The organism is Streptomyces sp. NPDC014861 (assembly GCF_043081625.1).
Taxonomy (GTDB): domain Bacteria; phylum Actinomycetota; class Actinomycetes; order Streptomycetales; family Streptomycetaceae; genus Streptomyces.
This window is the reverse complement of sequence record NZ_JBIBWV010000004.1, coordinates 249767-306761: the sequence shown is the minus strand read 5'-3', so window position 1 is coordinate 306761 and position 56995 is coordinate 249767. Positions and strand designations below refer to the sequence as shown.

55 protein-coding genes (2 of these 55 cut by a window edge) are annotated in these 56995 nt (G+C 72.5%); 43 read left to right on the top strand and 12 right to left on the bottom strand.

From position 1 onward, the window contains the following. The 13 genes from ACF1BN_RS10890 to ACF1BN_RS10830 form a co-directional block, all read left to right on the top strand. Positions 1–1154, top strand: the 3' portion of a protein-coding gene (locus ACF1BN_RS10890; protein WP_392331262.1) for a UDP-N-acetylmuramoyl-L-alanyl-D-glutamate--2,6-diaminopimelate ligase. 505 nt of this gene lie to the left of the window's left edge; the window shows 1154 of its 1659 coding nt (coding positions 506–1659); its start codon lies off the left edge, out of view; the stop codon is at positions 1152–1154. 4 nt (positions 1155–1158) lie between these two features. Then, positions 1159–2583 carry a UDP-N-acetylmuramoyl-tripeptide--D-alanyl-D-alanine ligase gene (gene murF, locus ACF1BN_RS10885; protein ID WP_392331261.1) on the top strand — a complete coding sequence of 475 codons (1425 nt, stop codon included), beginning with the start codon at positions 1159–1161 and terminating at the stop codon, positions 2581–2583. Next, positions 2580–3650, top strand: a complete 1071-nt coding sequence (gene mraY, locus ACF1BN_RS10880) for a phospho-N-acetylmuramoyl-pentapeptide-transferase (RefSeq protein ID WP_392331260.1) — start codon at positions 2580–2582, stop codon at positions 3648–3650. Before murF ends, mraY begins: the two co-directional genes overlap by 4 nt. After that, positions 3632–5071 carry a UDP-N-acetylmuramoyl-L-alanine--D-glutamate ligase gene (gene murD / locus ACF1BN_RS10875; protein WP_392331259.1) on the top strand — a complete coding sequence of 480 codons (1440 nt, stop codon included), beginning with the start codon at positions 3632–3634 and terminating at the stop codon, positions 5069–5071. The genes mraY and murD overlap by 19 nt, the downstream gene beginning before the upstream one ends. Positions 5072–5127: 56 nt before the next feature. Next, the gene (ftsW, locus tag ACF1BN_RS10870) at positions 5128–6468 is read left to right on the top strand and encodes a putative lipid II flippase FtsW (protein ID WP_392331258.1); all 1341 of its coding nucleotides are present in this window, start codon (positions 5128–5130) and stop codon (positions 6466–6468) included. 6 nt (positions 6469–6474) lie between these two features. Then, positions 6475–7569, top strand: coding sequence for an undecaprenyldiphospho-muramoylpentapeptide beta-N-acetylglucosaminyltransferase (murG, locus tag ACF1BN_RS10865; protein ID WP_392331257.1), 1095 nt, complete (start codon positions 6475–6477; stop codon positions 7567–7569). Positions 7570–7594: 25 nt separating this feature from the next. Further along, positions 7595–8398 (top strand): cell division protein FtsQ/DivIB, encoded by an 804-nt coding sequence (locus ACF1BN_RS10860; RefSeq protein ID WP_392331256.1) that lies wholly within the window; start codon positions 7595–7597, stop codon positions 8396–8398. 278 nt (positions 8399–8676) lie between these two features. Continuing rightward, entirely contained in the window at positions 8677–9891 is a 1215-nt protein-coding gene (gene ftsZ / locus ACF1BN_RS10855) for a cell division protein FtsZ (RefSeq protein ID WP_392331255.1), read from the top strand. Next, on the top strand, positions 9888–10622 hold the full coding sequence (pgeF, locus tag ACF1BN_RS10850; RefSeq protein WP_392331254.1) for a peptidoglycan editing factor PgeF: 735 nt from the start codon (positions 9888–9890) through the stop codon (positions 10620–10622). Before ftsZ ends, pgeF begins: the two co-directional genes overlap by 4 nt. A 5-nt stretch (positions 10623–10627) precedes the next feature. Further along, positions 10628–11347 (top strand): YggS family pyridoxal phosphate-dependent enzyme, encoded by a 720-nt coding sequence (locus ACF1BN_RS10845; RefSeq protein ID WP_392331253.1) that lies wholly within the window; start codon positions 10628–10630, stop codon positions 11345–11347. Positions 11348–11468: 121 nt separating this feature from the next. Further along, positions 11469–12092: a cell division protein SepF gene (locus ACF1BN_RS10840; protein WP_392331252.1), complete on the top strand. Its 624-nt coding sequence runs from the start codon at positions 11469–11471 to the stop codon at positions 12090–12092. A gap of 73 nt (positions 12093–12165) precedes the next feature. Then, complete coding sequence (locus tag ACF1BN_RS10835) at positions 12166–12456, top strand: YggT family protein (RefSeq protein ID WP_189945168.1); 291 nt, start codon at positions 12166–12168, stop codon at positions 12454–12456. A 55-nt stretch (positions 12457–12511) separates the two neighbouring features. Then, complete coding sequence (locus tag ACF1BN_RS10830; RefSeq protein ID WP_392331251.1) at positions 12512–13582, top strand: DivIVA domain-containing protein; 1071 nt, start codon at positions 12512–12514, stop codon at positions 13580–13582. 170 nt (positions 13583–13752) lie between these two features. On the opposite strand, the gene ileS is transcribed toward ACF1BN_RS10830, so the two are convergent. Continuing rightward, positions 13753–16896, bottom strand: coding sequence for an isoleucine--tRNA ligase (gene ileS, locus ACF1BN_RS10825; protein WP_392331250.1), 3144 nt, complete (start codon positions 16894–16896; stop codon positions 13753–13755). Positions 16897–17458: 562 nt separating this feature from the next. Between ileS and ACF1BN_RS10820 the strand changes: the two genes are divergently transcribed. The 6 genes from ACF1BN_RS10820 to ACF1BN_RS10795 all read left to right on the top strand — a co-directional run bounded on the left by ACF1BN_RS10820 (position 17459) and on the right by ACF1BN_RS10795 (position 22885). Beyond that, positions 17459–18370, top strand: coding sequence for a TraR/DksA family transcriptional regulator (locus ACF1BN_RS10820; protein WP_392331249.1), 912 nt, complete (start codon positions 17459–17461; stop codon positions 18368–18370). A gap of 159 nt (positions 18371–18529) precedes the next feature. Continuing rightward, a complete protein-coding gene (gene lspA, locus ACF1BN_RS10815) occupies positions 18530–19108 on the top strand; it encodes a signal peptidase II (RefSeq protein WP_387270766.1) in 579 nt (192 codons plus the stop codon). 43 nt (positions 19109–19151) lie between these two features. Then, positions 19152–20093 carry an RluA family pseudouridine synthase gene (locus ACF1BN_RS10810; RefSeq protein WP_392331248.1) on the top strand — a complete coding sequence of 314 codons (942 nt, stop codon included), beginning with the start codon at positions 19152–19154 and terminating at the stop codon, positions 20091–20093. Next, a complete protein-coding gene (locus ACF1BN_RS10805) occupies positions 20090–20557 on the top strand; it encodes a GNAT family N-acetyltransferase (RefSeq protein ID WP_392331247.1) in 468 nt (155 codons plus the stop codon). The genes ACF1BN_RS10810 and ACF1BN_RS10805 overlap by 4 nt, the downstream gene beginning before the upstream one ends. 111 nt (positions 20558–20668) lie before the next feature. Next, a complete protein-coding gene (locus ACF1BN_RS10800) occupies positions 20669–22255 on the top strand; it encodes a Na+/H+ antiporter (protein ID WP_392331246.1) in 1587 nt (528 codons plus the stop codon). 48 nt (positions 22256–22303) lie between these two features. Then, positions 22304–22885 (top strand): dienelactone hydrolase family protein, encoded by a 582-nt coding sequence (locus ACF1BN_RS10795; RefSeq protein WP_392331245.1) that lies wholly within the window; start codon positions 22304–22306, stop codon positions 22883–22885. Between the two features lie 60 nt (positions 22886–22945). Here ACF1BN_RS10795 and ACF1BN_RS10790 read toward each other — a convergent pair whose 3' ends face one another. The 5 genes from ACF1BN_RS10790 to ACF1BN_RS10770 all read right to left on the bottom strand — a co-directional run bounded on the left by ACF1BN_RS10790 (position 22946) and on the right by ACF1BN_RS10770 (position 29193). Next, positions 22946–23902, bottom strand: a complete 957-nt coding sequence (locus tag ACF1BN_RS10790) for a zinc metalloprotease (protein WP_392331244.1) — start codon at positions 23900–23902, stop codon at positions 22946–22948. A gap of 329 nt (positions 23903–24231) precedes the next feature. Next, positions 24232–25881, bottom strand: a complete 1650-nt coding sequence (locus ACF1BN_RS10785) for an alkaline phosphatase D family protein (protein WP_392331243.1) — start codon at positions 25879–25881, stop codon at positions 24232–24234. A gap of 370 nt (positions 25882–26251) precedes the next feature. Next, the gene (locus ACF1BN_RS10780) at positions 26252–27067 is read right to left on the bottom strand and encodes a DsbA family protein (RefSeq protein ID WP_392331242.1); all 816 of its coding nucleotides are present in this window, start codon (positions 27065–27067) and stop codon (positions 26252–26254) included. 55 nt (positions 27068–27122) lie between these two features. Beyond that, entirely contained in the window at positions 27123–27806 is a 684-nt protein-coding gene (locus tag ACF1BN_RS10775; protein ID WP_392331241.1) for a hypothetical protein, read from the bottom strand. Positions 27807–27867: 61 nt separating this feature from the next. Beyond that, the gene (locus tag ACF1BN_RS10770; protein WP_392331240.1) at positions 27868–29193 is read right to left on the bottom strand and encodes a DUF2252 domain-containing protein; all 1326 of its coding nucleotides are present in this window, start codon (positions 29191–29193) and stop codon (positions 27868–27870) included. 177 nt (positions 29194–29370) lie between these two features. On the opposite strand from ACF1BN_RS10770, the gene dnaE reads away from it, so the two are divergent. Next, positions 29371–32910: a DNA polymerase III subunit alpha gene (dnaE, locus tag ACF1BN_RS10765; protein ID WP_392331239.1), complete on the top strand. Its 3540-nt coding sequence runs from the start codon at positions 29371–29373 to the stop codon at positions 32908–32910. A 71-nt stretch (positions 32911–32981) separates the two neighbouring features. On the opposite strand, the gene ACF1BN_RS10760 is transcribed toward dnaE, so the two are convergent. Next, positions 32982–33155: a hypothetical protein gene (locus ACF1BN_RS10760; RefSeq protein ID WP_383822428.1), complete on the bottom strand. Its 174-nt coding sequence runs from the start codon at positions 33153–33155 to the stop codon at positions 32982–32984. Between the two features lie 236 nt (positions 33156–33391). Between ACF1BN_RS10760 and ACF1BN_RS10755 the strand changes: the two genes are divergently transcribed. The 4 genes from ACF1BN_RS10755 to ACF1BN_RS10740 all read left to right on the top strand — a co-directional run bounded on the left by ACF1BN_RS10755 (position 33392) and on the right by ACF1BN_RS10740 (position 37298). Further along, on the top strand, positions 33392–34687 hold the full coding sequence (locus ACF1BN_RS10755; protein WP_392331238.1) for an NYN domain-containing protein: 1296 nt from the start codon (positions 33392–33394) through the stop codon (positions 34685–34687). A gap of 20 nt (positions 34688–34707) precedes the next feature. After that, positions 34708–35682, top strand: coding sequence for an ABC transporter ATP-binding protein (locus tag ACF1BN_RS10750; RefSeq protein WP_392331458.1), 975 nt, complete (start codon positions 34708–34710; stop codon positions 35680–35682). A gap of 142 nt (positions 35683–35824) precedes the next feature. Then, positions 35825–36649 (top strand): ABC transporter permease, encoded by an 825-nt coding sequence (locus ACF1BN_RS10745; protein WP_392331237.1) that lies wholly within the window; start codon positions 35825–35827, stop codon positions 36647–36649. Positions 36650–36683: 34 nt separating this feature from the next. Next, positions 36684–37298, top strand: a complete 615-nt coding sequence (locus tag ACF1BN_RS10740; RefSeq protein ID WP_392331236.1) for a DUF2567 domain-containing protein — start codon at positions 36684–36686, stop codon at positions 37296–37298. A 21-nt stretch (positions 37299–37319) separates the two neighbouring features. Here ACF1BN_RS10740 and ybaK read toward each other — a convergent pair whose 3' ends face one another. The 4 genes from ybaK to ACF1BN_RS10720 form a co-directional block, all read right to left on the bottom strand. Further along, positions 37320–37817, bottom strand: a complete 498-nt coding sequence (gene ybaK, locus ACF1BN_RS10735; protein WP_392331235.1) for a Cys-tRNA(Pro) deacylase — start codon at positions 37815–37817, stop codon at positions 37320–37322. A gap of 27 nt (positions 37818–37844) precedes the next feature. Continuing rightward, positions 37845–38582 (bottom strand): LON peptidase substrate-binding domain-containing protein, encoded by a 738-nt coding sequence (locus ACF1BN_RS10730; protein WP_392331234.1) that lies wholly within the window; start codon positions 38580–38582, stop codon positions 37845–37847. Between the two features lie 11 nt (positions 38583–38593). Continuing rightward, entirely contained in the window at positions 38594–39646 is a 1053-nt protein-coding gene (locus ACF1BN_RS10725; RefSeq protein ID WP_392331233.1) for a hypothetical protein, read from the bottom strand. A gap of 381 nt (positions 39647–40027) precedes the next feature. Continuing rightward, a complete protein-coding gene (locus ACF1BN_RS10720) occupies positions 40028–41623 on the bottom strand; it encodes an oxidoreductase (RefSeq protein WP_392331232.1) in 1596 nt (531 codons plus the stop codon). 194 nt (positions 41624–41817) lie between these two features. Here ACF1BN_RS10720 and hisD point away from each other — a divergent pair, with 194 nt between their 5' ends. From hisD to hisF, 8 genes are read left to right on the top strand one after another with little or no spacing between them, the layout of a single operon-like run. Next, positions 41818–43158 (top strand): histidinol dehydrogenase, encoded by a 1341-nt coding sequence (gene hisD / locus ACF1BN_RS10715; protein ID WP_392331231.1) that lies wholly within the window; start codon positions 41818–41820, stop codon positions 43156–43158. Next, positions 43155–44267 carry a histidinol-phosphate transaminase gene (locus tag ACF1BN_RS10710; protein ID WP_392331230.1) on the top strand — a complete coding sequence of 371 codons (1113 nt, stop codon included), beginning with the start codon at positions 43155–43157 and terminating at the stop codon, positions 44265–44267. Before hisD ends, ACF1BN_RS10710 begins: the two co-directional genes overlap by 4 nt. Next, positions 44264–44857: an imidazoleglycerol-phosphate dehydratase HisB gene (hisB, locus tag ACF1BN_RS10705; protein WP_376596565.1), complete on the top strand. Its 594-nt coding sequence runs from the start codon at positions 44264–44266 to the stop codon at positions 44855–44857. The genes ACF1BN_RS10710 and hisB overlap by 4 nt, the downstream gene beginning before the upstream one ends. 2 nt (positions 44858–44859) lie before the next feature. Then, positions 44860–45024 (top strand): hypothetical protein, encoded by a 165-nt coding sequence (locus tag ACF1BN_RS10700; protein ID WP_360319419.1) that lies wholly within the window; start codon positions 44860–44862, stop codon positions 45022–45024. Continuing rightward, on the top strand, positions 45021–45683 hold the full coding sequence (gene hisH, locus ACF1BN_RS10695) for an imidazole glycerol phosphate synthase subunit HisH (RefSeq protein WP_392331229.1): 663 nt from the start codon (positions 45021–45023) through the stop codon (positions 45681–45683). Before ACF1BN_RS10700 ends, hisH begins: the two co-directional genes overlap by 4 nt. Next, positions 45680–46408 carry a bifunctional 1-(5-phosphoribosyl)-5-((5-phosphoribosylamino)methylideneamino)imidazole-4-carboxamide isomerase/phosphoribosylanthranilate isomerase PriA gene (priA, locus tag ACF1BN_RS10690; protein ID WP_392331228.1) on the top strand — a complete coding sequence of 243 codons (729 nt, stop codon included), beginning with the start codon at positions 45680–45682 and terminating at the stop codon, positions 46406–46408. Before hisH ends, priA begins: the two co-directional genes overlap by 4 nt. Further along, entirely contained in the window at positions 46405–46803 is a 399-nt protein-coding gene (locus ACF1BN_RS10685; protein WP_392331227.1) for a RidA family protein, read from the top strand. Before priA ends, ACF1BN_RS10685 begins: the two co-directional genes overlap by 4 nt. Next, complete coding sequence (gene hisF, locus ACF1BN_RS10680) at positions 46800–47555, top strand: imidazole glycerol phosphate synthase subunit HisF (protein ID WP_376596557.1); 756 nt, start codon at positions 46800–46802, stop codon at positions 47553–47555. Before ACF1BN_RS10685 ends, hisF begins: the two co-directional genes overlap by 4 nt. A gap of 87 nt (positions 47556–47642) precedes the next feature. Here hisF and ACF1BN_RS10675 read toward each other — a convergent pair whose 3' ends face one another. Continuing rightward, positions 47643–48278 carry a TIGR03085 family metal-binding protein gene (locus ACF1BN_RS10675; protein ID WP_392331226.1) on the bottom strand — a complete coding sequence of 212 codons (636 nt, stop codon included), beginning with the start codon at positions 48276–48278 and terminating at the stop codon, positions 47643–47645. Between the two features lie 84 nt (positions 48279–48362). Between ACF1BN_RS10675 and hisI the strand changes: the two genes are divergently transcribed. The 11 genes from hisI to lgt form a co-directional block, all read left to right on the top strand. Beyond that, positions 48363–48731 carry a phosphoribosyl-AMP cyclohydrolase gene (gene hisI, locus ACF1BN_RS10670; protein ID WP_392331225.1) on the top strand — a complete coding sequence of 123 codons (369 nt, stop codon included), beginning with the start codon at positions 48363–48365 and terminating at the stop codon, positions 48729–48731. Between the two features lie 11 nt (positions 48732–48742). Beyond that, entirely contained in the window at positions 48743–50242 is a 1500-nt protein-coding gene (locus ACF1BN_RS10665; protein ID WP_392331224.1) for an anthranilate synthase component I, read from the top strand. A 6-nt stretch (positions 50243–50248) separates the two neighbouring features. Then, positions 50249–50899 carry a TIGR02234 family membrane protein gene (locus tag ACF1BN_RS10660; RefSeq protein WP_392331223.1) on the top strand — a complete coding sequence of 217 codons (651 nt, stop codon included), beginning with the start codon at positions 50249–50251 and terminating at the stop codon, positions 50897–50899. Between the two features lie 118 nt (positions 50900–51017). Then, complete coding sequence (locus ACF1BN_RS10655; protein ID WP_392331222.1) at positions 51018–51272, top strand: HGxxPAAW family protein; 255 nt, start codon at positions 51018–51020, stop codon at positions 51270–51272. 127 nt (positions 51273–51399) lie between these two features. Beyond that, positions 51400–51900 (top strand): DUF2752 domain-containing protein, encoded by a 501-nt coding sequence (locus tag ACF1BN_RS10650; RefSeq protein ID WP_392331221.1) that lies wholly within the window; start codon positions 51400–51402, stop codon positions 51898–51900. Positions 51901–52031: 131 nt separating this feature from the next. Further along, a complete protein-coding gene (gene trpC, locus ACF1BN_RS10645) occupies positions 52032–52841 on the top strand; it encodes an indole-3-glycerol phosphate synthase TrpC (protein WP_376596544.1) in 810 nt (269 codons plus the stop codon). A gap of 10 nt (positions 52842–52851) precedes the next feature. Beyond that, entirely contained in the window at positions 52852–53118 is a 267-nt protein-coding gene (gene trpM / locus ACF1BN_RS10640; RefSeq protein WP_392331220.1) for a tryptophan biosynthesis modulator TrpM, read from the top strand. Positions 53119–53315: 197 nt separating this feature from the next. After that, a complete protein-coding gene (trpB, locus tag ACF1BN_RS10635; protein ID WP_392331219.1) occupies positions 53316–54554 on the top strand; it encodes a tryptophan synthase subunit beta in 1239 nt (412 codons plus the stop codon). Further along, positions 54551–55381 (top strand): tryptophan synthase subunit alpha, encoded by an 831-nt coding sequence (gene trpA, locus ACF1BN_RS10630; RefSeq protein WP_392331218.1) that lies wholly within the window; start codon positions 54551–54553, stop codon positions 55379–55381. Before trpB ends, trpA begins: the two co-directional genes overlap by 4 nt. 64 nt (positions 55382–55445) lie before the next feature. Beyond that, positions 55446–56267, top strand: a complete 822-nt coding sequence (locus ACF1BN_RS10625; protein WP_392331217.1) for a DsbA family protein — start codon at positions 55446–55448, stop codon at positions 56265–56267. Between the two features lie 87 nt (positions 56268–56354). Continuing rightward, positions 56355–56995 carry the 5' portion of a prolipoprotein diacylglyceryl transferase gene (gene lgt, locus ACF1BN_RS10620; RefSeq protein WP_392331216.1) on the top strand. The gene runs 319 nt beyond the window's last position, so 641 of the gene's 960 nt are visible here — the first part of the coding sequence; the start codon lies at positions 56355–56357; its stop codon lies off the right edge, out of view.

The window sequence follows — 56995 nt, the reverse complement described above, 5'->3', positions numbered from 1 at the left end:
GCAAGACCACCACCGCCTACCTCGTCGAGGGCGGACTGCGCGGCGCCGGGCGACACACCGGCCTCGTCGGCACCGTCGAGATGCGGATCGGCGACGAACGCATCAAGTCGGAGCGCACCACCCCCGAGGCCACCGACCTCCAGGCCCTCTTCGCCGTCATGCGTGAGCGGGGCGTCGAGGCCGTCGCCATGGAGGTCTCCAGCCACGCCCTCGTGCTCGGCCGGGTCGACGGCTGCGTCTTCGACGTCGCCGTCTTCAACAACCTCAGCCCGGAGCACATGGAGTTCCACTCCGACATGGAGGACTACTTCCGGGCCAAGGCCATGCTCTTCACCCCCGAGCGCAGCCGGATCGGCGTCGTGAACGCCGACGACGAGTACGGCCGCCGGCTCGTGAAGGAGGCGGCCGTCCCGGTCGTCACCTTCTCCGCGGAGGGCCGCGCCGACGCCGACTGGCGCGCCGAGGACGTCGTCCTGGGCGCCGCCGACTCCACCTTCACGGCCGTCGGCCCCGAGGGCGTGCGGATCCCCGCCACCGCCCCGCTGCCCGGCCCCTTCAACGTCGCCAACACCCTCGCCGCCATCGCGACCCTCGCCACCGCCGGGCTCGACCCGCGGACCGCCGCCGACGGCGTCGCCGCCGTCCCCGGCGTCCCCGGCCGCCTGGAGCGCGTCGACGCCGGCCAGCCGTACCTCGCCGTCGTCGACTACGCCCACAAGACCGACGCCGTCGAATCGGTCCTGCGCTCGCTCCGCGAGGTCACCGAGGGCCGGCTGCACGTCGTCATCGGCTGCGGCGGCGACCGGGACACCACCAAACGGGGCCCGATGGGCGCCGCCGCGGCCCGGCTCGCCGACACCGCCGTACTCACCTCCGACAACCCCCGCTCCGAGGACCCGCTCGCGATCCTCACCGCCATGCTCGCGGGCGCCTCCGAGGTGCCCGCCGCGGAGCGCGGAGACGTCCTGGTCGAACCCGACCGGGCCGCCGCCGTCGCCGCGGCCGTCGCCCGCGCCAGGCCGGGCGACACCGTCCTGGTCGCCGGCAAGGGCCACGAGCAGGGCCAGGAGATCGCCGGGCAGGTCCGTCCCTTCGACGACCGCCTGGTCCTCCGCGAAGCGATCGAACACCGTCACCAGAACAGTCAGGGATGAAGCAGTGATCGCCCTCTCCCTCGCCGAGATCGCCGAAATCGTCGGCGGGCAGGCGCACGACATACCGGATCCGGGTGCCCGGATCACCGGGCCCGTCGTCATCGACTCCCGCGAGGTGAGGCCCGGCAGCCTCTTCGCCGCCTTCGCCGGGGAGCGCGTCGACGGCCACGACTACGCGGAACGCGCCGTCGCGGCGGGTGCGGCGGCGGTGCTCGCCGTCCGCCCCCTCGGCGTCCCCGCGATCGTCGTGGACGACGTGCAGAGCGCGCTGGGCGCCCTCGCCCGCACGGTCGTCGAGCGGCTCGGCACCGATGTCGTCGCCCTCACCGGCTCGGCCGGCAAGACCTCCACCAAGGACCTGATCGCCCAGGTCCTCGACCGCCACGCGCCCACCGTCTGGACGCCCGGCTCCCTCAACAACGAGATCGGCCTGCCGCTCACCGCGCTCAGGGCGACCGAGGAGACCCGGCACCTCGTCCTGGAGATGGGCGCCCGCGGCATCGGCCACATCCGCTACCTGACCGGGCTCACCCCGCCCCGGATCGGGCTCGTCCTCAACGTGGGCTCCGCCCACATCGGCGAGTTCGGCGGACGCGAGCAGATCGCCGTGGCCAAGGGCGAGCTGGTCGAGTCCCTGCCGTCCGCCGAGGAGGGCGGTGTGGCGGTCCTCAACGCCGACGACCCGCTCGTCCGCGCGATGGCGAGCCGCACCAAGGCCCGCGTGACCCTCTTCGGAGAAGCGGACGAAGCGGCCGTACGCGCCGAGAACGTCCACCTCACCGACGTCGGCCGCCCCTCTTTCACGCTTCACACACCCACCGGGTGCAGCGACGTGACCTTGCGCCTGTACGGTGAGCACCACGTGTCGAACGCGCTCGCAGCGGCCGCCGTCGCGCACGAGCTGGGCATGCCTGTCCAGGAGATCGCCACCGCGCTCTCCGAGGCCGGCTCCCTGTCGCGCTGGCGCATGGAGGTCACCGAGCGTCCGGACGGCGTGACGATCGTCAACGACGCCTACAACGCGAACCCCGAGTCCATGCGAGCCGCCCTGCGCGCGCTCGCGGCCATGGGTCGGGCCGGACAGGCCCGCGGGGCCCGTACGTGGGCGGTGCTCGGCAGGATGGCCGAGCTCGGTGACGCGTCGCTCGCCGAGCACGACGCGGTCGGACGGCTCGCCGTCCGACTCAACGTCAGCAAGCTCGTCGCGGTCGGGGACAGGGAAGCGTCCTGGCTGCAACTGGGCGCCTATAACGAGGGTTCGTGGGGTGAGGAGTCGGTGCACGTGTCCGACGCGCAGGCGGCTGTCGACCTGTTGCGCAGGGAACTGCGCCCGGGGGACGTGGTCCTGGTGAAGGCCTCCCGGTCGGTCGGTCTCGAGCAGGTCGCCCTGGCGCTGCTCGACGCTGAGGGCGAGGTATCGGGCCGATGAGGCAGATCCTCTTCGCGGGGGCCATCGGCCTCTTCCTGACCCTGATCGGTACCCCGCTGCTCATCAAGCTGCTCGCCCGCAAGGGCTACGGGCAGTTCATCCGTGACGACGGCCCGCGCGGCCACGCCGGGAAGAAGGGCACGCCCACCATGGGCGGCATCTCCTTCATCCTGGCGACGCTCATCGCGTACGCGCTGGCCAAGGTCATCACCGGCGAGCCCATCTCGTACTCCGGCGTGCTGGTGCTGTTCCTGATGGCCGGCATGGGCCTGGTCGGCTTCCTCGACGACTACATCAAGATCGTCAAGCAGCGTTCGCTGGGCCTGCGGGCCAAGGCGAAGATGGCCGGCCAGCTCATCGTCGGCATCGCCTTCGCGGTGCTCTCGCTCCAGTTCGCGGACCTGCGCGGGCTCACCCCCGCCTCCACGAAGCTCTCCTTCATCACCGACTTCGGCTGGTCGATCGGCCCCGTCCTCTTCGTGGTCTGGGCGCTCTTCATGATCCTGGCCATGTCCAACGGCGTGAACCTGACGGACGGTCTGGACGGCCTGGCCACCGGCGCCTCCGTGATGGTCTTCGGCGCCTACACCTTCATCGGGCTGTGGCAGTTCCAGGAGTCCTGCGCCAACGCGCTGACCCTCACCAACCCCAGCGCGTGCTTCGAGGTCCGCGACCCGCTCGACCTCGCGGTCGTGGCCTCCGCGCTGATGGGAGCCTGTTTCGGCTTCCTCTGGTGGAACACCTCGCCCGCCAAGATCTTCATGGGTGACACCGGCTCCCTCGCCCTCGGCGGCGCACTCGCCGGTCTCGCCATCTGCTCCCGCACGGAGCTGCTGCTCGCGCTGCTCGGCGGCCTGTTCGTGCTGATCACGATGTCCGTGGTCATCCAGGTCGGCTCGTTCAAGATGACCGGCAAGCGCGTCTTCCGGATGGCCCCCCTCCAGCACCACTTCGAACTCAAGGGGTGGTCCGAGGTCCTGGTCGTCGTCCGGTTCTGGATCATCCAGGGCATGTGCGTCATCGTGGGCCTGGGCCTCTTCTACGCGGGATGGGCAGCCGACAAGTGAGCGAAGAGCTGGACTGGCAGGGCAAGCGGGTCACGGTCGCGGGGCTCGGGGTGTCCGGCATCCCGGCCGCCCGGGCCCTGGCCGCCCGCGGGGCCGTGGTGACCGTCGTCAACGACGGCGACGACGAGCGCTCCCGGACGCAGGCCGCCGCACTGGAGGCGGAGGGGATCACCGTCCGCCTCGGCGACGGCGCGACCCTGCCGGCCGGCACCGAGCTGGTCGTCACCACCCCCGGCTGGCAGCCGGACAAGCCGCTCTTCACGGCCGCCGCCGAGGCGGGCGTGGAGATCTGGGGCGACGTCGAGCTGGCCTGGCGGCTGAGGGGCCCGGACGCCGCCCCGTGGCTGGCGATCACCGGCACCAACGGCAAGACCACCACGACCCGGATGCTCGCCTCCATCCTGGAGGCGGCCGGGCTGCGGACCGCCGCCGTCGGCAACATCGGCGTCTCGCTCCTCGACGCCGTCCTCGGCGACGAGCCGTACGACGTCCTCGCCGTGGAGCTCTCCAGCTACCAGCTGCACTGGGCGCCCTCCGTGCGCGCCCACTCGGCCGCCGTGCTCAACCTGGCGCCCGACCACCTCGACTGGCACGGCTCGATGGAGTCGTACGCCGCCGACAAGGGCCGGATCTACGAGGGCAACCGGATCGCCTGCGTGTACAACGTCGCCGACCCGGCCACCGAGGACCTGGTCCGCGAGGCCGACGTCGAGGAGGGCTGCCGGGCCATCGGCTTCACCCTCGGCACCCCCGGCCCCTCCCAGCTCGGTGTCGTCGAGGGCATCCTCGTCGACCGCGCCTTCGTCGAGAACCGGCAGAAGAACGCGCAGGAGCTGGCCGAGGTCGCCGACGTGCGGCCGCCGGCCCCGCACAACATCGCCAACGCGCTCGCCGCGGCCGCCCTCGCCCGCGCCTTCGGCGTCGACGCGAAGGCCGTACGGGACGGGCTGCGGGCCTTCCGCCCCGACCCGCACCGGATCGAACTGGTCGAGGAGGTCGGGGGCGTGACGTACGTCGACGACTCCAAGGCCACCAACACCCACGCCGCCGAAGCCTCGTTGGCCGCCTACGACCCGATCGTCTGGATCGCCGGCGGCCTCGCCAAGGGCGCCACCTTCGACGAGCTGGTGGAGAAGTCCGCGAAGCGGCTCCGCGGGGTCGTCCTGATCGGCGCGGACCGCGCGCTGATCCGGGAAGCCCTGGCGCGACACGCCCCGGAGGTCCCGGTGGTGGACCTCGACCGGACCGACACTGGGGCGATGTCCGAGGCGGTCCGTGAGGCGGCCCGGCTGGCCCGCCCGGGGGACACCGTCCTGCTGGCCCCGGCCTGCGCCTCGATGGACATGTTCACCAACTACAACAAGCGGGGCGAGGCGTTCGCGGACGCGGTCCGCGCCCTCGCCGCCACCGGGGACGCCTGACCCGACCACTGCGAAGGGTCCGGCCGTACCGGGCCTGACCGGAGGGGGCAGCGACCATGCCGAGCAAGATCGCCGGGACACGCGGGCCCTCCGCCCGACCGGGCGGAGGGCGAGTACCGGCGACCCCGCAGGGCGCGCGCGGCGGAGGCGTGCGCGGGCTCTTCACCCGGGCGCGAAAGGCCTGGGACCGGCCGCTCACGGCGTACTACGTGATCATCGGCGCGGGGCTGCTCATCACCACGCTCGGCCTGGTGATGGTCTATTCGGCCTCGATGATCACGGCGCTCCGCTACGAGCTGGTGCCGTCGTACTTCTTCCGGAAGCAGTTCTTCGCCGCCCTCCTGGGCACCGGGCTGCTGCTGGTCGCCTCGCGGATGCCGGTGAAGCTGCACCGGGCGCTCGCGTACCCGATCCTGGTCGGCGCCGTCTTCCTCATGGTGCTCGTCCAGATCCCGGGGATAGGGCACAACATCGGCGGCAACCAGAACTGGATCTCGCTGGGCGGCCCCTTCATGCTCCAGCCCAGCGAGTTCGGCAAGCTGGGGCTGATCCTGTGGGGAGCCGACCTGCTCGCCCGCAAGCAGGACACGAAGCTGCTCGCCCAGTGGAAGCACATGCTGGTGCCGCTGGTCCCGGTGGCCTTCATGCTGCTCGGGCTCATCATGCTCGGCGGGGACATGGGCACCGCGATCATCCTCGCGGCGATCCTCTTCGGCCTGCTGTGGACGGCCGGCGCCCCCACCCGGCTCTTCGTCGGGGTGCTCGCCGTGGCCGGCGCCCTCGGGACGCTGCTCATCAGGACGAGCCCGCACCGGCTGGACCGCTTCCAGTGCATCGGCGCCACCGATCCGGGCGGCGAGGGGGCCCCGTGCCTCCAGGCCGCGCACGGAATCTATGCTCTGGCATCGGGCGGATGGTTCGGTTCCGGGCTCGGCGCGAGTGTGGAAAAATGGGGCCAACTGCCCGAAGCCCACACCGACTTCATCTTCGCGGTGGCCGGTGAGGAACTGGGCCTCGCGGGGACGCTGTCGGTACTCGCCCTGTTCGCGGCCCTAGGCTATGCGGGTATCCGCGTGGCCGGACGCACGGAGGACCCCTTCGTTCGATTCGCCGCGGGAGGCGTGACCACCTGGATCACGGCCCAGGCCGTGGTCAACATCGGTGCGGTGCTCGGTCTGCTGCCGATCGCCGGTGTCCCGCTCCCGCTGTTCTCGTACGGGGGGTCGGCCCTGCTGCCGACCATGTTCGCCGTCGGGCTCCTGATCGCCTTCGCGCGACAGGAACCCGCCGCGAAAGCGGCCCTGGCCATGCGCCGCCCCGGCTGGGGCAAGCGGGCCGGGGTGAGATGGAAGTCGATGCGACGGCGCGTCAAGAAGCGCCCGTCCGGAGAGCGGTGAATTTCGGTGCATGTCGTACTCGCCGGCGGGGGGACCGCCGGTCACATCGAGCCGGCGCTCGCCCTCGCGGACGCCCTGCGCAGGCAGGACCCCAGCGTGGGCATCACGGCGCTGGGCACGGAGAAGGGCCTGGAGACCCGGCTCGTGCCCGAGCGCGGCTACGAGCTGGCGCTCATCCCCGCCGTACCGCTGCCGCGCAAGCCCACCCCCGAGCTGATCACCGTCCCCGGACGCCTGCGCGGCACCATCAAGGCCGCCGAGCAGATCCTGGAGCGGACCAAGGCGGACTGCGTGGTCGGCTTCGGCGGTTACGTGGCGCTCCCCGGCTATCTGGCCGCCAAGCGGCTCGGTGTGCCGATCGTGGTCCACGAGGCCAACGCGCGACCCGGTCTGGCCAACAAGATCGGTTCCCGGTACGCGGCCGGCGTCGCCGTCGCCACCCCGGACTCCAAGCTCCGCAACGCCCGTTACATCGGCATCCCGCTGCGGCACACCATCGCCACCCTCGACCGGGCCCGGGTCAGGCCCGAGGCGCGCGCAGCCTTCGGCCTCGACCCCAACCTGCCCACGCTGCTGGTCTCCGGCGGCTCCCAGGGCGCGCGCCGGCTCAACGAGGTCGTCCAGCAGGTCGCCCCGGTGCTCCAGCGCTCCGGCATCCAGATCCTGCACGCGGTCGGCCCGAAGAACGAACTGCCGCGCGTGGACAACATGCCCGGAATGCCGCCGTACGTGCCGGTACCGTACGTGGACCGGATGGATCTGGCGTACGCCGCGGCCGACATGATGCTCTGCCGCGCGGGCGCCATGACCGTCGCGGAGCTCTCCGCCGTCGGACTGCCCGCCGCCTACGTCCCGCTGCCCATCGGCAACGGCGAACAGCGGCTCAACGCACAGCCGGTGGTCAAGGCCGGCGGCGGACTCCTCGTCGACGACGCGGAGCTGTCGCCGCAGTGGGTGCAGGGCAACGTCCTGCCTGTACTGGCCGATCCGCACCGGCTGTACGAGATGTCCCGCGCCGCCTCCGAGTTCGGCCGCCGGGACGCCGACGACCTGCTCGTCGGCATGGTGTACGAGGCGATCGCCGCCCGCCGACAGGCGTAGCGGGGGACCGAGGGAAGAGGCGCGCGTGGCAGCCGGACCGACGACCGCGGAGCAGAGCGGCACCGGGAAGCGACAGGGACCCTCGGACCGCCGGCCCCGGCCGGAAGGCGCGGCCGGACGCCTCCGGCCGACCGGCCTCAAGCTCGCCCTGGCCGCCGCCGGCCTGCTCCTGCTCGCCGGCGGCACGGTCTGGGCCCTCTACGGCTCGACCTGGTTCCGTGTGGAACGTGTGAAGACTTCGGGCACGGCGGTGCTCTCCGCGGCCGAGGTCGAGGCCGTCGCCGCCGTCCCGGTCGGCGCCCCGCTGCCCACCGTCGACATCGACGCCATCGAGGCGCGCCTCCGGGAGGAACTGCCCCGGATCGCCTCGGTCGACGTATTCCGGTCCTGGCCGCACGGAATCGGGATCGAAGTGACCGAACGGAAACCCGTGCTCCTTCTGGAGAAGAACGGATCTTTCACCGAAGTGGACTCGACGGCCGTCCCGTTCGCGACCGTCACCACCCCGACCCGCGGAGTGCCCCGGCTCGTCCTCGACGCGACCGCTTCGCCCAGCCTGCGACGCTTCGACGCGGACCGCCTGCTGGGCGAGGCGGTGCGCGTTCGGGGTGAACTCCCGGACGCGATCGCGAAGGACACTCGTGTCGTGCGCCTCTCCTCGTACGACTCCGTCACTCTGGAGCTGACCCGGGATCGCACCGTCTTCTGGGGCAGTGCCGAACACGGGCCCGCGAAGGCCCGGGTGCTCACCGCCCTGATGAAGGCGACCCCCAAAGCGGGGCACTTCGACGTAAGTGCCCCCAGCGCGCCCGCCTCGTCGGGGAGTTGACGCGCATCTGCGCTGGCCAGCACCCTGGTTGGCCAGCGCTACGGGTGATCACATAGGGTGAAAAGAAAAACGGGAGGTTCGGCGTGTTCGTTGAACGCGCGCCGCTAGTCGACTTAGTGTCCTGTTCGGAAGAGTCCAGAGAACAGGGACACTGGTAACCCTAAACTTCAACGTTAGGGTTGGGGTCGGCGCACGGACCACCCCATCGGCATCCGTCGTCGCGGCGCGCCAACCACCGCGCTACGACGACACGTAACTCGAGGCGAGAGGCCTTCGACGTGGCAGCACCGCAGAACTACCTCGCAGTCATCAAGGTCATCGGTGTCGGCGGCGGTGGTGTCAATGCCATCAACCGAATGATCGAGGTCGGTCTCAAGGGCGTCGAGTTCATCGCCATCAACACCGACGCACAGGCACTGTTGATGAGCGACGCCGACGTCAAGCTCGACGTCGGCCGTGAACTGACCCGCGGCCTCGGGGCCGGGGCCAACCCTGCCGTCGGCCGCAAGGCGGCCGAGGACCACCGCGAGGAGATCGAGGAGGTCCTCAAGGGGGCCGACATGGTCTTCGTCACCGCCGGCGAGGGCGGCGGCACCGGCACCGGCGGCGCGCCCGTCGTCGCCAACATCGCCCGCTCGCTCGGCGCCCTCACGATCGGCGTGGTCACCCGCCCGTTCACCTTCGAGGGCCGGCGGCGCGCCAACCAGGCGGAGGACGGCATCGCCGAGCTCCGCGAAGAGGTCGACACCCTCATCGTCATCCCGAACGACCGCCTGCTGTCCATCTCGGACCGCCAGGTCTCGGTCCTCGACGCCTTCAAGTCGGCGGACCAGGTCCTGCTCAGCGGCGTCCAGGGCATCACCGACCTCATCACCACCCCGGGCCTGATCAACCTCGACTTCGCCGACGTCAAGTCGGTCATGTCCGAGGCGGGTTCCGCGCTCATGGGCATCGGCTCCGCCCGCGGCGACGACCGCGCGGTCGCCGCCGCCGAGATGGCGATCTCCTCGCCGCTCCTGGAGGCGTCCATCGACGGCGCCCGCGGTGTGCTCCTCTCCATCTCCGGCGGCAGCGACCTCGGTCTCTTCGAGATCAACGAGGCCGCCCAGCTGGTCAGTGAGGCCGCCCACCCGGAGGCCAACATCATCTTCGGCGCCGTCATCGACGACGCCCTCGGCGACGAGGTCAGGGTCACCGTCATCGCGGCCGGCTTCGACGGCGGTCAGCCGCCCGCCCGCCGGGACAACATCATCGGTTCGGTCTCGGCCAAGCGCGAGGAGCCGGCCCCGGCCCCCCGCGCCGCCGAGCCCTCCCGCCCGCTCGGCGGCCTCGGCACGGTGACGCCCCGCGAGGAGCCCGTCGCCGCCCCGGTCGAGCCGGCCCCGGCCGTCGGCGAGACCCCGCTGCCGCCCGCCCCGCCGGTGGTCCCGCCGGCCCGCCCGTACGCGGACAGCCCCGCCGAGGAGCTGGACGTGCCGGACTTCCTGAAGTGATAGGGCACCGCTTCGCCACGAACGGCGCGCACTTCGCCTTCACCGACAGGTGGGGCGGGGTGAGCGCCGTTCCGTACGAGGAGCTCAACCTCGGCGGCGCCGTCGGCGACGACCCGGAGGCCGTCCGCGCCAACCGGGCCCGCGCCGCCGCCGGACTGGGGCTCGACCCCGGCCTCGTCGTCTGGATGAACCAGGTCCACGGCGCCGGGGTCGCCGTGGTCGACGGCCCCTGGGACGGCGGTGACGCCGTCCCCGCCGTCGACGCGATCGTCACCACCCGCCAAGGACTCGGCCTCGCCGTCCTCACCGCGGACTGCGTCCCCGTCCTCCTCGCCGACCCGGTCGCCGGCGTCGTCGCCGCCGCCCACGCCGGACGGCCCGGCATGCTTGCCGGGGTCGTCCCCGCGGCCGTCGCGGCGATGGCCGGGCTGGGCGCCGAGCCCGGCCGGATCACCGCCCGCACCGGACCCGCCGTCTGCGGACGCTGCTACGAGGTCCCCGAGGCGATGCGCGCCGAGGTCGCCGCCGTCGAACCCGACGCGTACGCCGAGACCTCCTGGGGCACTCCCGCCGTCGACGTCGCCGCCGGCGTCCGGGCCCAGCTGGCCCGGCTCGGGGTGACCGACGTCGAGGACGCCGGGGTCTGCACCCTGGAGTCCCCGGACCACTACTCGTACCGACGCGACCGCACCACAGGGCGACTCGCGGGATATGTCTGGTTGGGCAGGTAAGAGGCATGACGGACCGTAAGGCCGAACTCGCGGAGAACCTCGCGCGGGTGGAGGAGCGGATCGCGGCCGCCTGCGCCGCCGCCGGCCGCCCCCGCGAGGACGTGACCCTCATCGTGGTCACCAAGACCTACCCGGCGAGCGACGTGCGGATCCTGCATGGACTCGGGGTGCGCGACGTGGCGGAGAACCGCGACCAGGACGCCGCGCCCAAGGCGGCCGCCTGCGCCGACCTCGATCTCACCTGGCACTTCGTCGGTCAGTTGCAGACCAACAAGGTCAGATCCGTGGTGGGTTATGCCGATGTGGTGCAGTCTGTCGACCGCCTCAAGCTCGTCTCCTCCCTCTCCGCGGCCGCGGAGAGGGACGGACGCGGACTCGGCTGCCTGATCCAGGTCGCCCTCGACGCCGAGGCCGGCGGGCGCGGCGACCGGGGCGGCGTGGCGCCGGACGGGATCGAGGAGTTGGCCGCGGCGATCGACGCGGCGCCCGGACTGCGGCTCGACGGCCTGATGACGGTCGCCCCGCTCGTCGGGGCGTACGCCGGTCGGCAACGCGCCGCCTTCGACCGCCTGATGGTTTTGTCGACTGCCCTGCGCGCGACCCGTCCGGCTGCGAACATGGTCTCAGCGGGCATGAGCGCGGACCTCGAGGACGCCATCGCTGCCGGGGCGACACACGTACGCGTCGGTACGGCGGTACTCGGTGTGCGCCCGAAGCTCGGGTAACGTCGCGAAGCAGGTCGGACCACAGCAGAAAATATGGTCATTCCGCGAACGGCGGGGTGGCCCGTGGATCGCGGGCACTTGGTGACGAGGCCGATCCACCACAGAGCGGAGGAATCGGAGCATGGCCGGCGCGATGCGCAAGATGGCGGTCTACCTCGGTCTCGTGGAGGACGATGGGTACGACGGCCGGGGCTTCGACCCCGACGACGACTTCGAACCCGAGCTGGAGCCGGAGCCCGAGCGGGAGCGGCGTCACACCCCTCCGCGCCAGATCGAGCGCGAGGAGCCCGTGCGCGTGGTGCAGCAGCCCCCCGCCCCCCGGGAACCTGTCGCTCACTCTGTCCCGGTACTCGCCGAAAGTGGACGTCCGGCCCGAATTGCCCCCGTGGCATCCATCACACCCGAACGCCCGAGCCTGGAGAAGAACGCACCGGTGATCATGCCCAAGGTCGTGTCCGAGCGGGAGCCGTACCGCATCACCACGCTCCACCCCCGGACCTACAACGAGGCCCGTACCATCGGGGAACACTTCCGTGAGGGCACCCCGGTGATCATGAACCTCACGGAGATGGACGACACCGACGCGAAGCGACTTGTCGACTTTGCCGCCGGACTCGTCTTCGGGCTCCATGGCAGCATTGAGCGCGTGACGCAGAAGGTGTTCCTGTTGTCGCCTGCTAACGTCGATGTCACGGCGGAGGACAAGGCCCGGATCGCAGAGGGCGGATTCTTCAACCAGAGCTGAGAAACGAACCGGACGGAACCGGCCGCGAGGGCGGCCGGAGCAAGCTGAGAGCCAGGGGAGAGGGAACCGCGGGATGGGCGTCGCACTACAGGTGGTCTACATCGCGCTGATGTGCTTCCTCGTCTTCCTGATCTTCCGGCTGGTCATGGACTACGTCTTCCAGTTCGCCCGTTCATGGGAACCCGGTAAGGCGATGGTGGTCGTTCTGGAGGCCACCTACACTGTCACCGATCCACCGCTCAAGCTTCTCCGGCGGCTCATCCCGCCGTTGCGTCTCGGGGGCGTGGCACTCGACCTGTCCTTCTTCGTTCTGATGATCATCGTCTACATCCTCATCTCCGTCGTGAACTCCCTCGCGAGGTGAGTGTGGACGATACGGTCCTGCCGACTGCCGACGACTACGTAGAGGTGAAGAAGAGATGCCGCTGACCCCCGAGGACGTGCGGAACAAGCAGTTCACGACCGTCCGCCTTCGAGAAGGCTATGACGAGGACGAGGTCGATGCCTTTCTCGACGAGGTCGAGGCCGAGCTGACCCGCCTGCTCCGCGAGAACGAGGACCTGCGCGCCAAGCTGGCCGCCGCCACGCGCGCGGCCGCGCAGAACCAGCAGCAGGCCATGCGCAAGCCGCCGGAGCCGCAGGACAACCGTCCCGTCGGTCCCGGCGCTCCTGTGCCCGCCGCCATATCCGGTCCGCCGGTCCAGCAGCAGCCGCCGCAGATGGGCCCGCCGCAGCTGCCTTCCGGTGCTCCTCAGCTTCCCGCCGGCCCCATGCAGGGCGGACCCATGGGTCCGGGCCCGATGCAGGGCGGTCCGATGGGTCCCGGCCCGATGCAGGGCGGCCCCATGGGTCACCCGCAGCAGCAGATGCAGCCGCAGCCGCCGCAGCAGCCCGGTGGCGACAGCGCCGCCCGTGTCCTCTCGCTGGCCCAGCAGACCGCCGACCAGGCGATCGCCGAGGCCCGCTCCGAGGCCAACAAGATCGTCGGCGAGGCGCGTTCGCGCGCCGAGGGCCTGGAGCGGGACGCCCGCGCCAAGGCGGACGCTCTGGAGCGGGACGCGCAGGAGAAGCACCGCGTCGCGATGGGCTCCCTGGAGTCCGCCCGCGCCACGCTGGAGCGCAAGGTCGAGGACCTGCGCGGCTTCGAGCGCGAGTACCGGACCCGCCTGAAGTCCTACCTGGAGTCGCAGCTGCGTCAGCTGGAGACCCAGGCGGACGACTCGCTGGCCCCGCCGCGGACCCCGGCCACGGCCTCGCTGCCGCCGGCCCCGTCCATGGCGTCCGCCGGTGCGGGTGCGCCGTCCTACGGCGGCAACGGCCCGATGGGCGGCGGTCCTTCCATGGGCGGCGCGCCGTCCTACGGCGGTCAGCAGCAGATGTCGCCCGCGATGACCCAGCCGATGGCTCCGGTCCGCCCGCAGGCGCCGCAGCCGATGCAGCAGGCGCCCGCGCCGATGCGCGGCTTCCTGATCGACGAGGACGACAACTGAGGCCGCGACTGAGCGTGCGCTGAGCACGTAGCCGTCGGCAGTCGAAGGGCCAGGGCCTGGAGTCACTCCAGCCCCTGGCCCTTCGCCGTGCCCGGGCCCGGCCCACGCTCCACCCGGTACGCGGAAGGGCCCCGCACTCCCTGAGGAGTGCGGGGCCCTTCGTCCGTCGGTCAGGCCTTGCGGAGGTGGAAGACGAGGGCGAGGGGCTCGTCCGTGAAGGCCGGGCCGTAGCCCTCGGAGGGGGCGCCCTCCGCGTACTCCGTCGCCAGGACCTCGTCCGCGATGAGGCCGGCGTGGGCCTGGAGCGCCTCCGCCGTCTCCGGGGAGGTGGAGGTCCAGCGCAGCGCGATGCGGTCGGCGACGTCGAGGCCGCTGTTCTTGCGGGCCTCCTGGATGAGGCGGATCGCGTCCCGGGCGAGACCGGCCTTGCGGAGCTCCGGCGTGATCTCCAGGTCCAGCGCGACCGTCGCGCCGGAGTCGGAGGCGACCGACCAGCCCTCGCGCGGGGTCTCCGTGATGATGATCTCCTCGGGCGTGACGGTGATCGTCTCGCCGTCGACCTCCAGGCTCGCCTCGCCGTCCCGCAGCGCCAGCGCCAGCGCCGCCGCGTCGGCGGCGGCCACGGCCTTGGCGACGTCCTGGACGCCCTTGCCGAAGCGCTTGCCGAGGGCGCGGAAGTTCGCCTTGGCGGTGGTGTCGACCAGCGAGCCGCCGACCTCGGAGAGGGAGGCGAGGGAGGTGACGTTCAGCTCCTCCGTGATCTGGGCCTGGAGTTCGGGCGACAGCGCCGCGAAGCCGGTGGCGGCGACCAGCGCGCGGGAGAGCGGCTGACGGGTCTTCACCCCGGACTCGGCGCGGGTCGCGCGGCCCAGCTCGACCAGCCGGCGGACCAGCGTCATCTGCTCGGAGAGCGTGCCGTCGATCAGCGCCGCGTCGGCCTCCGGCCAGTCGGCGAGGTGGACCGACTCGGGGGCGTCCGGGGTGACCGGGACGACGAGGTCCTGCCAGACCCGCTCGGTGATGAACGGGGTCAGCGGGGCCATCAGGCGGGTGACCGTCTCGACGACCTCGTGCAGGGTCCGCAGGGCCGCCTTGTCGCCCTGCCAGAAGCGGCGGCGGGAGCGGCGCACGTACCAGTTGGAGAGGTCGTCGACGAAGGCGGAGAGGAGCTTGCCGGTGCGCTGGGTGTCGTACGCCTCCATGGCCTCGGTGGCCTCGGCGACGAGCGTGTTCAGCTCGGAGAGCAGCCACCGGTCGAGGACGGAGCGGTCGGCCGGGGCCGGGTCGGCGGCGGACGGCGCCCAGCCGGACGTACGGGCGTACAGGGCCTGGAAGGCGACCGTGTTCCAGTACGTGAGGAGGGTCTTGCGGACGACCTCCTGGATGGTGCCGTGTCCGACGCGGCGGGCCGCCCAGGGCGAGCCGCCGGCCGCCATGAACCAGCGGACGGCGTCGGCGCCGTGCTGGTCCATCAGCGGGATGGGCTGGAGGATGTTGCCGAGGTGCTTGGACATCTTGCGGCCGTCCTCGGCGAGGATGTGGCCGAGGCAGACCACGTTCTCGTACGAGGACTTGTCGAAGACGAGCGTGCCGACGGCCATCAGCGTGTAGAACCAGCCACGGGTCTGGTCGATGGCCTCGGAGATGAACTGGGCCGGGTAGCGGCTCTCGAACAGCTCCTTGTTCTGGTACGGGTAGCCGTACTGCGCGAACGGCATGGAGCCCGAGTCGTACCAGGCGTCGATGACCTCGGGGACGCGGACGGCTTCGAGGGCGCAGCCCTCGGACGGGCACGCGAAGGTGACGTCGTCGATGTAGGGGCGGTGCGGGTCGAGCCCGGACTGGTCGGTGCCGGTGAGCTCGGTGAGCTCGGCGCGGGAGCCGACGCAGGTGAGGTGGCCCTCCTCGCAGCGCCAGATCGGGAGCGGGGTGCCCCAGTAGCGGTTGCGGGAGAGCGCCCAGTCGATGTTGTTGTTCAGCCAGTCGCCGAAGCGGCCGTGCTTGACGGAGTCCGGGAACCAGTTGGTGTTCTCGTTCTCCTGGAGCAGGCGGTCCTTGACGGCGGTGGTGCGGATGTACCAGGACGGCTGCGCGTAGTAGAGCAGGGCCGTGTGGCAGCGCCAGCAGTGCGGGTAGCTGTGCTCGTACGGGACGTGGCGGTAGAGCAGGCCGCGCGCGTCGAGGTCGGCGGTGAGCGCCTCGTCGGCCTTCTTGAAGAAGACGCCGCCGACCAGCGGCACGTCCTCCTCGAAGGTGCCGTCGGGGCGGACCGGGTTCACGACCGGCAGGCCGTACGCCTTGCAGACCTTGAGGTCGTCCTCGCCGAAGGCGGGGGACTGGTGGACGAGGCCGGTGCCGTCCTCGGTGGTGACGTACTCGGCGTTCACGACGTAGTGGGCCGGGGCGTCGAAGGGGATCAGCTCGAAGGGACGCCGGTAGGTCCAGCGCTCCATCTCCTTGCCGGTGAAGGACTCGCCGGTGGTGACCCAGCCCTCGCCGAGGGCCTTGTCGAGCAGCGGCTCGGCGACGACGATGCGCTCGTCGCCGTCGGTGGCGACGACGTAGGTGACCTCGGGGTGGGCGGCGACGGCCGTGTTGGACACCAGGGTCCACGGGGTCGTCGTCCAGACCAGGAGCGCGGCCTTGCCGGCGAGCGGGCCGGAGGTCAGCGGGAAGCGGACGAAGACGGAGGGGTCGACGACGGTCTCGTAGCCCTGGGCCAGCTCGTGGTCGGAGAGGCCGGTGCCGCAGCGGGGGCACCAGGGGGCGACGCGGTGGTCCTGGACGAGCAGGCCCTTGTCGAAGATCTGCTTGAGGGACCACCAGACCGACTCGATGTACGAGGGGTCCATGGTGCGGTAGGCGTCGTCGAGGTCGACCCAGTAGCCCATGCGGGTCGTGAGCTCGGCGAAGGCGTCGGTGTGGCGGGTCACCGACTCGCGGCACTTCGCGTTGAACTCCGCGATGCCGTACTCCTCGATGTCCTTCTTGCCGGAGAAGCCGAGCTCCTTCTCGACGGCGAGCTCGACCGGCAGGCCGTGGCAGTCCCAGCCGGCCTTGCGGGCCACGTGGTAGCCGCGCATGGTGCGGAAGCGGGGGAAGACGTCCTTGAAGACGCGGGCCTCGATGTGGTGGGCGCCCGGCATGCCGTTGGCGGTGGGCGGGCCCTCGTAGAAGACCCACTCGGGGCGGCCCTCGGACTGCTCCAGGGTCTTGGCGAAGACCTTGTTCTCCTGCCAGAAGTCGAGCACGGCGTGCTCGAGCGCGGACAGGTCGACCTGGGCGGGCACCTGGCGGTACTGCGGCGTGGTCATGCGGCGGACTCTCCTCCGGACGGACATGTGCTGCTTTCCGTCGGAGGGACGAGAGCCGTGCTCCCGCGGTACCACCCTCCTTGGCTCCGGGCGTGACCGTCCGGGGCCCCCTCATTGGGGTCGCGACACCGGGTCTAGTCACCGTGCTTCGTGGTGCTCGTCCACACGGCTTTCTTCCGGCAGCTCCGGGGTGATGCTTCGCATCGGGCTCGCCCCCGGGCTCTCACCGTCCCCGGGTCGCTCATGGCTCGCGTACGACGCTACTGGTCCCCATCGACGCCTCTCGCTGAGGCCAGTGTACGGGGCGCGGGGGCGCCGGGCCGACCGGATTCCGGGTGACCCGAATGGGCACACAGGGCGGTACGGGCTCGGTGAGGGCCATGTGGGGGACGGGGCGGGCGGATAACCCGGTGGGGAGTTGGGCACCACTCCTCACGGGTCCGCGCCGAGCGCCGCGGGGCGGGCGGAACGGGCGGCGTGCCCCGTTGCCGCGCGCCTTGGGCCGATTTATCGTCCCAGCACGATGCGCGAGCAAGATCACAAAATGTGAAGGGGCCGCGACATGGTGGCGAAGAAGACCGCCGCGAAGCAGTCCCCGGCCGGTGCCGGGGCCCCCGGGCCCGCCGGTTCCCCGGGCGATCCCGTGCCCCCCGAGGGCACGCCCGGGAGGGAGCCGGCGGAGCGACCGGCCGCGAGTCCCGCCGCCGGGAAGGCCCCGGCGAAGAAGGCCCCCGCCAAGAAGGCCCCCGCCAAGAAGGCGACCACCAAGAAGGCGGCCGCGAAGAAGGCCGCCGCGAAGAAGGCGACCGCGAGCGGGGCCCCCGCGGAGAAGACCGCGGCGAGGAAGCCCCCCGCGAAGAAGGCCGCGGCCAGGAAGAGTGCCGCCGGTGACTCCCCGGAACCCGACGCGGCCGAGGCCGGCGGCGGGGAGCCGGGTGGGAAGAAGTCCGTGAAGAAGGCCGTCGGCCGGAAGGCCGCCGCGAAGAAGCAGACAGGAGCCAGGACGGTGGCAGCGAAGAAGACCGCGGGTGGCGTCACGACCGCCGACGACGAGGCGGCCGTGCCCCCGGCGCGTACCGGTGAGCTCGCGGTGCGGCCCGGCGAGGACCCCTGGACGCCGGAGGAGGTCGCCGAGGCGCGCAGCGAGCTCCAGGCCGAGGTGCTGCGGCTCCGCAGCGAGCTGGTCCACTCCCAGGAGGAGCTGACCGGCCTCATGCGGGACTCCGGGGACGGGGCCGGCCACGACGAGGCCGACACCGGCACCAAGAACATCACCCGCGAGCACGAGCTCGCCCTGGCGGCGAACGCGCGGGAGATGCTGGAGCAGAGCGAGCACGCCCTGGAGCGGCTCGACGCGGGCACGTACGGCCTCTGCGAGGTCTGCGGCAGACCCATCGGCAAGGCCCGCATGCAGGCGTTCCCCCGCGCGACCCTGTGCGTGGAGGACAAGCAGAAGCAGGAGCGGCGGGGCTAGCGGGTTCCTCCGGATCGGGCCGGGCCCCGGCCCGATCCGGAGGGGGCGGTCCGGACCGCCCCGACGTGCGGAGACCGGCGGTACGGGCTGCCGGTCTCGTACGTCTGTGCCGTACCCTCGGTGCACGGTCAGGCAACGAGGTACGAGGGACACACTCACGTGGCAGAGGCGGAGAGCGTCATCGGTACGCCGGATTCAGCAGGGGCCGAGGACTCGGCCGGCCAGGAGCGGGGGCCCGAGGAGGCGCCGAGGGGCAGGCGGCGGATCGTCGCGCTCTTCGTGGTGGCCGTCCTCGCCTATCTGCTCGACCTCGGCAGCAAGATCGTCGTGGTGGAGAAGCTGGAGGGCCGCGAGCCCATCAAGGTCATCGGGGACCTGCTCCGCTTCGAGGCGATCCGGAACCCCGGCGCGGCCTTCGGCATGGGCGAGGCGTTCACGATCGTCTTCACCGTGATCGCGGCGGCCGTCATCGTGGTGATCATCCGGCTGGCCCGCAAGCTCTACAGCCTGCCCTGGGCGATCGCGCTGGGCCTGCTGCTCGGCGGTGCCCTCGGCAACCTCACGGACCGGCTGTTCCGCTCGCCGGGCGTCTTCGAGGGCGCGGTCGTGGACTTCATCGCCCCGGCCCACTTCGCCGTCTTCAACCTCGCCGACTCGGCGATCGTCTGCGGCGGCATCCTGATCGTGATCCTGTCCTTCCGGGGCCTGGACCCGGACGGCACCGTCCACAAGGACTGAGCGGGCAGGACCGAGCACTCCCGGCACAAGGCATACTCGACGGGTGAGCACGAGTCCCGAGATCCGCACCCTGCCCGTTCCCGATGGCCTGGAGGGCGAGCGCGTCGACGCCGCCATCGCCCGTATGTTCGGGTTCTCCCGTACGAAGGCGGCCGAGCTCGCCGCGGCGGGGAAGGTCCAGGTCGACGGCGCAGTCGTCGGCAAGTCCGAGCGGGTGAGCGGCGGGGCGTGGCTGGAGGTCGAGATGCCGGGTGCCCCCGCGCCCGTGCAGGTCGTCGCCGAGCCCGTGGAGGGCATGGAGATCGTCCATGACGACGACGACATCGTCGTGATCATGAAGCCGGTCGGGGTCGCGGCCCACCCGAGCCCCGGCTGGACCGGCACCACCGTCATCGGCGGCCTCGCCGCCGCCGGCTACCGGATCTCCACCTCCGGCGCCGCCGAGCGCCAGGGCATCGTGCACCGGCTCGACGTCGGCACCTCCGGTCTGATGGTGGTCGCCAAGTCGGAGTACGCGTACACCTCGCTCAAGCGCCAGTTCAAGGAGCGGGTGGTCGACAAGCGCTACCACGCGCTGGTCCAGGGCCACCCGGACCCGCTGAGCGGCACCATCGACGCGCCGATCGGCCGGCACCCGAACCACGACTACAAGTGGGCCGTGACCGCCGACGGCAAGCCGTCCGTCACCCACTACGACCTCATCGAGGCGTACCGGGCGGCCTCGCTGCTCGACATCAAGCTGGAGACCGGCCGCACCCACCAGATCCGGGTGCACATGTCGGCCCACCGCCACCCCTGCGTCGGCGACCTCACCTACGGCGCCGACCCGACCATGGCCAAGCGCCTCGGGCTGACCCGCCAGTGGCTGCACGCCGTCCGGCTGGGCTTCGAGCACCCCGGCGACGGCCAGTGGGTCGAGTTCGCCTCCACCTACCCGGACGACCTGCGCGTCGCCCTGGACCGCATCGAGGCGGAGAGCCGGTGAGCGAGGCCTACGCGGTCCGCGAGGCCGTGGCCGAGGGCGACCTGGAGGCGTGCTTCGCGGTGCGCCGCGAGGTCTTCGTCGAGGAGCAGGGCGTCCCGCGGGAGATCGAGTACGACACGTACGACTCCACCGCGGTGCACGTCGTGGCCGTCCGCGCGGACGGCGTGCCGCTGGGCACCGGCCGGCTGCTGCACGGCTCCGACGCGGTCGGCAAGACCGGTGCGGACGCCTCCGTGGGCTCCCTCGGCCGGCTCGCGGTCGCCGGTGCGGCGCGCGGCCTCGGGATCGGCGCCGCGCTGGTCAGGGCCATCGAGGACGCGGCCCGGGAGCGCGGTCTGACCGCCGTCGACCTGCACGCCCAGACGCACGCGCTCGGCTTCTACGAGCGGCTGGGCTATGTGGCGTACGGCGGGGAGTTCCCGGACGCGGGGATCCCGCACCGGGCGATGCGGCGCGTGCTCTGACCGGACCCGTCGGTCGGTCCGCCGCGGCACCCGTTCCGTACCACGGCGGACATCTACCCCCGACAAGGGGGTAATCGCGGCCAAAACGGACGTACGTGACAGGGTGGGGCCGTGGATCAATTGGCCCTCCTGTTCCTGCTGCTCCTCGGCGCCGTGCTCACCGTCCCCCTGGGGGAGCGGCTGGGGCTGCCGGCGCCCGTCCTGATGACGCTCCTCGGGATCGCGCTGGCCTTCCTGCCCTTCGTGCCGAACGTCGACATCCCGCCCGAGTTCATCCTGCCGCTGGTGCTGCCGCCGCTGCTCTACGCCTCCGTGCAGCGGACCTCCTGGCGGCAGTTCGCGGCGAACCGGCGGCCGATCTTCCTGCTCGCGGTCGCCCTGGTCTTCGTCACCACGGCCGCCGTCGGCGCGGTCGCGGACGTACTGGTGCCCGGGATCCCGCTGGCCGCCGCGCTCGCGCTGGGCGCCCTGGTCGCGCCGCCCGACCCGGTCGCGGCGACCGCCGTGGCCGGGTCGCTCGGGCTGCCCCGCCGGCTGGTGTCGATCCTGGAGGGCGAGGGGCTGTTCAACGACGTCACCGCGATCGTGCTGTACCACGTGGCCATCGCGGCCGTGGTGAGCGGCGAGTTCTCCTGGCCGGAGGCGCTGGGCGAGCTGGTCCTGTCGGCGGTCGTGGCGGTCGCCGTCGGCCTCGCGCTCGGCTGGGTCACCAACAAGCTGATGGGCTTCCTCGGCGACGCCACCCTCCAGACCGGGCTCACCCTCCTCGTCCCCTTCGTCTCCTACGTCCTCGCCGAGGAGCTGCACGGCTCCGGCGTGCTCGCGGTTCTTGTCACCGCGCTCTTCCTCGCCGAGTACGCGGTCGACGCCGACGACGTGATGGGCCGGCTCGCCGGGCAGACCTTCTGGGAGATCGTCGACACCCTCGTCACCGGCATCGCCTTCGGCCTCATCGGCCTCGAACTGATCCACGTCTTCGGCGTCGCGGAGGGCAGGGTCGGCGAGATGCTCGGCTGGGGCGCCGTGGTCGTCGCCGTGGTCGTCGGGGTCCGGCTGCTGTGGCTGCTGCCGGCCACCTGGCTGGCGAAGCGGCTGCACGACCGCAGGGACGTGGCCGAGGAGATCCCGATGAGCTGGCGGGAGACCGTCGTCATGTGGTGGTCCGGGATGCGCGGGGTGGCCTCGGTGGCGCTGGCCCTCGCCATCCCGCGGACCACCGAGGACGGTTCGCCCTTCCCGGGCCGGGACGAGCTGATCTTCATCGCCTTCTGCGTGATCATGGCCACGCTCGTCGTCCAGGGGCTCACCCTGCCCTGGCTGGTGCGCAGGCTGGGGGTGAAGGCCGACGCGGACGCCGAGCGGGCCTTCGAGCGGGAGCTGGCCGTCCGCGCCGCCAAGGCGGCCAAGCGGCGCCTGAAGGAGATCGAGGAGTTCGAGGAGCTGCCCGAGGAGGTCGCCGAGCGGCTCCAGCGCGGGGCCTACGACATCGGGGCGCGGATCAGCCCGGACATGGTGGACGAGGAGCGGCGGGCCGCCTTCACGGAGCGGGCCGAGCGGGTGAGGAAGGCCCAGTCGATCCAGCGGGAGATGATGTCGGCCGCCCGGCACGCGGTCCTGTCCGCGCGCAGCGAGCCCGGTGCCGACCCCGAGGTGGTGGACCGGGTGCTGCGGCAGCTGGACGTCCGCTCGATGCGCTGACCTGCCGCTTCCGTGAGCCGGTCGGCCGCGGGTGGCAGGATGGCGGCCATGGACATCATGCTCTTCCACTCGGTGCACGGAGTGCGCCCGGCCGTCGAGGCGGCCGCCGAACGACTGCGGGCCGCCGGCCACCAGGTCTGGGTGCCGGACCTCTTCGACGGCTGGACCACCGAATCGGTCGAGGAGGGCATGGCGAAGAAGGACGGGATCGGCTCCGACGAGCTGCTGCGGCGCGCGGTGCTCGCCGCCGCCCCCTACTCGGAGCGCGGTCTCGTCTACGCGGGCTTCTCCTTCGGGGCCTCGGTCGCGCAGACCCTGGCGCTCGGCGACGAGAAGGCCCGCGGGCTGCTGCTGCTCCACGGCACCTCGGACCTCGCGCCGAACGCCTCGGTGGACGAGCTGCCCGTCCAGCTGCACGTGGCCGAGCCCGACCCCTTCGAGACGGACGACTGGCTCTCCGCCTGGTATCTCCAGATGCGGAAGGCGGGGGCGGAGGTCGAGGTGTACCGCTACCGGGGTGCCGGACACGTGTACACGGACCCGGAGCTGCCGGACTGGGACGCCGAGGCCGCGGAGCGGACCTGGGCGATCGCGCTCGACTTCCTCGACGGGCTGGACGAGGAGAAGTGACGGGGGCGGCCCCCGGGGGAGGGTTCCCCCGGGGGCCGTTCAGCGCGCGCGGACGGGCCGTCAGGCGCGGTACGCGGTCCAGTGGTCGTTCATCCGGGTCACCTGGCCCGAGGTGAACTGGTACATGCAGGAGTCGTACGTGTAGTCCATGAAGTTGTGGATCGGGTCCGCGCCGGTCTTGGAGGCGCAGGAGTCACGGCCGGTCGGGCACTCGTAGGCCGGGGACTTCTCGGCCGGGGTGTCGCTGACGTAGTCGCCGTTGCCGTTGCAGCCGCCCTGGAAGGTGTGGTAGAGGCCCATCCAGTGGCCGACCTCGTGCGTGCCGGTGTCCCCCTGGTTGTAGTTGGCCGCGCTGCCGCCGGGGAGCGAGCCGTCGAGGAGGACGACGCCGTCCATCGACGGGTTGGAGTCGTACGAGGACGGGAAGGTCGCCCAGCCGAGCAGGCCGCCGCTGAGCTTGGCGGTGTAGACGTTCAGCGCGTTCGAGCCGCCCTTGCGGAGCGTCTGCTTCATCTGCTTCTCGGCGGTGGATCCGGAGGCGAGGTTGTACCAGCTCGCGTTGTCCGTGTAATCGGTGCCGGCCAGCGAGAACTGGAAGCCGGTGTTCGCGTTTCCGGTGCCCTGGCCGCCGAAGGCCGAGTTCAGCACGTTCATCTGGTTGTTGATGGCGGTGGCGCTGAGCTTGCCCGTCGTACCGCTGTGGACGACGTGGAAGTAGACCGGGATGGTCACGGCGGCGGCCGCGTCGGCCTGGGCGCTCACCCGGCCGTTCGACCGGGCGGCGGCCAGCTTCTTGCGCAGGTCGTCGTCCATGGCCTTGGCCTTGGTGGCGGTGACCTCGTTGGGCTCGTGGGCGTGGCTCTCGGCGCCGCGCTCCTTGCGGGCTCCGGAGAGGGCGGCGTCGTCGTCACACTCCTCGGCGGAGGCGCCGGCCAGGGTGGGGGAGGCCTGGGCGACGACGGGGGCGGAGAAGGGTGCCAGGGCCAGGGTTCCGGCCAGGACGGCGGTGCCGAGCACACGACGTGAAGTACGCGGCGATATACGGACAAGAGCACGCACAGGTGACTCCTCGCGGGGGGTGTGTGGAGAGGTACTTCCTCGCCACGGCGGGGAGATTACGCGTCCATGTCAGACGCCGTTGAGCGGTGATCAAGCCCAATCATCCGTGCGGCAATTCGGGTCATCGGGAAGAAATTCTTGCGTGCCTTCCGGAGTTTGAGACGGCGACGTAACGAAAGGTGCGCCGGTGACGGATGGTGTGTCCGGATTCGAACCCCCGGAACCACCACCCGCCGTAGCCATGTGATCTTCCGTTAACACGAAGGATCATGGCTGAAAATCGACGGTCAGATGACCGGCTGGTACACCCGCTCGACACGCTGCGTACCGCTGAGTGTCCGGTAGGAGCGGGCCCAGGCCGTCGTCGCGGCCGGGTCGCGCTTGTCGGAGACCGTGTAGTAGTCCATCTGCGAGCGCTCGGCCGTCACGTCGAGCACGCCGTAGCCGTGGTGGTCCATGTCCACCCACTTCACGTGCCGGTTGGCCGCCTTCACCGCGCCCGCGGCCACCACCGAGAGGGTGCCCGGGGCCACGTTCAGCAGGTCGTCCAGGTTGTCCGAGGTCACCGAGGTGACCACGAACTCGGTGGCCACCGAGGCGGAGAACGGGTACGTGGCGGCCTTGGCCGGCACGTCGTTGGCCCACGCCATGTGGATGTCCCCGGTCAGGAAGACGGTGTTGCGGACGGCCCGGGAGCTCAGGTGCCCCAGCAGCTCCTTGCGGTCGTCGGTGTAGCCGTCCCACTGGTCGACGTTGACCGCGATGCCCTCGGCCGGCAGCCCGAGCAGCTCCGCGAGCGGCTTCAGCAGGTGCGCCGGGAGCGAGCCGAAGGCGACCGGCGAGATCATCACCGAGGTGCCGACCAGCTGCCAGGCGGCGTCGGAACCGGCCAGACCGGACTTCAGCCAGTCGAGCTGCGCGCGGCCGGTGAGCGTACGGTCGGGGTCGTCGACCGAGCCGGAGCCGGTCTTCGCCTGGGCGGAGCGGAAGGAGCGCAGGTCCAGCAGGTGCAGATCGGCCAGCCTGCCGAAGCGGATCCGGCGGAAGACCGTGCCCTCGGTGGAGGCGCGGACCGGCATCCACTCGAAGTAGGCCTGCTTGGCGGCCGCGACCCGGGCCGCCCACTCGCCTTCGGCGCCGGGGGTGTGGTTCTCGGCGCCGCCGGTCCAGGCGTCGTTGGCGAACTCGTGGTCGTCCCAGATCGCCACCACCGGGTGGGCCGCGTGCAGGGCCTGGAGGTCCGGGTCCGTCTTGTAGTGGCCGTGGCGGATCCGGTAGTCGGCCGACGAGACGATCTCGTGGCGCGGCTCGTGCGCCCGGACCGTGTCCTCCGCCTTCGGGTAGACCCCGCTCGCGTACTCGTAGACGTAGTCGCCCAGGTGCAGGATCGCGTCCAGGTCGGCGCGGCCCGCGAGATGGCGGTAGGCGGAGAAGTGGCCGGCCTCGTAGTTGGCGCAGGACACCACGCCGAAGCGGACGCCCGGCGTGGCGGCGTCGACGGCCGGGGCGGTGCGGGTCCGGCCGGTGGTCGAGGCGGTGCCGCCGGCGGTGAAGCGGAAGAAGTAGGAGGTGGCCGGGCGCAGTCCGCGGACGTCGGCCTTGACCGTGTGGTCGGCGGCGGCGCCCGTGGTGGCCGAACCCGAGGCGGCGATCCGGGTGAAGGCCCGGTCCTCGGCCACCTCCCAGTCGACGCGGACGTCCGCGCCGAGCCCGGAGCCGGGCACGGCCTCGGGCGAGGGGGTGACGCGCGTCCAGAGCAGGACGCCGTCGGGCAGCGGGTCGCCCGAGGCGACCCCGTGCAGGAAGGCGGGCGCCGGGGCGTCCGCGTGGGCCGGCGCGGCCGCGCCGAGCAGCGCGGGGGTGGCGACGGCGGTGACGGCGGCGGCCTTGACGACCGTGCGCCGCGTGGGGGCGGGAGATATGGAGTGACTGGTCACGGCCAGTCAGATTACTGACGGGTACGAAAGGTTGACAGGCGGAATCCGGAAAGTTCTCCGGGGCTTCGCCCGCCGCTCACGACGATGTCCCGCCGACCCCTCCGCCCGGCCGCGGTTGTCGCCGCGGGCCCCTTCGCGCGTCGGCCTTTGCGCCGCCTGCCGCTCGGGCCGGTCGGGCCGCTCCGCTCGGGCCGGTCGGCCCCTCCGGCCCGCCGGCCTGCGGCCCCTTCCGTATCCCGGCCCGCCGGCCCGCGGCCCGTTCCGTACCCCGGCCCGGCCCGCGCCGACGGGGATGGACGGGGTGGACGGGCCGGGGGCCCCGACGGGGGCGCGGACACGGGGGGCGCAGACCGGGGCGCCGGGCCCGGGATCAGCCGGCGAGCGCCGGGTCCAGCGCCGCCCTGAACGCCTCGGCCGTCATCGGCGCGCTCTCCGAACCCTCGGCGGTCACGGCCTTGCCGTCCATCTTCAGCGTCGGCGTGCCCCGCACGCCGCTGTCGCTGAAGGCCTTCGACATCTTCATCGCCCAGGCGTCGAAGGTGCCGTTCTCCACGTTCTTCTTGAAGGCGGCGTTGCCCTTCAGCGCCGGGACGGTGTCCGCGACCTCCAGCAGGTAGGAGTCCTTCGCGAACTTGTCGTCGTTCTCCTCCGGGTGCCACTGCGCGGAGTAGAGGGCCGACTTGTACTTCAGGAACGCCTCGGGGCTGACGTCGAGCGCCGAGCCCAGCGCCGACAGGGCGTTCTTCGAGCCCTCGCCCCGGGCCATGTCGTCGATGAAGGTCGCGCCGACGTACTTGATCTTGTACTTGCCCGCCTCGACGTCCTTCTCGATGGTCGGGCCGACACCCTGCTCGAAGGTCGCGCAGACCGGGCAGCGGGCGTCCTCGTACACCTCCAGGGTCTTCTTCGCCGACTCCTTGCCGATGACGACGGTGGTGCCGTTCTCGCCCTCGGTGTTCTTCGGCGCCGTGATCGTCTTCGCGTCGGCGGCGGTCTCCCACGCGGTGGGCTGGTTGGCCTGGACGACCGCGTAGCCGATGCCGCCGGCGACGGCGAGCACCGCCACCGCCGAGACGCCGACGATCAGCTGCCGGCGGGTCCGGTCCTTCTTCGCCTGGAGCTCGCGCTCCGCGCGCAGACGCTCGCGGGCGGCAGCCTTGTTGGCCTGGTTGTTGCGTGCACTCATGGTCGTGGTTCTCCGGAAGGAAGGGGGAAGGGGGATCGATTCGGGCCGTGCGCTCTCAGACGAGAGCGAGCGATTCCCGCGGCGGTCCCCGCCGCCCCACGGAGTGCACGAGCAGCCGGGTGCGGGACGCGCGCGGCCGGGGTGCCGGGCGCGTCGGGACCGGCGCCGCCGGACGGTCCGCGCCCGCCAGGGCCGCGAGCAGTCCGAGCGGCCGGAAGGCCGAGGCCGCCATCGCGCCCAGCAGCCGCGCCAGCGCGCGCTCCCCGCCGCGCAGCCAGCAGGCCGCGGAGAGGCCGACCAGCACGTGGGCGCCCAGCAGCAGCCACGGCAGCGCCGGATCGGAGGAGGCGAGCACCGCCGCGGCGCCGTCCTCGGGCGCCGCGACCCCGGGCAGCGGCGTGCCGACGGCCCCGCCGCACAGCACCTCCACGCCGAAGGAGCGCAGCGCGCCGGCGACCGGCCCGCCGGCGGGGCCGTAGCAGACCGCCTGTCCGGAGGTGAAGAGCGTGTCGGCGGCCAGCTCCAGCGGGACGAGCAGTCCGGCGATCGGGCCGAAGCCGCGCTCGCGGCCGGCCAGCGCGTACGCCACGGCGAAGACGCCGGCGGCGACCGGCAGGACCGTGCCCAGCGGCAGCGGCACCTGCGAGAGCAGCACATGGGAAGCCACGGACAGCGTCACGACCAGTGCCGTGAAGACCGCCGCCCGCAGCGCCCTGAGCCGCGTCCCTGCCATGTCCATCGTCGGACGAGTCTGCCACGGAGACTCGTAAGGGGTCCCTAAGGAGAAGCTGTGGCCCCGGCTACAGGCCCGGTATCCGGCCGTTCCGGAAGAGGTCCACGAAGATCTGGTGGTCGGCACGCGCGCGTGCCCCGTAGGCGTGGGCGAAGTCCACCAGGAGCTCCGTGAAGCCCTCCTCGTCGGCCGCGATCGCCCCGTCGATGGCCCGCTCCGTGGAGAACGGCACCAGCGAGTGGCCGCTCGACTCGTCCGCCGCGGCGTGCATGGTCGCGGTCGCCCGCCCCAGGTCGGCCACGGTCGCCGCGATGTCCCGCGGGTCGTCGATGTCCGACCAGTCGAGGTCCACCGCGTACGGCGACACCTCGGCCACCAGCTGCCCGGCCCCGTCCAGCTCCGTCCACCCCAGCCACGGGTCGGCGTGCGCCTGGAGCGCGCGCTGCGAGATCACCGTGCGGTGCCCCTCGTGCCGGAAGTACCCCCGCACCTCCGGGTCCGTGACGTGCCGCGAGACCGCCGGGGTCTGCGCCTGCTTCAGATAGATCACGACGTCGTTCTCCAGGGCGTCGCTGTGCCCCTCCAGGAGGACGTTGTACGAGGGGAGGCCGGCCGAGCCGATGCCGATCCCGCGCCGCCCGACCACGTCCTTCACCCGGTACGAGTCGGGGCGGAGCAGGCTCGACTCCGGCAGCGTCTCCAGATAGCCGTCGAAGGCCGTCAGCACCTTGTGGCGGGTCGGCGCGTCCAGCTCGATCGCGCCGCCGCCGGACGCGAAGCGGCGCTCGTACTCCCGTATCGCGGTCATGGAGTCGAGGAGTCCGAAACGGGTCCTCGCGCGGGCTTCGCGGAGCGCGGCCAGCAGGGCGCCGTCGGCGGTCTCCAGGGTGAAGCCGGGCACCTCGTCGCCCTTGGCGCCGGTGGCCAGGAGGTGGATCCGCTCCCGGTAGGCGGCCGCGTAGATCCGGACCAGCCGGGTGATCTGCTCGTCGCTCAGCGCCTTGGCGTAGCCGATCAGGGCGAGTGAGGCGGCGAGCCGCTTGAGGTCCCAGGTGTAGGGGCCCACGTAGGCCTCGTCGAAGTCGTTGACGTTGAAGACCAGGCGCCCGTTGGCGTCCATGTAGGTGCCGAAGTTCTCCGCGTGCAGGTCGCCGTGGATCCACACCCGGGCGGTCCGCTCGTCCAGGAACGGGCCGCCGTGGGCCTCCCGCTCCAGGTCCCGGTAGAAGAGGCAGGCGGTGCCCCGGTAGAACGCGAAGGCGGATCCGGCCATCTTCCGGAACTTGACCCGGAAGGCCGCCGGGTCGGCGGCGAGCAGCTCGCCGAAGGCGGTGTCGAAGACGGCGAGGATCTGCTCACCGCGCTCCGCGGCGGTGGGCTGGGGGACCGACATCGAGGGTGCCTCCTGGTGGCGGGCGCATCACGAGAATGTTCACGACAATACGGACAGCTGTTCCACGGTGCTCAACGTGTGACCCCTGCCCCGAGTGCCCGCCGATCGTCACTCCGGCGACGTAGACTTCCACGGTCCCCCCAGCCACCCCCGTGACCGCTACGGAGACCCCGCGCCGTGACCAAGCCGCCCTTCACGCACCTCCACGTCCACACCCAGTACTCCCTGCTGGACGGTGCCGCGCGGCTGAAGGACATGTTCAACGCGTGCAACGAGATGGGCATGACGCACATCGCCATGTCCGACCACGGCAACCTGCACGGCGCGTACGACTTCTTCCACTCGGCGAAGAAGGCGGGCGTGACGCCGATCATCGGCATCGAGGCGTACGTCGCCCCCGAGTCCCGGCGGAACAAGCGGAAGATCCAGTGGGGCCAGCCGCACCAGAAGCGGGACGACGTCTCGGGTTCCGGCGGCTACACCCACAAGACGATCTGGGCGGCGAACTCCACCGGCCTCCACAACCTCTTCAAGCTGTCCTCCGACGCCTACGCCGAGGGCTGGCTCCAGAAGTGGCCCCGGATGGACAAGGAGACCATCTCGCAGTGGTCGGAGGGGCTCATCGCCTCCACCGGCTGCCCCTCGGGCGAGCTCCAGACCCGGCTCCGTCTCGGCCAGTTCGACGAGGCCCTGAAGTCGGCCTCCGAGTACCAGGACATCTTCGGCAAGGACCGGTACTTCCTGGAGCTGATGGACCACGGCATCGAGATCGAGCGCCGGGTCCGCGACGGACTCCTGGAGATCGGCAAGAAGCTCGGCATCCCGCCGCTGGTCACCAACGACTCGCACTACACGTACGCGCACGAGTCGACCGCGCACGACGCCCTGCTCTGCATCCAGACCGGCAAGAACCTCTCCGACCCGGACCGCTTCCGCTTCGACGGCACCGGCTACTACCTCAAGTCCACGGACGAGATGTACGCCATCGACTCCTCGGACGCCTGGCAGGAGGGATGCGCCAACACGCTCCTGGTCGCGGAGCAGATCGACACCGACGGCATGTTCGTCGAGAAGAACCTCATGCCGAAGTTCGAGATCCCGGAGGGGTTCACCGAGGTCACCTGGTTCCGCGAGGAGACCATGCGGGGCATGCACCGCCGGTTCCCCGGCGGCATCCCGGAGGACCGCCTGAAGCAGGTCGAGTACGAGATGGACACGATCATCTCGATGGGCTTCCCCGGCTACTTCCTCGTCGTCGCCGACTTCATCATGTGGGCGAAGGCGCAGGGCATCGCGGTGGGCCCCGGCCGAGGCTCCGCCGCCGGCTCCATCGTCGCGTACGCCATGGGCATCACCGACCTCGACCCGATCCCGCACGGACTGATCTTCGAGCGCTTCCTCAACCCCGAGCGCATCTCCATGCCCGATGTCGACATCGACTTCGACGAGCGCCGGCGCGTCGAGGTCATCCGGTACGTGACGGAGAAGTACGGCTCCGACAAGGTCGCCATGATCGGCACCTACGGCAAGATCAAGGCGAAGAACGCCATCAAGGACTCCGCGCGCGTCCTCGGCTACCCCTACGCCATGGGCGACCGGCTCACCAAGGCCATGCCCGCCGACGTCCTCGGCAAGGGCATCGACCTCAACGGCATCACCGACCCCTCGCACCCGCGGTACGGCGAGGCCGGCGAGATCCGCGCGATGTACGAGAACGAGCCCGACGTCAAGAAGGTCATCGACACCGCCCGGGGCGTCGAGGGCCTGGTCCGGCAGATGGGCGTGCACGCGGCCGGCGTGATCATGTCCAGCGAGCCCATCGTCGACCACGCGCCGATCTGGGTGCGCCACACGGACGGCGTGACCATCACGCAGTGGGACTACCCCCAGTGCGAGTCGCTCGGCCTGATCAAGATGGACTTCCTGGGCCTCAGGAACCTCACGATCATGGACGACGCCGTCAAGATGGTGAAGGCCAACAAGGGCGTCGAGCTCGACCTGCTGGCCCTGCCGCTGGACGACCCCAAGACGTACGAACTGCTCTGCCGGGGTGACACCCTCGGCGTCTTCCAGTTCGACGGCGGCCCCATGCGCTCGCTGCTGCGGCTGATGAAGCCCGACAACTTCGAAGACATCTCCGCCGTGTCCGCCCTGTACCGGCCGGGCCCGATGGGCATGAACTCGCACACGAACTACGCCCTGCGCAAGAACAAGCAGCAGGAGATCACCCCGATCCACCCCGAGCTGGAGAAGCCGCTCGAAGAGGTGCTCGCGGTCACCTACGGCCTGATCGTCTACCAGGAGCAGGTGCAGAAGGCCGCCCAGATCATCGCCGGCTACTCGCTGGGCGAGGCCGACATCCTGCGCCGCGTCATGGGCAAGAAGAAGCCCGAGGAACTGGCGAAGAACTTCGTCATCTTCCAGGAGGGCGCGAAGAAGAACGGCTACAGCGACGAGGCCATCCAGGCGCTCTGGGACGTCCTGGTCCCCTTCGCCGGCTACGCCTTCAACAAGGCGCACTCCGCCGCGTACGGCCTGGTCTCCTACTGGACCGCCTACCTCAAGGCGAACTACCCCGCCGAGTACATGGCGGGCCTGCTGACCTCGGTCAAGGACGACAAGGACAAGTCCGCCGTCTACCTCAACGAGTGCCGCCGCATGGGCATCAAGGTGCTCCCGCCGAACGTGAACGAGTCCGAGTCGAACTTCGCTGCCCAGGGCGACGACGTCATCCTCTTCGGCCTCTCCGCCGTGCGGAACGTCGGCACCAACGTCGTCGAGTCGATCATCAGGTCGCGCAAGACCAAGGGGAAGTACTCCTCCTTCCCCGACTTCCTCGACAAGGTCGAGGCCGTCGTCTGCAACAAGCGGACCATCGAGTCGCTGATCAAGGCCGGCGCCTTCGACGAGATGGGCCACACCCGCAAGGGCATGGTCGCCCACCACGAGCCGATGATCGACAACGTGGTCGCGGTCAAGCGCAAGGAGGCCGAAGGACAGTTCGACCTCTTCGGCGGCATGGGCGAGGAGGCGAGCGACGAGCCCGGCTTCGGCCTCGACGTCGAGTTCTCCGACGTCGAGTGGGAGAAGTCCTACCTGCTCGCCCAGGAGCGGGAGATGCTCGGCCTGTACGTCTCCGACCACCCGCTCTTCGGCATCGAGCACATCCTGTCCGACAAGACGGACGCGGCGATCTCCCAGCTCACCGGCGGCGAGCACGCCGACGGCGCGGTCGTCACCATCGGCGGCATCATCTCCGGCCTCCAGCGGAAGATGACCAAGCAGGGCAACGCCTGGGCCATCGCCACCGTCGAGGACCTGGCCGGCTCCATCGAGTGCATGTTCTTCCCCGCCACCTACCAGCTGGTCTCCACCCAGCTGGTGGAGGACACGGTCGTCTTCGTGAAGGGCCGCCTCGACAAGCGCGAGGACGTGCCCCGGCTCGTCGCCATGGAGCTGATGGTCCCCGACGTGTCGAACGCCGGGACCAACGCGCCGGTGATCCTCACCATCCCCACCGTCAAGGTGACCCCGCCGATGGTGAGCCGGCTGGACGAGATCCTCCGCCACCACAAGGGCAACACCGAGGTGCGGATCAAGCTCCAGGGCCCCCGCTCCACCACCGTGCTCCGCCTCGACCGGCACCGGGTGACGGCCGACCCCGCCCTCTTCGGCGACCTCAAGGTGCTGCTCGGCCCCGCCTGCCTGGCCGGCTGACCCGGTCCCGCGCACGCGCAAGGGGCGCGCCCGTCGTCACGGGCGCGCCCCTTTGCCGTACGGTCCGGGCGTCAGTTGTGGCCGAAGCGCTTCTGACGGCCCTTCCGCGCCATGTCACCGGGGGTGACCTGGGAGGCGCGGCTCTCGGCCTGGGACTCCATCGACGACTGCTGCGCCTGCTGGGCACCGCGCTCGGCCGGCGACGACTGCTGCTTCTGACGGTTCTGGTTGCGGTTCTTGGCCATGGGGATGATGCCTCCTCGAAGGGACCTGGGGGCCAGGGCCGCTGTCAGACTCACACACGGGAGAAACCGCCGCATTTTGGATCATCACGGTCGGTGAGGACGCCCCTCGCACGGACGGGCCGGCGCTCCGCCACGCCGATGATCCAGTTCCGGCGGTCAACCCCCGGGCGGTCGGGCAGACTCGACGGATACCCGGAGCACCTGAGATCCCGAGTCCGGCCGAGATCCGAAAGAAGGTGGAGCACGTGGACCGATGCGTCGTTCTGGTGGACGCCGGCTATCTGCTGGGGGCCGCCGCCAGCCTGCTCGCCGGGGAACCGGCCCGCTCCCGCATCAGCGTGGACCACGCCGGACTCATCCAGCAGCTCAGGGAACGGGCCGAGACCGAGACCGGCCTCCCCCTCCTGCGCATCTACTGGTTCGACGGCGCCCCCGACCGGGTGCCCCAGCCCGAGCACCGCCGGCTCCGCGTCATGCCCCGGGTCACCGTCCGGCTGGGCGCCCTGACCCGCAGCGACGGCCGCTGGGCCCAGAAGGGCGTCGACGCGGCCATGCACACCGAGCTCACCGAGCTCGCCCGCAACCGCGCCTGCACCGACATCGTCCTCGTCACCGGCGACGGCGACCTGCTGCCGGGACTCATGTCCGCCAAGGAGCACGGCGTCGCCGTCCACCTCTGGGCCGTCCAGGCCGCCGACGGCGACTACAACCAGTCCGAGGACCTGGTCGCCGAGGCCGACGAGCGCCGGGTCCTCGACCGCGCCTGGATCACCCGGGCCGTCCGCGCCAGGGACCTCACCGGCCTCTGCGCCCCGCCGCCGGTGCCCCGCCCCGAGATCGCCGCCATCCTCTCCGCACCCCTGCCCGAGGCCGCCCTCGCCTCCGCGGAGCGGGCCGCCGAGGCCGCCGCCGCGGCGGCGGCGCGCACCGGCCGCCCCGGCGCCGACGGGGCCCCCGGACCCACCGCCGACGGCCACGGCCCCGCCGCCCCGGCCCCCGTCCCCGGCAAGGCCGTGCCCACCCCCAAGGACCTGGCGGGACTGCGCCCGCCCGCCGCCGCGCACCCCCAGGCCCCCGCCCCCCAGCCGGCCAGCGCCCTGCGCTGGTCCTCCGACCGGGGCTGGGTCGAACGGCCCGCGACCACCCTCGGCGAGCCGCCCGAGACCGCCTCGCTGCCCACCCTCGCCCAGCTCACCAGCGCCGAGCAGCGCTGGGCCGACCGCGAGGAGGACATCACCACCGTCGGCGGCGACCCCTTCGAGGTCGGGCAGGTGTTCGCCCGCCGGTGGCTGGAACGGCTCCCCGAGCAGAGCCACGTCCAGCGGCTCTCCGTCCTCTACCCCCGCATCCCGCACCGCATCGACGGCGAACTCCTCCGCTACGCCGCCCGGTTCGGTCTCCTCGCCCACAAGGACGACCAGATCGACGAGCACGACCGCTACGCCATCCGCGCCGGGTTCTGGCGCGAGATCGACGTCCGCGCCGCCGCCGAACACGCCCCCGCGCCCGGACCCGGCCCGGCGACCCCGTAGGCTCTTCCCCCGTGAGTACGGTGTGCGCGGTGCGGGACCTGGTCAAGACGTACCCCGCCACGCGCGGCGGGCGCCGAGCCCCGGCGACCCCCGAGGTGCGGGCCACCGACGGGATCAGCCTCGACGTGCGCGGCGGCGAGATCTTCGGTCTGCTCGGCCCCAACGGGGCCGGCAAGTCCACCCTGGTCCGCCAGCTGACCGGACTGATGCGCCCCGACTCCGGCTCCGTCACGCTCCTCGGCCACGACCTCGTCCGCCACCCGGAGCGCGCCTCCCGCCTCCTCGCCTACCTCGGCCAGGAGTCCACCGCCCTCGACGAGCTGACCGTCGCCCTCGCCGCCGAGACCACCGGCCGGCTGCGCGGCCTCACCGCCGCGGAGGCCCGCGCCGAGCGGGACGCCGTCCTCGACGAACTGGGCCTCGCCGAGCTCGCCGGCCGCCCCCTCAAGAAGCTCTCCGGCGGCCAGCGCCGGCTCGCCTGCTTCGCCACCGCCCTCGTCGGCCACCGGCCCGTCCTCGTCCTCGACGAGCCCACCACCGGCATGGACCCGGTCGCCCGCCGCGCCGTCTGGGCCGCCGTCGACCGCCGCCGCGCCGACCACGGCACCACCGTCCTGCTCGTCACCCACAACGTCATCGAGGCCGAGACCGTCCTCGACCGGGTCGCCGTCCTCGACCGCGGCCGGGTGATCGCCTGCGACACCCCCGCCGGGCTGAAGGAGCGCGTCGCCGGCGAGGTCCGCGTCGAGCTGGTCTGGCGCGACACCGCCCCGCTCGGCCTCCCCGAGGTCGCCGCCCTGCGCCCGTCCGCCGAGGAGACCGGCCGCCGCTGGGTCCTCCGGCTCGCCCCCGACGCGGCCCGCGCCGCCGTCGCCGCGGTCACCGGCGGCGCCGCCTTCGCCGCCCTCGACGACTTCACCCTCGCCACGCCCAGCCTGGAGGACGTCTACCTCGCCCTCGGCGGCGCCGCCCGCGAAGGGCTGGTGAAGGCGTGACCCCTTCCCGTACGCACCGCGCCCGCACCCCTTCCCGTACGCACCGAGCCCGCACCGCCCGCGCGCACCCGGCGCACCCCGCCTCCCGCACCACCGGCGTGATCCCCCACGTGCCGCACGTCACCCCCAGGAGCTGTCCGCGTTGAGCACCCTGCCCGCCGAGGCGCTGTCGGCCCGCGTGCCGGCCGCTCCGGCCCGGGACGCCGAGGAGGCCGCGCCCCTCGCCCCGACCGCCCGGCTGCTGCCCTCCCTCGCCGCCGTCTACAAGGCGCAGCTCTCCCGGGCGCGCGTCGCCCGCATCCCGCTGCTCTTCGTCGCCACCTTCCAGTCCATCGGGATCATGATCCTGATGCGCGGGGTCGTCGACGGCGGTTCCGAGGCCCGCGCCGTCGTGGCCGGCTCCACCGTCCTCGTCGTCGCCTTCGTCGCCCTCAACCTGCTCGCCCAGTACTTCGGCCAGCTCCGGGCCTCCGGCGGCCTCGACCACTACGCCACCCTGCCCGTGCCGCCGGCCGCCGTGGTCCTCGGCGCCGCCGCCGCGTACGCCTCCTTCACCGTCCCCGGCACGCTCGTCACCGCCGTCACCGGCGCCGTGCTCTTCGGGCTGCCGCTCGGGCACCTGTGGCTGCTCGCCGCCGTCGTCCCGCTCTCCGGCGCCGCCCTCTCCGGGCTCGGCGCCGCCCTCGGCCTGCTCGCCCCCCGCCAGGAACTGGCCACCCTCCTAGGTCAGCTCGGCATGTCCGCCGCGCTGCTCCTCGGCGTGCTGCCGGCCGAGCGGATGCCGGCGCCGATCGGCTGGGCGCGGGACCTGCTGCCCTCCACGTACGGCGTCGAGGCCCTGGGCCGCGCCTTCGACCGGCACCCGGACTGGGCCGCCGTCGCCCTCGACCTGGCCGTCTGCGGCGCCGTCGGCGTCCTCTCGCTGGCCGTCGCCACCTGGGCCTACCGCAAGGCCGCGGTCCGCTGAGGCGGGCCACAGGCACACCTGGCACGATGGCGGGGTGACCGCACCCCTGACACCCTCCCAGCCCCCGCCGCACGACCCCGCGTGGCCCCCGCCGCCCCCGCCCCACCAGGGCCCGGGCGGTGACCCGATCACCGGGGCCGAGGTCGTCCAGGGGCTCGTGGTGACGGCCGCCTCGGCGCTCGCGGGCGCCCTGCTCGGCGTGCTCTGGGTGTGGCTCGCGCCCTCGGTCCGGCTGATCTCCGACGGCGAGGGCGTCTACCTGCGGAACTCCGAGGGGGAGGCCGCGATCGGTGCCGACGGCACCTTCGTCCTCCTGGCCCTCGCCTTCGGCGCGGTCGCCGGACTCGTCGTCTTCCTCGCCCGGCGCAAGGGCGGCGTCCCGCTCGTGCTGGGGCTCGCCGTCGGCGGTGTCCTCGGCTCGCTGCTGGCCTGGTGGCTGGGGACGAAGCTGGGTCCGACCTCCGACGTGATCGCGCACGCCAGGGCCGTCGGCCCCGAGGTCGTCTTCGACGCCCCGCTGAAGCTCCAGATGGGCGCCGCGGCGATGCTGGCCTGGCCGCTCGCCGCCATGGTCGTCCATCTGGTCCTGACCGGGATCTTCGGCCCCCGCGACCCGGAGCCCGGCCCCTGGGACACCTACAAGCGCTGAGCCCCGGTCACACCGCCCCGGTCAGCCGCGGCCGATCGGGGCCAGGACCGCCGAGGTGAGCGCGGCCAGGTCGGCGGGGGAGAGCTCGACCTCCAGACCCCGTCGGCCCGCCGAGACGCAGATCGTCCCGTGCTCCGACGCCGAGGCGTCCAGCACCGTCCGCAGCCGCTTGCGCTGCCCCAGCGGCGAGATCCCGCCCCGCACGTAGCCGGTGGTCCGCTCGGCCGCCGCCGGGTCCGCCATCACCGCCCGCTTGCCGCCCACCGCCGACGCCAGCGCCTTCAGGTCCAGCTGCCCGGCGACCGGCACCACCGCCACCGTCAGCTCGCCGTCGACGTCCGCCACCAGCGTCTTGAAGACCCGGTCGGGCGTGACGCCGAGCGCCTCCGCCGCCTCCTCGCCGTACGACGCGGTGGCCGGGTCGTGCTCGTAGGCGTGCAGGGTGTACGCCGTGCCCGCCGCGGCCAGCGCCACCGTCGCCGGGGTGCCGCCGCCGCTCTTCTGCTTCTTCTTCGCCACCGGGACGTCCTCGGTTCCCTCGGTCGGTCAGTTCGGGTACGTGGGCGCCTGGGTCAGCTCCACCGCCGGCAGCGACGGCAGGTGCCGCAGCACCGCCGTCTCGGCGCGCAGCAGCGCGAGCTCCTCGCGCAGCCGGAGCGTGGTGTCCGGCGCCTCCAGGAGCCGCTGCTTCGTCGGGATGTCCACCATGGTGGCGGCCGCGACCAGATACGACACCACCGACGGGTCGTCGGGCAGCTCGGCGGTCGTCAGCGACCGCTCCCGCGCCCCCGCCAGCCGCTTCTGGTACGAGCGGAAGGCCCGCAGCACGCCCTCGGCCAGCGCCTCCGCCTCCTCGCCAGGAGCCTCCGGGATCTCCTCGGTCTCGGCGGTCAGGAAGGGGCCGCTCGCGTCCACCGAGCGCAGCCGCACCCGGGTGGTGCCGGTGACCATCACCTCGTACGAGCCGTCCCCCCGCTGCCGGATGCTCGCCGCGTCGGCGACGCACCCCACCGGGTGGAAGCTGCGGAGCGGGTCCGGTCCGAAGCCGGCGGCCGGGCCCTTCTCGGGCAGCGCGGTCGGGTCCGGCATGCCGGGCGCGGTCGGCGCGACCTCGTGCCCGTCCCGGATCGCGACCACGGCGAACCGCCGCGGCTCGGAGGCGTCGATGTCGAGCAGGGCGCGCATCATGGCGCGATACCGCTCCTCGAAGACGTTGAGCGGCAGCACGAGGCCCGGGAACAGCACCGCGTTGAGCGGAAAGAGAGGCAGGCGAGCGGTGGTCACAGCGGCCAAGCCTAATGGCCGCGCGGACCGCTCCGTCCGGGGATTCCACCGGCCCGCCCCCACAGAGGCGTCCGCCGGGCCGACTCGGCCCGTGCGAGGTCCCGGGTGGCCAGGAAACGACGCAGCGGATCATGGCCGCCGACGGCCCACGGGAAGGAGGTCGCGTACGGCCCCGTCCGGCCGAACTCGGCCAGTGCCTCCTCCCACCGCCCCCGCTCCACCAGCACGTACGCCAGCAGGTTGCGCACCTCGGCCGGCCACGGGTCGCCGGCCGCGAACGCCGCCGACAGCGCCAGGCCCCGGTCCGCGGCCCGGTCGATCCGCTCCCCGTCCGCGGCGGGCGCCGCCGGCCCCGACCCGGTCCTTCCGGAACCCGGCAGCGGACGCAGCCCCTCGTAGGCGGCGCGCACCGGCAGCGCCCGCACGAGAGAGTCCGGCGCCGCGTCGTCGGCCGCCTCCTCCGCGAAGTCGAAGGCCGCCCGGTGCGAGCCGTACCACTGCGCGGACAGGTACTTCAGCGCGGCGACGTGGCAGCCGTAGTGGTGCGGGGAGCGGAGCAGGGCCCGCTCCCACAGCCGCTCGAAGACCGCGTGCCCGGCGTGCGCCCCGCGCGCGTGGTCCAGCGCGAGCCGCCACGGCACCGGGTCGCGCCCGGCTTCCTCGGTGAGCGCCCGGAGCGCCGGGTCCAGCTCGCGCAGCCGCTCCGCGCGGGCCGGCGACTCCCAGGCCCGGCCCACCGCGAGCTGCGCGGCCACCAGCAGGGCGTCGGGGTCCCGCGGCGCGGCCTCCTCCCACCGGTCCAGCCACTCCCCGCGGCTGTACGCGAAGGTCGCGAGCCGTCGTACGTAGCGGTCCCGGTCCTCCCACTCACCGGCGTCGCGGGTGGTCGCGAGGAGCTTCGCAGCGGGCTCCGGATCGCCGAGCGCCGCCGCCACCAGGGCAGGGGCGAGCCGCCCGTCGGGGGCGTCCAGCAACACGTCGTCGTCCGGCGTCAGCCCGGCGGCGAGACGCGGGGCGTGCCGGGCCGAACGGACGGCGCCGACCAGGGCGCGGAGGAAGGACATGGCAGGACGTATCTTCCCACCGGGGGAGCCCTCGGAGCCGCCGGTACGGCCTGCCTTCACCCGGATCTCACCCGGTCTCCCCCCGGCCGTCACGCCCGCTCGGCCACCCGTACGAGCACCCGGCCGTCAGCCCGTCCCCTCCGGTGCCCGCCGGGCTCGCGGCCCGACCCCCGGTCTCGGTGGAACCGGGCACCCCCGGGCCGTTTCCTCCCCTGCCTGCCTGCCTGCCTGCCTGCCTGCCTGCCTGCCTGCCTGCCTGCCTGCCTGCCCCAGCCAGCCAGCCCCAGCCAGCCAGCCTCGGCAACCCGCCAGCCCGCCCCGGCAGCCCGGCAGCCCGGCAGCCCGCCCGCCGGGCCCGCGGCCCGCTCCGGAGGAGGCGGCCTAGCCGCGCCGCAGCAGCCGGGTCGCGCCCGCCGCCACCGTCGTCGCCAGGATCCAGCCGAGCAGGATCAGCACCGCCGCCGCCCACTGCCAGCCGCCCTCCAGCCGCCAGTAGCCGTCCTGGCCGAGCGTGATCACCGGCAGCAGCAGGTCCAGGGCGTACAGCGTGCCGTTCCACGCGGGGCCCTCGCCCTCCTTGATCGGCACCGGCTCGTACCGCGAGAAGGCGCACGTGCCCGCCGCCCACAGCACCGCCATCCACAGCGCCGCTCGGCCGGGCCGGTAGCCGTACGCCACGGTCCAGTCCTGGACGTACCCCCACAGCTTCCCCGCGACCGGCAGGGTCTCCCGTCTGCGCCGCTGCTTGGCGAGCAGCACCTGCCGGGCGTCCGCGTCCTCCCCGCTGTTGCGGAGCACGGTCGCCAGCCGCTCGTACGGCTCCGGCGCGTACTCCGGGGTCGCCGCCGCCACCCACTCGATCCGCCGGGCCAGCGGGAAGTGGCCGTACGGCACCAGGTTCTCGTAGACGAAGCCGCTCAGGGCCAAGCCGCCCGGGCCCGGCCAGCTGGTCGAGAGGTCGATCAGCGTCACCACCTTCGCGCCGTTCAGCACCACCCGGCCCTCCTCCGGGCGCTCGCCGTTGAAGCGCAGCTCCGGGGTGATGATCCGGCGCAGCGACAGCTCCTCCCGTCGCGCGCCGCTCAGCAGGAAGCGGGCGCGGTTCAGGTCCACCGCGTCCCCGAACCGTCCGTCGTCCAGCCGCACCCCGCCGTGGAACTCGGCCGGCTTGCGCCGGGCGTCCCGGACCGGCGCCACCCCGTACGGCGGGGTGGCCGTGGAGCCGCCGCCGTCCTGGTAGACCCAGGCCGCGTTGAGGTACAGGGTGCGCTCGACGGTCAGCTGCGGGGCGTTCAGCGCGCGGCGGCGCTGGGCCGCGCGCAGCACGCTGCCCCGCAGGCTGAGCGAGACCCCGACCTTCGCCCCGCGCAGGCTGAACTCGCCGTGCGTCTCGATCAGCTCGGCCTGGAGGTCCTGCGCCACCACCAGGCCGTCCGCGGTGATCGCCCGGCCGCGCCCGTCCGGCCACACCTGGATCTGGTTGATCAGCAGGTCCGTGCCGATCTGGGCGTCCGTCAGCCGGATGCCCTGCCCCACCCGGCAGCGGGGCAGGTGCAGATCGCCCTCCGTGTGCAGCCGCGCCGCCTCCAGGCGGGGGAGCGAGCAGCCGACCATCCGCAGCGTGCCGAACCGGGCCTCGGGCAGCAGCACCTCGCCGTCGAAGCGACAGCCGTGCAGCTCCACGTAGGGCGCTATCGACCCGCCCGCCAGGTCCAGCACGCCGGTGATCCGCACCCCGCGCAGCTTCAGCGCCGCCACCCGGCCCGAGCGGGCCGGCGGCGCGTCGAGCAGCAGCGCCGCCACCACGTCGGCGCGCACGCTCCGCTCCGGCCCCCACGGCAGCTCCCCGAACGGGTCGTCCCGCTCCGGCACCCCCTCCGTCAGATCGCAGGTCCTGCCGATCCGGAACGCCTGCCACACGGCCCGCTCCGGGCCCGTGAGACCGTCCGGCATCCCGTCCTCGTGCGGCTCGGTCACTGCCGCCCCCTCGCTCTCCCCGATGCGCTCCCACCACTCCGCTCACCGGGAGTCGTGGATTCGTACAGTCGTTCTTCCCGCAGTGTGACGGGCTGAACGCTAACGGTCAGGAGTGGCGAGGAGACGCCACCGTGGCGCGTATCAGCCAGTGATACGGGCGTCCGGGCCCGTGGGGCGTCTGAGAGAATTGACCCGTGATCTCTCGAATCGATCTGCGCGGCGAGGCCCTCCCCGAGGGTTCCGCCCTGCGCGACCTGCTGCCCCGTGCCGAGTTCGACGTGGAAGCCGCCCTGGAGAAGGTGCGGCCGATCTGCGAGGACGTCAGGCATCATGGCGCGGCCGCGGTGATCGACTACGGGGAGAAGTTCGACGGCGTCCGACTGGAGCGCCTGCGCGTCCCCGCCGAGGCGCTCACCCGCGCCCTCGACGAGCTGGACCCGGCCGTCCGCGCGGCCCTGGAGGAGTCCATCCGGCGCGCCCGCCTCGTCCACCGCGAGCAGCGCCGCACCACCCACACCACCCAGGTCGTGCCCGGCGGCACGGTCACCGAGAAGTGGATCCCCGTCGACCGCGTCGGCCTGTACGTGCCGGGCGGCCGCGCCGTCTACCCGTCCTCCGTCGTGATGAACGTCGTCCCGGCCCAGGAGGCCGGCGTCCAGGGCATCGCCGTCTCCTCCCCGCCGCAGAAGGAGTTCGGCGGCCTGCCGCACCCGACGATCCTCGCCGCCTGCGCCCTCCTCGGCGTCGACGAGGTCTACGCCGCCGGCGGCGCCCAGGCCGTCGCCATGTTCGCCTACGGCACCGAGGGCACCGGCGGAGAGCCCGGCTGCGCCCCGGTCGACCTCGTCACCGGCCCCGGCAACATCTACGTCGCCGCCGCCAAGCGCCTCCTCAAGGGCCGCATCGGCATCGACGCGGAGGCCGGCCCGACCGAGATCGCGGTCCTCGCGGACTCCACCGCCGACCCCGTGCACGTCGCCGCCGACCTCATCAGCCAGGCCGAGCACGACCCGATGGCCGCCTCGGTCCTCGTCACCGACTCCGAGGAACTGGCCGCGGCCGTCGAGGCCGAGCTGAAGACCCAGGTCGCCGCCGCCAAGCACGTCGACGACCGGATCGCCCCGGCACTGGCCGGCCGGCAGTCCGCGATCGTCCTCGTCACCGACCTGGAGGACGGCCTCAAGGTCGTCGACGCCTACGGCGCCGAGCACCTGGAGGTCCAGACCGCCGACGCCGCCGCCCTCGCCGACCGGGTCCGCAACGCGGGCGCGATCTTCGTCGGACCCTGGGCCCCGGTCTCGCTCGGCGACTACTGCGCCGGCTCCAACCACGTCCTGCCCACCGGCGGCTGCGCCTGCCACTCCTCGGGCCTCTCCGTGCAGTCCTTCCTGCGCGGGGTGCACATCGTGGACTACACGCGCGACGCGCTCGCCGACGTGGCCCACCACGTGGTCACCCTCGCCGAGGCCGAGGACCTCCCGGCCCACGGCGCCGCGATCAAGGCCAGGTTCGGCTGGAAGGTGCCCCAGCAGTGACCGAGATCCGCATCGACGACCTGCCGGTCCGCGAGGAGCTGAAGGGCCAGTCGCCCTACGGCGCCCCCCAGCTCGACGTCCCCGTCCAGCTCAACACCAACGAGAACCCCTACCCGCTGCCCGAGCCCCTGGTGGCCCGGATCGCGGAGCGGGTCGCCGAGGCCGCCCGCGGCCTCAACCGCTACCCCGACCGGGACGCGGTCGAGCTCCGCACCGAGCTCGCCCGCTACCTCACCCGCACCGGCAACCACCCGGTGGCCAGGGAGAACGTGTGGGCCGCCAACGGCTCCAACGAGGTCCTCCAGCAACTGCTCCAGACCTTCGGCGGCCCCGGCCGCACCGCGATCGGCTTCGAGCCCTCGTACTCGATGCACGCGCTGATCGCCCGCGGCACCGGCACCGGCTGGATCTCCGGCCCGCGGCGGGCGGACTTCACGATCGACGTCGAGGCCGCCGAGGCCGCGATCGCGGAGCACGCGCCCGATGTCGTCTTCGTCACCTCGCCCAACAACCCCACGGGCACCGCCGTCGAGGCCGAGGTCGTGCTGCGGCTGTACGAGGCCGCCCAGGCCGCCAAGCCCTCGCTGGTCGTGGTGGACGAGGCGTACGTGGAGTTCAGCCACCGGGACTCGCTGCTGCCCCTCCTGGAGGGCCGGCCGCACCTCGTGGTCTCCCGGACCATGTCCAAGGCCTTCGGCGCCGCCGGGCTCCGCCTCGGCTACCTCGCCGCCCACCCGGCCGTGGTCGACGCAGTGCAGCTGGTCCGCCTCCCGTACCACCTCTCCGCCGTCACCCAGGCCACCGCGCTCGCCGCCCTGGAGCACACCGACACCCTCCTCGGGTACGTCGAGCAGCTCAAGGCCGAGCGCGACCGGCTCGTCTCCGAGCTGCGCGCCATCGGCTACGAGGTCACCGAGTCCGATGCCAACTTCGTCCAGTTCGGCCGCTTCCCGGACGCGCACGAAGCCTGGCGGAGCATCCTCGACCGGGGCGTCCTGGTCCGGGACAACGGCGTACCGGGATGGCTGCGGGTCACCGCCGGCACCCCCGAAGAGAACGACGCGTTCCTCGACGCGGTCCGTGAAATGAAGAAGGAGCAGAGCGCATGAGCCGCGTAGGCCGCGTTGAGCGCACCACCAAGGAGACCTCCGTCGTCGTCGAGATCGACCTCGACGGCACCGGAAAGGTCGACGTGTCGACCGGGGTCGGCTTCTACGACCACATGCTCGACCAGCTCGGCCGGCACGGGCTCTTCGACCTGACCGTGAAGACGGACGGCGACCTCCACATCGACTCGCACCACACCATCGAGGACACCGCCCTCGCCCTCGGCGCCGCCTTCAAGCAGGCCCTCGGCGACAAGGTCGGCATCTACCGCTTCGGCAACTGCACGGTCCCGCTGGACGAGTCCCTCGCCCAGGTCACCGTCGACCTCTCCGGCCGCCCCTACCTCGTGCACACCGAGCCCGAGAACATGGCGCCGATGATCGGCTCGTACGACACCACCATGACCCGGCACATCTTCGAGTCCTTCGTGGCCCAGGCGCAGATCGCGCTCCACATCCACGTGCCGTACGGCCGCAACGCCCACCACATCGTGGAGTGCCAGTTCAAGGCGCTGGCCCGCGCCCTGCGCTACGCCTCCGAGCACGACCCGCGCGCCGCCGGGATCCTCCCCTCCACGAAGGGCGCGCTGTAACCGTGACCGGTCTCTCCACCATCCTGATCGTCGTCGGGCTCTTCCTGCTCGGCGGCATCTACTCCTTCGTCAAGCAGCAGATGCCCAAGGGCCTCATCGTGCTGCTCTCCGTCGGCGCCGCCATGTGCCTCACGGCCGGCGTGCTCCGTCTGGACGTGTGGTCATGACGACGAGCACCCCCGCCGGCGGCGCGCGCAAGAAGGTCGTGGTCTTCGACTACGGCTTCGGCAACGTGCGCTCCGCCGAGCGCGCCCTCGCCCGGGTCGGCGCGGACGTCGAGATCACCCGCGACTACGACACGGCGATGAACGCCGACGGGCTCCTCGTCCCCGGCGTCGGCGCCTTCTCCGCCTGCATGCAGGGGCTCAAGGAGGCCCGCGGCGACTGGATCGTCGGCCGCCGGCTCTCCGGCGGGCGCCCCGTCATGGGCATCTGCGTCGGCATGCAGATCCTCTTCGAGCGAGGCATCGAGCACGGCGTCGAGACCGAGGGCCTCGACGAGTGGCCGGGCACGGTCGGGCCGCTGGACGCCCCCGTCGTCCCCCACATGGGGTGGAACACGGTCGACGCGCCCGCCGACACCGAGCTCTTCGCCGGCCTCGACGCCGACGCCCGCTTCTACTTCGTGCACTCCTACGCGGTGCGCGAGTGGACCCTGGAGGTCGGCAACAAGAACATCCGCGCCCCCAAGGTCACCTGGGCCACCCACGGCGAGCCCTTCGTCGCCGCCGTGGAGAACGGGGCCCTGTGGGCCACCCAGTTCCACCCCGAGAAGTCCGGCGACGCCGGCGCCCAGCTCCTCACCAACTGGATCGGAACCCTGTGAGCACGCTCGAACTCCTCCCCGCCGTCGACGTCCGCGACGGCCAGGCCGTCCGCCTCGTCCACGGCGAGTCCGGCACCGAGACCTCCTACGGCTCCCCGCTGGAGGCCGCCCTCTCCTGGCAGCGCTCCGGCGCCGAGTGGCTCCACCTCGTCGACCTGGACGCCGCCTTCGGCACCGGCGACAACCGCGCGCTGGTCCGCCAGGTCACCGAGGCCATGGACATCAAGGTGGAGCTCTCCGGCGGCATCCGCGACGACGCCTCGCTCGCCGCGGCCCTCGCCACCGGCTGCACCCGCGTCAACCTCGGCACCGCAGCCCTGGAGACCCCCGAATGGGTCGCCAAGGTCATCGCCGAGCACGGCGACAAGATCGCCGTCGGCCTCGACGTGCGCGGCACGACCCTGAAGGGCCGCGGCTGGACCCGCGACGGCGGCGACCTCTACGAGACCCTGGCCCGCCTCGACTCCGAGGGCTGCGCCCGGTACGTCGTCACCGACATCGGCCGCGACGGCACCCTCACCGGCCCCAACGTCGAGCTGCTGAAGAACGTCTGCGCGGCCACCGACAAGCCCCTCGTCGCCTCCGGCGGCGTCTCCTCCCTGGACGACCTGCGCGCCCTGTCCGGCCTCGTGCCGCTGGGCGTCGAGGGCGCGATCGTCGGCAAGGCGCTCTACGCGAAGGCGTTCACCCTGGAGGAGGCCCTTCAGGCGGTGGCGTCCGCATGACCGACTCCGTGCGCAAGGTCGTCACCGGCGCCCCCTGGGAGGAGCAGTTCGGCTACTCCCGCGCGGTCGAGCTGCCCAACGGCACCGTCCTCGTCGCCGGCTGCACCTCGGTGGTCGACGGACAGATCGCCGACGGCGGCCCGTACGAGCAGACCGTCAACTCCTTCGCCGTCGCCCTCGACGCGCTGAAGCAGCTGGGCCTCGGCGCCGAGGACGTCGTCCGCACCCGCATGTACCTCACCCACGCGCGGGACGTGGACGAGGTGGGCCGCGCCCACAAGGAGCTGTTCGACGCGGTCCGCCCGGCCGCCTCGATGATCATCGTCTCGGGCTTCGTCGACCCCCGCCTGGTCGTCGAGGTCGAGGTCGAGGCGTACAGGAGTGATGCGGCATGAGCCTCGCCGTACGCGTGATCCCCTGCCTGGACGTGGACAACGGCCGGGTCGTCAAGGGCGTCAACTTCCAGAACCTGCGCGACGCCGGCGACCCGGTCGAGATGGCCAAGCTGTACGACGCCGAGGGCGCCGACGAGCTGACCTTCCTCGACATCACCGCCTCCTCCGGCAACCGCGAGACCACCTACGACGTGGTGCGCCGCACCGCCGAGCAGGTCTTCATCCCGCTCACGGTCGGCGGCGGCGTGCGGTCGGCGGAGGACGTCGACCGGCTGCTGCGGGCCGGCGCGGACAAGGTGGGCGTCAACACGGCCGCCATCGCCCGCCCCGAGCTGATCCAGGAGATCGCGGAGCGCTTCGGCCGGCAGGTCCTCGTCCTGTCCGTCGACGCGCGCCGGACGCCCTCCGGCTCCTTCGAGGTGACGACGCACGGCGGCCGCAAGGGCACCGGCATCGACGCCGTCGAGTGGGCGCACCGCGCCGCCGAACTGGGCGCGGGCGAGATCCTGCTCAACTCGATGGACGCGGACGGCACGAAGGACGGCTACGACACCGAGATGATCGCGGCGGTGCGCAAGCACGTGACCGTGCCGGTGATCGCCTCCGGCGGCGCCGGCAGGCTCGCCGACTTCCCGCCCGCCGTCGCCGCGGGCGCGGACGCGGTGCTCGCGGCCTCCGTCTTCCACTTCGGCGACCTGCGGATCGGCCAGGTCAAGGAGACGCTGCGGGAAGCGGGCCACGAGGTCCGCTGAGCCCTCGCTCCGCCCGGGAGCGTCCGAGGGGGAAGGCCACCGCGAGGTGCCCTTCCCCCTCTCCCGTAAGGTTCCCCGGCCTCCCGGCTAGATCCCCAGCTGCTTCGTCGTGTTCAGCAGCTCGATCGCGTCCGGCTCGCCCTCCAGGCCCACCTTCGCCACCTCGGTACGCCCGTACAGGTACATCGTCAGCTCGCCCGGCTCCCCGGAGACGGTCACCACCGGGGTGCCGCGGTGGGCGACCACCGTCTGGCCGTTCGGGCGGCGCAGCACCAGGCCCACCGGCGCCTTCCGGCCGAGCAGCCGGGCGCCCTTCTCCAGCCGCGACCACAGGGCGTCCGAGAAGACCGGGTCCAGCTCCCGCGCCGACCAGCCCGGCTGCGCCCGGCGCACGTCCTCCGTGTGGACATAGAACTCGATGACGTTCGCGCCCTCGTCCACCTGCTTGATCGTGAACGGGGAGAAGCGCGGCGGACCCGAGCGGACGAGCTGGACCAGCTCCTCGTACGGCTTCGCGGCGAACTCGTCCTGGACCCGCTGGAGCCGCTCCCTGAGCGCCGGGACGAGCGTGCCCGCCGCCGCGTCCGGGCGCCGCTCCCGGACCACCACGTGCGCCGCGAGGTCACGCGTCCGCCAGCCCTCGCAGAGCGTCGGCGCGTCCGGTCCCGCGGCCTCCAACAGATCAGCGAGCAGAAGCCGTTCACGTTTGGCATGGGTCGACATGCCCGCCAGCGTACGACCGCGCCGCGCCGTCCGCCCAGTGGACGCTCCGCCGGACACGCTCCCGCGTCACGGCACAATGGCGCCATGAGCAGCACGCCCCGGACCCCCAGCGACCTCGACCCGGCCATCGCGGCCCGCCTCAAGCGCGGCGACGACGGCCTGATCCCCGCCATCGCCCAGCAGTACGACACCGGCGAGGTGCTCATGCTCGGCTGGATGGACGACGAGGCCCTGCACCGCACCCTCACCACCGGCCGCTGCACCTACTGGTCCCGCAGCCGGAACGAGTACTGGGTCAAGGGCGACACCTCCGGGCACGTCCAGCACGTCAAGTCGGTCGCCCTCGACTGCGACGCCGACACCGTCCTCGTCCGGGTCGACCAGGTCGGAGCCGCCTGCCACACCGGCGCCCGCACCTGCTTCGACGCCGACGTCCTCCTCGCGTCCGAGTAGGGTCTGGCGCCATGGATCTCGAGACCTTCCGCAAGCTGGCGGCCGACCGCCGCGTCATCCCCGTCAGCCGCAGGCTCCTCGCGGACGGCGACACCCCGGTCGGGCTCTACCGCAAGCTCGCCGCCGAACGCCCCGGCACCTTCCTCCTCGAATCCGCGGAGAACGGCCGCAGCTGGTCCCGCTACTCCTTCGTCGGCGTCCGCAGCGACGCCACCCTCACGGTGAAGGACGGCCAGGCCCACTGGCTCGGCACCCCGCCGGTCGGCGTCCCCACGGACGGCGACCCGCTCGCCGCCCTGCGCGCCACCGTCGAGACCCTCCACACCCCGCGCGACCTCGCGGGCGGGCTGCCGCCCTTCACCGGCGGCATGGTCGGCTACCTCGGCTACGACATCGTGCGCCGCCTGGAGAGGATCGGGGACTCCACCCGCGACGACCTGGAGCTCCCCGAGCTCACCATGCTCCTCACCAGCGACCTCGCCGTCCTCGACCACTGGGACGGCTCGGTCCTCCTGATCGCCAACGCGATCAACCACAACGACCTGGAGACCGGCGTCGACGAGGCGTACGCGCACGCCGTCGCCCGCCTCGACGCGATGCAGGCCGACCTGGCCCGCCCCCTCGCCACCACCCCCGAAGCCCTCCCGGCCTCCGAGCTCCCCGCCTACTCCGCCCTCTGGGGCGGCGCGTCCTACCAGGACGCCGTCGAGGACATCAAGGAGCGCATCCGGGCCGGCGAGGCCTTCCAGGTCGTCCCCTCGCAGCGCTTCGAGACCCCCTGCACCGCCTCCGCCCTCGACGTCTACCGGGTCCTGCGGGCCACCAACCCGTCCCCGTACATGTACCTCTTCCGCTTCGAGAACGGCTTCGACGTCGTCGGCTCCAGCCCCGAGGCCCTCGTCAAGGTCGAGGACGGGCAGGCGATGCTCCACCCCATCGCCGGCACCCGGCACCGGGGCGCCACCCCGCAGGAGGACCACGACCTCGCCGAGGAGCTGCTCGCCGACCCGAAGGAGCGCGCCGAGCACCTCATGCTGGTCGACCTCGGCCGCAACGACCTCGGCCGGGTCTGCGCCCCCGGCTCCGTCGAGGTCGTCGACTTCATGTCGATCGAGCGGTACTCCCACGTCATGCACATCGTGTCCACCGTCACCGGCCGGGTCGCCGAGGGGAGGACCGCCTTCGACGTCCTCACCGCCTGCTTCCCCGCCGGCACCCTCTCCGGCGCCCCCAAGCCCCGCGCGATGCAGATCATCGAGGAGCTGGAGCCCTCCCGGCGCGGCCTGTACGGCGGGTGCGTCGGCTACCTCGACTTCGCCGGCGACTCCGACACCGCCATCGCCATCCGCACCGCGCTGCTCCGCGACGGCACCGCGTTCGTCCAGGCCGGAGCGGGTGTCGTCGCCGACTCCGACCCGGCCGCCGAGGACGCCGAGTGCCGCAACAAGGCCGCCGCCGTCCTCCGCGCCGTCCACACCGCCAACCGGATGAAAGGTTCATCGCAGCCGTAGGGGATAGTGGGGTACGTGAGTGCCGTACCCGTACCCCAGCCCCGAGCCGCCCGCGCGGCCGTCACCTCCGGCGGCCGGCGGAGCCTCGCCGTCGCCCTGCTCCTCGGTGCCCTCGGGGCCACCGTCGTACTGCTCTCCGCCGGCCAGATCTGGGCCGAGGGCACCGCGTCGGTCGCCGGGGGCTCCGTTCCCGTCGAGGCCGACGGCGGCGCCGTCACCGGCGTCCCGACCGCCCTCGCGATCGTCGGCCTCGCCGCCCTCGTCGCCGTCTTCGCCGTCCGCCGCGCCGGCCGCACCCTCGTCGCCGGGCTCCTCGCGCTCAGCGGCGCCGGCGCGGCCCTCGCCGCCTTCCTCGGCGCCTCCGACAGCGCAGCCCTCGACGCCGAGGCCGCCCGGATCAGCGGTGACACCGCCGCGGCCGTCGCCGGCCTCACCCATACGGCCTGGCCCTACGTGGCCGCCGCCGGCGCCCTGCTCATCCTCGTCGCGGGCCTCTGCGCGCTGCGCTACGGCAAGAGCTGGCCCGCGATGGGCGGCCGCTACGAGCGCGCCGGCACGCCCCGGGCGGCGCGCGGCCCCGCCGCCGGCGACCCCGACCGCCCCGAGGACCTGTGGAAGGCACTCGACCGCGGCGAGGACCCGACGCACGACGCGTGATCGTCCGGGACCCCCCGAGTCACCTCCGCGGGGTCGAGTGCGGAAGAATGACGCCGTCATCACATGACAGCCGTCATCTTCGACGTCACCACCGAGCAACATCTACGAGGAGCAACTCATGGCGGGCAGCGCCCACGGACACACCCCGGCCGCCTGGACCGGTGTCATCATCTCCTTCATCGGCTTCTGCATCGCCGGAGTCTTCATGGTGGCGGCGAACATCCCCGGCTTCTGGGCCGGTGTCGGTGTCATCGTCCTCGGCGGTGTCGTCGGCCTCGCCATGAAGGTCGCCGGCCTCGGCATGCCGAAGGAGTCCCCGGACGTCGCCGCGGCCCGCGAGACCGCGACCACCGCGGCCAGGGCCCGCGCCTGACCCCAGGCCCCGGCCCGGAGGTCCGCCGCCGACCCGCGCGGACCCCTGCACCACCCGAACGGCGCAGTCCGGCACGCCCGGACTGCGCCGTCGTGCGTCCCGGCGCGGCCCGGGCGACAATCACCGCGTGACCGCCGAGCCGACACCGCAGACCGAGCCGAGCCCGCGCACGCCCCCGCCCGCCGGGGCGCCCGACCCCTGGCTCCGGGAGGCCGAGGAGTTCCGGCGCCGCCCGCTCGGCCGGCGGCTGCTCGCCCCGCTCGCCACCCTCGCCGGCACCGCCGCCGCCTTCGCGTACGTGGCCGCCGTCGACCCCAACGAACCCGGCCACTACCCGGTCTGCCCGCTGCTCCGCTTCACCGGCCTGTACTGCCCCGGCTGCGGCGGCCTGCGCAGCGCCCACGCCGTAGCCCACGGCGACCTCGCGACCGCGCTCGGTGCCAACGCGCTCGCCGTCGGCGGCTACGCGGTCTGCGCCGTCCTCATGGCCGTATGGCTGATTCGCGCCGTCCGCGGCGCGCCGACCCGGATCACCCTGAAGCCCACCCTGTGGTGGGCGATCGGGGCGCTGACCGCCCTTTTCGCGGTGTTCCGCAACCTTCCGCTCGGCTCCGCGCTGGCCCCCTGAAGTCCCAGCTGTTGGGACACCGCGCCGCTCGATGCGGATCAGACGGTCACCTGCGGATACCATCGGACATGGCTGAACCCTGTTCATCAGGTTCCGCGGAACCGTCACCGTCCCGGAAGGGGGCCTCTCGCGTGAGTGTGCTCGACGAGATCATCGAAGGCGTGCGCGCCGACCTCGCAGAGCGGCAGGCGCGGGTCTCCCTCGACGAGCTCAAGGACCGGGCCGCCAAGGCCCCGCAGGCCAAGGACGGAGTCGCCGCACTGCGTGGCGAAGGCGTCACCGTGATCTGCGAGGTCAAGCGGTCGAGCCCGTCCAAGGGAGCGCTCGCGGCCATCGCCGACCCGGCGGGACTCGCCGCCGACTACGAGGCGGGCGGCGCCGCCGTCATCTCCGTCCTCACCGAGCAGCGCCGCTTCGGCGGCTCGCTCGCCGACCTGGAGGCCGTGCGCGCCCGGGTGGACATCCCGGTCCTGCGCAAGGACTTCATCGTCACCGCCTACCAGCTCTGGGAGGCCCGGGCGTACGGAGCGGATCTCGCGCTCCTCATCGTCGCGGCCCTGGAGCAGGAGGCCCTCGTCTCCCTCATCGAGCGCGCCGAGTCCATCGGGCTCACCCCGCTCGTCGAGGTCCACGACGAGGAGGAGGTCGAGCGCGCCGTCGAGGCCGGCGCCCGGATCATCGGCGTCAACGCCCGCAACCTCAAGACCCTCCAGGTCGACCGCTCCACCTTCGAGCGCGTCGCCCCCGAGATCCCGGCCGGCATCGTCAAGATCGCCGAGTCCGGCGTCCGCGGCCCGCACGACCTCATCGCGTACGCCAACGCCGGCGCCGACGCGGTCCTCGTCGGCGAGTCCCTGGTCACCGGCCGTGACCCGAAGACCGCCGTCGCCGACCTCGTCGCCGCGGGCGCGCACCCCGCGCTGCGGCACGGCCGGAGCTGACGGCCGCGCCATGACCTCGCACCGCGTCGCCGCGCCGACCGCCCCGGGCTCCGCCGCCCGCGGGCCGGTCGGGGCGCGCGCGGTCTCCACGGCCGCCCACGCGCGGCTCGCCCGGGGCTGCCGGCCCCGTGGCTGCCGGGCGCCCGCCCGCCGTGTCCACGGCCGCCGGGTCCGGCACTGCATCGGTGCGGAGCCGGGCACGGTGCCCGGCATGCGATGGCGCGCCCGCACCTCACGCGCGCGCCCGTCGTCTCGTTGTGGGCATACGTTCCGCTAGGGCGGAACGGGTGGGCACGACGGAACGGCACCTTCGCGGGTGCCTCCGTACCCGCGCCTGAACCCGCACCACGAGCGCGTCGCGCTTCGGGTGCGGGCCCGGGCCCGGAAAGCCTGGCCCCTGTAGGGGCGCCGCGCGCGTACGAAGCGAGTCACGTCCTTTCACGACCGCATCGCCCCGCGAGGAGCACCATCAGCATGACCAGCGAGTTCTTCATCCCGGACCCGGAGGGCCAGGTCCCGTCGCCCGAGGGCTACTTCGGCGCCTTCGGCGGCAAGTTCATCCCCGAGGCCCTCGTCGCCGCCGTCGACGAGGTCGCCGTCGAGTACGAGAAGGCCAAGAACGACCCCGAGTTCGCCCGCGAGCTCGGCGCCCTCATGGCCGACTACACCGGCCGGCCCAGCGCCCTCACCGAGGTGCCCCGGTTCGCCGAGCACGCCGGCGGAGCCCGGATCTTCCTCAAGCGCGAGGACCTCAACCACACCGGCTCGCACAAGATCAACAACGTGCTCGGCCAGGCCCTGCTCACCAAGCGCATGGGCAAGACCCGGGTCATCGCCGAGACCGGCGCCGGCCAGCACGGCGTCGCCACCGCCACCGCCTGCGCCCTCTTCGGCCTCGACTGCACCATCTACATGGGCGAGGTCGACACCCAGCGCCAGGCCCTCAACGTGGCCCGGATGCGGATCCTCGGCGCCGAGGTCGTCGCCGTGAAGTCCGGCAGCCGCACCCTCAAGGACGCCATCAACGAGGCGTTCCGCGACTGGGTCGCCAACGTCGACCGGACGCACTACCTGTTCGGCACCGTGGCGGGCCCGCACCCCTTCCCCGCCATGGTCCGCGACTTCCACCGGGTCATCGGCGTCGAGGCCCGCCGCCAGCTCCTGGAGCGCGCCGGCCGCCTCCCCGACGCGGCCGTCGCCTGCGTCGGCGGCGGCTCCAACGCCATCGGCCTCTTCCACGCCTTCCTCCCCGACGCCTCGGTCCGGCTGATCGGCTGCGAACCGGCCGGCCACGGCGTCGAGACCGGCGAGCACGCGGCCACCCTCACCGCCGGCGAGCCCGGCATCCTGCACGGCTCCCGCAGCTACGTCCTCCAGGACGACGAGGGCCAGATCACCGAGCCGTACTCGATCTCGGCCGGCCTCGACTACCCGGGCATCGGCCCCGAGCACGCCTACCTCAAGGACAGCGGGCGCGGCGAGTACCGTGCCGTCACCGACGACGCCGCCATGCAGGCGCTGCGGCTGCTCTCCCGCACCGAGGGCATCATCCCGGCCATCGAGTCGGCCCACGCCCTCGCCGGGGCCCTGGAGGTCGGCAAGGAGCTCGGCAAGGACGCGCTCCTCCTCGTCAACCTCTCCGGCCGGGGCGACAAGGACATGGACACGGCCGCGCGCTACTTCGGCCTGTACGACGGGGAGGGGTCGAAGTGACCACCGGAAACCTTCAGCTGCTCGCCGACACCCTGGAGCGCGCGAAGGCCGAGGACCGGGCCGCGCTCATCGCGTACCTCCCGGCCGGCTTCCCGACCGTGGACGGCGGCATCAAGGCGATCAAGGCCGTCTTCGACGGCGGCGCCGACATCGTCGAGGTCGGCCTCCCGCACAGCGACCCGGTCCTGGACGGCCCCGTCATCCAGACCGCCGACGACATCGCCCTGCGCGGCGGCGTCAGGATCGCCGACGTCATGCGGACGGTGAAGGAGGCCCACGAGGCCACCGGCAAGCCGGTCCTCGTCATGACCTACTGGAACCCGATCGACCGGTACGGCGTCGAGCGCTTCGTCCGGGAGCTGGCCGAGGCCGGCGGCGCCGGCTGCATCCTGCCCGACCTCCCGGTGCAGGAGTCCGCGCTCTGGCGGAAGCACGCCGACGAGCACGGTCTCGCCACCGTCTTCGTCGTCGCCCCCAGCAGCAAGGACGAGCGGCTCGCCACCATCACCGCGGTCGGCTCCGGCTTCGTCTACGCCGCCTCCCTCATGGGCGTCACCGGCACCCGGGCGTCCGTCGGCGAGCAGGCCGCCGACCTCGTCCGGCGCACCCGCGTCACCTCGAAGATCCCGGTCTGCGTGGGCCTCGGCGTGTCGAACGCCGACCAGGCCCGCGAGGTCGCCGCCTTCGCCGACGGCGTCATCGTCGGCTCGGCCTTCGTCCAGCGGATCCTCGACGCCGACGGCGACGAGGCCGCCGGACTCGCCGCCGTAAAGGAACTGGCGGCCGAACTCGCGGAAGGTGTGCGCCGCAGCTCCCGACCGGAGTAGTCCATCCGGGTGGACATCGGACCGGGGAGGCGCGGACGCGCCTCCCCGGTTCGTTGCTGTGGGCGTGAGCGAGAAGAACCGTGACGGTAGTAGTACGAGCGCGCGGGAGCGCCTCCAGCAGCAGCGCGAGCGAGAGAAGGCCCGCGAGAAGCAGCGGCGCGTCCTGATCGTGACGGCGGGAGTGGTCGGCGTCCTCGGCCTCGCCGCCGTCGTCGGCGTGATCGCCGCCAACAGCGGCAAGGACGGCGACTCCGCCAAGGCCGGGCCCGTCGTCGCCCCCACCGGCGCGATCGAGGGCGACAAGCCGGCCATCCCCACCGGCACGGCGGACGCCCCGTCCACCCTCCAGATCTGGGAGGACTTCCGCTGCCCCGCCTGCGCCCAGTTCGAGAACGTCATGCGGGACACCATCCACGAACTGGAGGCGGCCGGCGCCGTCAAGACCGAGTACCACCTCGCCACCCTCATCGACGGCAACATGGGCGGCAGCGGCTCGCTGCGCGCGGCGAACGCCGCGGCCTGCGCCCAGGACGCCGGCAAGTTCACCGCGTACCACGACACGCTCTACATCAACCAGCCGCAGGAGACCGACGACGCCTTCGGCGACAACGCCAAGCTGATCGAGCTGGCCGCCAAGGTCCCCGGCCTCGACACCCCGGCCTTCCGCTCCTGCGTCGAGGACGGCACCCACGACGGCTGGGTCGAGAAGTCCAACGAGGCCTTCCAGGCCGGCGGCTTCCGCGGCACCCCGTCCGTCCTGCTCAACGGGGAATCGATCTTCCCGACCAAGGGCGACGAGCAGATCTCGCCGGAGAACCTGAAGAAGTGGGTCGCCGAGGCCAACAAGGGCAAGAAGCCGGGCACCGCCTCCCCCTCGGCGGGGTAGCGGCGGGGTGGTGGCGGGGTTAGTTATCCAGACGTTGCCGGGTGGGCTGCCGGTCCGCCCGCCCGGCAGGGTAGCGTCGGACCTGCCATGGACCTTGCCTACATTCCCAGCCCGTCGACCGGTGTCCTCCACCTCGGACCGATTCCGCTGCGCGGCTACGCCTTCTGCATCATCCTCGGTGTCTTCGTCGCCGTCTGGCTCGGCAACAAGCGCTGGATCGCCCGGGGCGGCACCGCCGGCACCGTGGCCGACATCGCCGTCTGGGCGGTGCCCTTCGGCCTCGTCGGCGGTCGCCTCTACCACGTGATCACCGACTACCAGCTGTACTTCAGCGAGGGTGAGAACTGGGTCGACGCCTTCAAGATCTGGGAGGGCGGCCTCGGCATCTGGGGCGCCATCGCCTTCGGAGCGGTCGGCGCCTGGATCGGCTGCCGCCGCCGGGGCATCCCGCTCCCCGCGTACGCCGACGCCATCGCCCCCGGCATCGTGCTCGCCCAGGCCATCGGCCGCTGGGGCAACTGGTTCAACCAGGAGCTGTACGGCAGGCCCACCGACCTGCCGTGGGCGCTGAGGATCACCGAGAGCGCCAACCGCGAGGCCGGGCTCTACCACCCGACCTTCCTCTACGAGTCGCTCTGGTGCGTCGGTGTGGCCGTCCTCGTCATCTGGGCCGACCGCCGCTTCAAGCTGGGCCACGGCCGCGTCTTCGCCCTGTACGTGGCCGCCTA

Bases quoted from the DNA above. Each gene is read 5' to 3' on its own strand.
- mraY (WP_392331260.1), top strand. From the start codon at position 2,580: ATGAGGCAGATCCTCTTCGCGGGGGCCATCGGCCTCTTCCTGACCCTG.
- murD (WP_392331259.1), top strand. From the start codon at position 3,632: ATGGGCAGCCGACAAGTGAGCGAAGAGCTGGACTGGCAGGGCAAGCGG.
- ftsW (WP_392331258.1), top strand. From the start codon at position 5,128: ATGCCGAGCAAGATCGCCGGGACACGCGGGCCCTCCGCCCGACCGGGC.
- ACF1BN_RS10845 (WP_392331253.1), top strand. From the start codon at position 10,628: ATGACGGACCGTAAGGCCGAACTCGCGGAGAACCTCGCGCGGGTGGAG.
- ACF1BN_RS10840 (WP_392331252.1), top strand. From the start codon at position 11,469: ATGGCCGGCGCGATGCGCAAGATGGCGGTCTACCTCGGTCTCGTGGAG.
- ACF1BN_RS10835 (WP_189945168.1), top strand. From the start codon at position 12,166: ATGGGCGTCGCACTACAGGTGGTCTACATCGCGCTGATGTGCTTCCTC.
- ACF1BN_RS10830 (WP_392331251.1), top strand. From the start codon at position 12,512: ATGCCGCTGACCCCCGAGGACGTGCGGAACAAGCAGTTCACGACCGTC.
- ileS (WP_392331250.1), bottom strand. From the start codon at position 16,896: ATGACCACGCCGCAGTACCGCCAGGTGCCCGCCCAGGTCGACCTGTCC.
- ACF1BN_RS10820 (WP_392331249.1), top strand. From the start codon at position 17,459: ATGGTGGCGAAGAAGACCGCCGCGAAGCAGTCCCCGGCCGGTGCCGGG.
- ACF1BN_RS10795 (WP_392331245.1), top strand. From the start codon at position 22,304: ATGGACATCATGCTCTTCCACTCGGTGCACGGAGTGCGCCCGGCCGTC.
- ACF1BN_RS10780 (WP_392331242.1), bottom strand. From the start codon at position 27,067: ATGAGTGCACGCAACAACCAGGCCAACAAGGCTGCCGCCCGCGAGCGT.
- ACF1BN_RS10775 (WP_392331241.1), bottom strand. From the start codon at position 27,806: ATGGACATGGCAGGGACGCGGCTCAGGGCGCTGCGGGCGGCGGTCTTC.
- ACF1BN_RS10770 (WP_392331240.1), bottom strand. From the start codon at position 29,193: ATGTCGGTCCCCCAGCCCACCGCCGCGGAGCGCGGTGAGCAGATCCTC.
- ACF1BN_RS10760 (WP_383822428.1), bottom strand. From the start codon at position 33,155: ATGGCCAAGAACCGCAACCAGAACCGTCAGAAGCAGCAGTCGTCGCCG.
- ACF1BN_RS10725 (WP_392331233.1), bottom strand. From the start codon at position 39,646: ATGTCCTTCCTCCGCGCCCTGGTCGGCGCCGTCCGTTCGGCCCGGCAC.
- hisB (WP_376596565.1), top strand. From the start codon at position 44,264: ATGAGCCGCGTAGGCCGCGTTGAGCGCACCACCAAGGAGACCTCCGTC.
- hisH (WP_392331229.1), top strand. From the start codon at position 45,021: ATGACGACGAGCACCCCCGCCGGCGGCGCGCGCAAGAAGGTCGTGGTC.
- ACF1BN_RS10685 (WP_392331227.1), top strand. From the start codon at position 46,405: ATGACCGACTCCGTGCGCAAGGTCGTCACCGGCGCCCCCTGGGAGGAG.
- hisF (WP_376596557.1), top strand. From the start codon at position 46,800: ATGAGCCTCGCCGTACGCGTGATCCCCTGCCTGGACGTGGACAACGGC.
- ACF1BN_RS10675 (WP_392331226.1), bottom strand. From the start codon at position 48,278: ATGTCGACCCATGCCAAACGTGAACGGCTTCTGCTCGCTGATCTGTTG.
- hisI (WP_392331225.1), top strand. From the start codon at position 48,363: ATGAGCAGCACGCCCCGGACCCCCAGCGACCTCGACCCGGCCATCGCG.
- ACF1BN_RS10665 (WP_392331224.1), top strand. From the start codon at position 48,743: ATGGATCTCGAGACCTTCCGCAAGCTGGCGGCCGACCGCCGCGTCATC.
- ACF1BN_RS10655 (WP_392331222.1), top strand. From the start codon at position 51,018: ATGGCGGGCAGCGCCCACGGACACACCCCGGCCGCCTGGACCGGTGTC.
- trpM (WP_392331220.1), top strand. From the start codon at position 52,852: ATGACCTCGCACCGCGTCGCCGCGCCGACCGCCCCGGGCTCCGCCGCC.
- trpB (WP_392331219.1), top strand. From the start codon at position 53,316: ATGACCAGCGAGTTCTTCATCCCGGACCCGGAGGGCCAGGTCCCGTCG.